Genomic DNA, 53644 nt, shown 5'->3' on the forward strand with positions numbered 1-53644 from the left:
GGCTGGGCATCCTCGCGTTGACCCTGGTCGCGGCGGCGGTGATGGTGTGGCTGGGCAACTGGCAGTTGGACCGCTACCGGGGACGCACCGAGGTCAACGAACGGATCGACGCCGGTTTGCGGATGTCGCCGGTGCCGCTGCACAACGCGCTGGCCGCGCCGGCCGGTGGCCCCGGCACCGCCGGACCGGGCCCGGCCGAGGAGAAGGTCTGGACCCGGGTCACCGTCACCGGGCGTTACGACTCGACAAACACCGTCCTGGTCCGCGGCCGTACGGCGGACAGCAAGGTCGGTTTCGAGGTGCTCACCCCGCTGGTGCTCAGCGACGGCACCGCCGTGCTGGTGGACCGCGGCTGGATCCCGCCGGCACCGGGCGGAGCGGCTACCGCCCAGCCGCAGGTGCCCGCCGCCCCGTCCGGTGACGTGACGGTGGTCGGCCGGGTGCACGAGACCGAGAGCGGCGCGACCACGGTCAACCGGCGCGACGGCCGGCTGGAGACTCGGCGGATCGGGGTTCCCCGGCTCGCCGGCGAGCTGCCCTACCCGGTCTACGGCGCGTATCTGCTGCTCGACGAGCAGACCCCGGCGGCCGACCCGACGTTCGTCGCGGTGCCGGTGGGGCACGCCAACAACTGGCAGAACCTCGGCTACGTCGTGCAGTGGTGGCTCTTCGCCGGGATGACGATCGTCGGCTACGGCTGGGCGGCCCGCCGGGAGGCCCGTCGCGGAAGCGGCACCGACGCGCGGCCGCTCGACCGGGCCGCCGAGCCGACCCCGAGCGCACCGGCCTGACCGGCCCGGCCCGGTAACCGGTGCGCTGTCCCACCGCTCAGTCGGTGGGCCGGCTGAGCGGTCAGTCGGTGACCCGGCCGGCGTGGATGGCCCGGACGGCGTCGATGGTGTCCGCCTCGGCGGCCGTCTTGTCGCTGCGGTAGCGCACCACCCGGGCGAAGCGCAGCGCCACCCCGCCCGGATAGCGCGAACTGGTCTGCACGCCGTCGAAGGCGATCTCGACGACCTGCTCGGGGCGGACCCGGACGACCCAGTCGCCCCGCTCGACGGCCAGCTCGAGGAAGCGCTCGGTCTGCCAGCGCAGCAGATCGTCGGTGAGGCCCTTGAACGTCTTTCCCAGCATGACGAAGTCGCCCGTGCGCGGGTCGCGGGCGCCCAGGTGCAGGTTGGAGAGCCAGCCCTGGCGTCGGCCGCTGCCCCACTCGACGGCGAGCACCACCAGGTCGAGGGTGTGCCGAGGCTTGACCTTGACCCAGGCGCCGCCGCGCCGGCCGGCGTCGTAGGGCGCCTCGGGCGCCTTCACCACGACCCCCTCCTGACCGGCGTCGACCGCGGCGGCGAACGCCGCCCCCGCCTGCTCCGGCCCGTCGACCTCGATCCGCCCGACCAGCAGCGACTCGTCGACCGCGCCGGCCAGCGCGGCCCACCGCTCCCGGCCGGGCAGGTCGATCAGATCATCGCCGTCGAGGTGCAGCAGGTCGAAGAAGTAGGGCGTCAGCACCGCCTGGCCGGTGGTCTCGGCGGCGGCGAGCACCGCCGGGGCGACCGGTGCGCGGCCGGTGGTGCTCGGCGTGGTGCGCCGGGCGGCCCGGCTCGACGTCTGCTGGAACGGCAGCGGCCGGCCGGTCTCGTCGAGCCCGATCGCCTCGCCGTCGAGCACCAACTCCCGAGCGGGCAGGGCGCGAACCGCGGCAACCACCTCGGGCACCCGGGCGGTGATCTCGTCGAGGCTGCGGGTGAAGACCGCGATGTCCTGGCCGGAGCGGTGCACCTGGATCCGGATGCCGTCGAGCTTCACGTCGACCACCGCGGGCGTGCCGGTCGCGGCGAGCGCCTCGTCGACCGAGGGCGCGCTCTGCGCCAGCATCGGGGCGAGCGGACGCCCCACCCGCAGGCCGAACCCGGCCAGCGCGGCGGCGCCGCCGTCGAGCGCGGCCACCGCGACCGCCCGCAGGTCGCCGGCGAGCAGCAGGGCCCGGCGGACCGCCGCCGCCGGCACGTCGGCCGCCCGGGCGATCGCGTCGGCCAGCAGCCCGGCCTGCGCGCCCTGGCGCAGCTCGCCGCTGAACAGGCCGGTCAGCAGCCGCTGCTCGTCGGCAGTGACGGCGGCGTAGAGCGCGCCGAGCAGGGCCCGGCGGCGGGCCTGGGAGCCCGCGCCGTGCACCGCGGCGATCTCGTCGATCGCCGCGTCGACGGCGGCCACGGTCAGCGTCGGCTCGGCGGCCGGCGGCGGCAGGTCGCGCAGGCTCGCGTAGCCGACCCCGGTCTGCCGTTGGCGCAGCTCGCCGGCGAGCCAGCCCGCGCCGGCCGGCACTTCGGCCGGGTCGAGCGCCCGCAGCGCGCCGGCCAGCAGCTCCACCTTGGCCCGTCGGCCGCTGGTGGCCGCCACGGCGGCGGAGGTGGCTGCCAGATCGAGGAACCGCACGGGGTTCATCCTGCCAGCCACCTCCGACACCACCCGGGCATTGCCGTGCCCGGCGAACGGCGTGGCCCGGCTCAGGCCGAGACCGGCTCCTCGATCCGCAGCCCGCGGCCGCGAACCTCGTCGGCGACCCGGCTGAGCAGCGAGTCGAGCGTGACCAGCGCGGCGGAGAGCTCACCGAGCTGTTCCTTGAGCGTGTCCTCGGGCCACGCGGAGACGTCTACGTCCCCCAGAGCGCTGACGGCGGCCTGCAACCGGGCCATCACCTCGTTCGTACTCATGTTCGAAACCCTATATCAGCTGCGGATGCGACACGCCGCAAACTCCCAAATCGACCGGGACGTTACGGTTCCGACACCTAACTCCGGTCCGTGCCCGCCGCGGCCACGTTGCCCAGCAGCAGCGCCTCGGCCAGGCAGACCCGGGCGAACTCGCCCAGGTGCAGGCTCTCGTTCGGCCCGTGCGCCCGGGCGTGCGGGTCCTCCACCCCGGTCACCAGGATCGCGGCCTGCGGGAACATCTCCTGGAAGGTGGCGATGAACGGGATCGAGCCGCCCACGCCGATGTCGACCGGGTCGGTGCCGTCCCAGGCGGTCCGGAAGGCCGAACGGGCGGCGTCGAACATCGGCCCGGACGCGTCGATGACGCAGGGGTCGCCGTCGTGCTCGAAGGTGACCGTGACCTGGGCGCCCCACGGCGCGTGCTTCTCCAGGTGGCCGCGGAGCGCCTCGTACGCCCGCTTCGGGTCGTCGCCCGGAGCGAGTCGGACGCTGAGCTTGGCCTTCGCGGCAGGGACCAGCGCGTTCGGCGCCTCGCCGGTGGCCGGCGCGTCGATGCCGAGCACGGCCAGGGCGGGCTTGGTCCAGAGCCGGTCGGTGATCCGGCCGGTCCCGATGAAGGAGACCCCGTCGGCCAGCCCGGCCTCGGCGCGGACCCGCTCCTCCGGGTAGTCGACGGTGGCGCCCTCCCGTCCCACCAGGCCCTCGACCGCGACGTCACCGGCGTCGGTGTGCAGGGTGGCGAGCAGCCGGACCAGCGTGGTCAACGCGTCCGGGACGGCGCCGCCGAACATCCCGCTGTGCACCGCGTGGTCCAGCGTGCGGACCTCGACGAAGCAGTTCACGATGCCGCGCAGCGAGGTGGTCAGCGCCGGCACGCCGATGTCCCAGTTGCCGGAGTCGGCGATCACGATGACGTCCGAGGCGATCTGGTCGCGGTGCTCGTCGAGCAACTGCTCCAGCGAGTCGGAGCCGTACTCCTCCTCGCCCTCGATGAACAGGACCACGCCGACCGGCAGCCGGTCGCCGAAGGCCCGCAGCGCCGCCACGTGCGCCATGATGCCGGCCTTGTCGTCGGCCGCGCCCCGGCCGTAGAGCCGACCGTCCCGCTCCACCGGCTCGAACGGGTCGGACTCCCACAGCGACAGGTCACCCACCGGCTGGACGTCGTGGTGGGCGTAGAGCAGCACCGTCGGCGCCCCGGGCGGGGCCGCCTTCTTTCCGATCACCGCCGGCTGCCCCCCGGAGCGCGCGATCGTGACGTCCAACCCGCAACCGCGCAGCAGCTCGGCCACCGCCTCGGCGGAGCGCTCCACGTGCGAGTGGTCGAAGCCCTCGAACGCGATGCCGGGGATGCGGACGAGGCGTTCCAGGTCGGCGCGGACCCCGGGCAGCTCCCGCTCGACGGCGGCCCGGATCTCGGACTCGGACATGATCGGTGTGGTCATGACCGGCATCGTATGCCGGCCTTACCGGGCGGGGTCGGCCCGGTCAGCGGATGCGCACGTAGTAGCGGGTGCGGTCGTGCGGCAGCCCCGGTGCGCCGTCGACCACCAGGTGGGCGTGCTCCGCCGTACCGTCGGTGGCGAAGTGTGCCGCCTCCCCGGCGTGCCAGCGGCGCAGCTCGGGCAGGATCTCCGGTCCGTCCCGGGCGACCGCACGGGCCAGCCGCAGCGGTGCCGGCGCGGTGACGAAGACGGCCAGAGTGAGCTCCGGTCGGGCCGCCGCCCGGGCCGCGCTCACCCCCTCGACGACGAGCACCGGGCCTACCGGCACCGGCACCGCGTCCGGCAGGAAGCTCCGCCGCACCCAGCTGTAGCGGCGGTAGGCCCCGGGTCGCCCGGCGCGCAGCGGGCCCAGCACCGATTCCTCCAGCCGTGACCAGAAGGTGAGCTGGTCGTCCCAGCCGTCGAGCAGGTCGTCGGTGTGCAGCACCGGCGGCCGGTCGCCGCCGAGCAGGGCGAGGGCGTCCGCGAGGTGCGCCGCGAACCGGCTCTTGCCCGCGCCGCTCGGCCCGTCCACCGCGACCAGTCGGGTACGCCCCAACCGGGCCGGCCCGGCCAGCACCCGTCCGGCCAACTCGGCGTACGGCTCGACGACCGCGACCGGCACGGCGGTCTCCCCGACCCGGCCGCCCGCCGACCCGGTAGCCGGATCTGGACGGCCGGCTTCCGGTGTCACGCCGGCTCCACCGGTTCGCCCAGCATCTCGCCGAGCCAAGCCAGTTCCGCCCGGCTGGTGGCTCGGGCGATGGTGAGCAGCCCGCGACGGTAGGGGTCGGTCAGCTCCTCGGCCCGCACCGGGCGGTCGCCGTCGTAGAAGAAGCTGCTCGGGGTACGGAGGAAGGCCAGCCGACGGCGGAGCACGTGGTCTCGGGCGGCCGGCTCGTCGAGGTGGCGGAGGAACGCGAGCAGGACGAACCAGCGGTTCTCGTCGCTGACCTCCAGCTCGTCCGGTTCGCGCAGCCGGCGGTTCAGCTCGGCCCGGCCCTGGTCGGTCAGGACCAGCATCTGTCGGGGCGCCGCTCGGGTGCCCGGCTCGGCGCGGCGGGTCAGGAGGCCGGCGCGCTCCAACCGCTTGACCGCGGGATAGAGCGTGCCGTCGGCAATCGGCCGGATGTGCCCGGTGAGCTGGGCGATCCGCCGTTTCAGGTGGTAGCCGTGCAGCGGCTGGTCGGCCAGGAAACCAAGGATGGCGAGTTCGAGCACACCGTCATTATGCCCTCTTGACGATATACCTCGGTACGGAGGTATGGTCTCCGGCATGCAAACAGCGACGGTGGGCCCGGACGGGGCGCAGATGCGATGGGTGGAGACCTCCGGCAGCGAGCCGGCTCGGGTTTACGTGCACGGGCTCGGTGCGATGTCGGCGCCCTACTTCGTTCCGGTGGCCACCCGGCCGGAGCTGGCCGGCCACCGGTCGCTCTTCGTGGACCTGCTGGGCTTCGGCCTCAGCGACCGGCCGGCGGCGTTCGGCTACACACTCGACGAACACGCGACGGCGCTGGCCCGGGCGCTCGACGCGGCCGGCGTCCGGGCCGCGGACGTGATCGCACACAGCATGGGCGGTGCGGTGGCCATCGTGCTCGCCCACCACCGGCCCGACCTGGTCCGCAGGCTGGTGCTGGTCGAGGCCAACCTCGACCCGAACCCGCCGCCGACCGCCGGCAGCAGCGGCATCGCCAGCTACACCGAGGACGAGTTCCTCGCCACCGGCCACGCCCGGACCCTCGACCGGGTCGGACCACACTGGGCGGCCACCATGCGGCTCGCCGATCCGGTCGCGCTGCACCGCACCGCGCTGGGACTGAGGGCCGGGAGTCGGCCCACCATGCGACACATGCTGGAGCACCTGCCGATGCCGCGGACGTTCGTGCAGGGCGAGCGGAGCGGTCCGGTGGTTGGCGCGGACGACCTGACCGCCGCCGGAGTCACCGTGGTCACCGTTCCGGACGCCGGTCACAACGTGATGCTGGACGCCCCCGAGGCGTTCGCCCGGGCCGCCGTCGCCGCCCTCGCGGTCGCCGCCCAACCGGTCGGCTGACCGGCTGGCCTGGACGGTCGACCAGCTGCCCACGGCAGCCGACCGCCGGCCCGCCGCCCGTCGGGCGCCCTCGTTTCGGGCGCCCGGCCGGCGCCGCCGATCACGTCCGGGGGATTCGTGTCCCCCACCGGCGGGCACGCATCCGTTTGCCCGCCGGGCCGGCGGCCGGCTGGGCATGATCGGGAGGTGCTGCGTGACGTGATGAGCCCCGGTGTCGAGGCCCTGCTGGAGCAGGCCCGTTCCGGGCTGCGCCGGTTGTCCCCGCAGGAGACCGTCGAGGCGGTGCGCGGCGGCGCGTTGCTGGTCGACACCCGTACCGAACGGCAGCGCCGCGAACACGGCGACCTGCCGGGCGCGATCGTCATCGAACGCACGGTGCTGGAGTGGCGGCTCGACCCGGCCAGCAGCTGGCGCATCCCCGAGGCCACCGGGTACGACCGGGAGATCGTGGTGGCGTGCCAGCACGGCTACAGCTCGAGCCTCGCCGCCGCGAGCCTGCAGACACTGGGGCTGCGCCGGGCCACTGACATGATCGGCGGGGTCGAGGCCTGGGTGGCCGCCGGCCTGCCCCTAGCAGACCACCCCGCCGACGTCCGCCCCTGACCCACCCCGCCCCGCCCCTGCCCCTGCCCCTGCCCCTGCCCCGCCCCTGCCCCTGCCCCGCCGCGCCCCTCTCCCGTCCCGCCCTGCGGCGTCGATCATGCAGTTGTGGTGCCAGCTTTGTCCGCAGTGGCGACTTTCGTCCACCACCACAACTGCATGATCGACCGTGCCCGGCGAGCGTGGTCTGGGCTTGGGGTGCCGGTCAGGGGGGTGGGGCGCCCGGGGGGATGAAGGGGAGGCCGGAGGGCGGGCCGGTTTCGACGAGGCGCCAGAGGGCGTCGGTGTCCAGGTGCTCCTCGACCAGGTCGCCGAGCAGGTCGAGGGAGCGTTCGCGGGCGGCCGCGAAGACGGTGTCCGGCGCGACCCGGAAGCCGTGCCGGCCCGCCAGCCGGGCCGCCTCGGTGAGGAACCGCCGGCGGAACCCGTCGGACTCGAACGCCCCGTGCCAGTGGGTGCCGTGCACCGCGCCGAGCACCGCGCCCTCACCGCTGCCGTCCGCGTTGTGAAGCAGCGGGGTCAGCGCCGGGTCGGCCGTTGAGACGTACCCGTGGTGGATCTCGTAGCCGCTGACCGGTACATCGCCGCCGACGCTGCCCACCGACTGCCTGACGGTCTTGCGCGGGTCGAAGGTGATCTCGATGGGCAACAGGCCCAGGCCGGGGACGCTGCCCTGCCGGCTCTCCACCGGGTCGTGGATCGCCCTGGCGAGCATCTGGAAGCCGCCGCAGATGCCGAGCAGCGGCTTGCCGGCCGCGACGTGGGCGGTGACCGCGTCGGCGAGGCCGGTCTCCCGCAGCCAGGCGAGGTCGGCCACGGTCGACTTGGACCCGGGCAGGACGACCAGGTCGGCGGCGGCCAGTTCGGCCGGCTCGACGGTGAGCCGCACCCGGACCCCGGGCTCGGTCGCGAGCGCCTCGACGTCGGTGGCGTTGCTGATCCGGGGCAGCCGGACCACCGCGACGTCCAACCACTCGGGGCCGTGCGGGGCGGCCGGGCGACCGAGCACCCGCCCGTACGCGAGCGAGTCCTCGGCGTCGAGCCAGAGATCCAACGCCCAGGGCAGCACCCCGTACGTCGGTCGGCCGGTGACCTGGTGCAGCATGTCCAACCCGGGCCGGAGCAGGCCGAGGTCACCACGGAACTTGTTGATCACGAAGCCGGCGATCAGCGCCTGGTCGGCAGGGTCGAGCAGCGCCACCGTGCCGAACATCGACGCGAAGACGCCGCCACGGTCGATGTCGCCGACCACGATGGCGGGCAGGCCGGCGTGCCGGGCCAGGCCCATGTTCACGTAGTCGCCGGCGCGCAGGTTGATCTCGGCGGGGCTGCCGGCGCCCTCGCAGATCACCACGTCGTACGTCGCCCGCAGCTCGGCCAGCGCCGCGTAGGCGGTGTGCGCCAGCCGGGGCCGCAGCTCGCGGAAGTTGCCGGCGGTGACGGTGTCGACCGCCTCGCCGAGCAGCACCACCTGGCTGGCCAGGTCACTGCCGGGCTTGAGCAGCACCGGGTTGAAGCGCAGGTCGGGGGCGAGCCCGCAGGCGGCGGCCTGCATCGCCTGCGCCCGGCCGATCTCGCCGCCTCGCCCGTCCGGCCCGACCACCACCGCCGAGTTGTTCGACATGTTCTGTGCCTTGAACGGGGCGACCTTCACGCCCTGCCGGTGCAGCCACCGACAGATGCCGGCGGTGAGCACGCTCTTGCCGGCGTCGGACGTGGTGCCGGCGACCAGCAGCCCGCCGCTCACCGGTCCCGCCCTCGCCCGACCGCCGCCGCCCGGACCCCGTCCGTGACCACCGCGCCCCGGACACCGCCGGAACCCAGCAGACCCCGGACACCGCCGCGAACGGCCGCGCTCCGGGCGCCACCCGAGGTTGCCGCGACCCGGCGACCGACGGCGTTCACCAGGCGCCCGGCGGTCAGCGGGTAGCTGGCCGCCACGGCCAGGGCGGCCAACCCGACGGCCCCGGAGAGGCGGGCGGCCCGCTTCAGGTGCCGGGCCTGCGGACGGGGGCCGTCGCCGAGGAACGGCCGCACCTCGGACCGCCCGAAGTAGACGTTGCGCCCACCGAGCCGGACGCCGAGCGCGCCGGCCATCGCCGCCTCGCACTGGCCGGCGTTCGGGCTCGGGTGGTCGTTGCGGTCACGCCGCCACACCCGCCAGGCACGGTCCCGGTCGCCGTGCGCGATCGGCGCGAGCGCGACGGTCAGCAGCCCGGTCAGCCGGGCCGGCACCAGGTTGAGCAGGTCGTCCAGGCGGGCGGCCGGGGTGCCGAACCGGGCGTAGCGCGGCGAGCGGTGCCCGATCATCGCGTCGAGGGTGTTCGCCGCCCGGTAGCCGAGCAGGCCGGGCAGGCCCCCGACCGCGCCCCAGAGCAGCGGGGCGACCACCGCGTCTGAGGTGTTCTCGGCGACCGACTCCACGGTGGCTCGGGCCAGTTCCGGCTCGTCCAGGGTCGACGGGTCCCGCCCACAGAGGTGGCCGAGCCGCTGCCGCGCGGCAGGCAGATCGCCGGCGCGCAGCGTCCGGCCCATCACCTCGGCCTCGTGGCGCAGCGTCCGGCCGCCCAGGACCGTCCAGGTCCCGGCCGCGACCAGCGCCGCCCGGGCGAGCGGCCGACGTCGGGTGGCCACCGTGGCGGCCGCGCCGAGTAGCACCGGCATGCCCACAGCCAGCGCGGTGAACGCGGCACCGGCCGATCGGTCCGGCCGGTACATCCGCCGTTCCAGGTCGCCGGCGACCCGGCCGAAGCCGGCCACCGGGTGCCAGCGACGCGGGTCGCCGAGCAGCCTGTCCAGCGCGTACCCCGCCACGAGTCCCGCCGCGTTCGCCACTGGCGCCGCCTGCCGCACGCGTACCACCTCCGGCCGGCCAGCCTAGACGAGGTAGCTGCGCGGATTAGCCCGGCCGCACCCCGCCGGCACGCGGGGTGACGCCAGCGGTGCCGTCGCCACCCCACCCCCGTCGCGCCGGTCGCCGGGCCGGTCACACCGGCTGCGGCACCCGCCCTCGGCCTCGGCGGCCGCGCCCGCCCGTCGCGGCGCTCACCGGGGACTCGTCGGGCTCCGGGTCCAACTCGCCGTCCCCGCCGTCGGGTTCGCCGGGCAGCGGCCCCAGCTCGTCGGTGCCGCCCGCCAGGTCGTCACCGCCGGTCGACCGCTCCTCCCCCACGGCCGCCCGCTCCCCCGCTGCACTGGCGAACGGGTCCTCGTCGCCGTTCAGGCCGGCGAAGCCGACCGGCTCGTCGAGGGTGGCCCGGACGGCAGGGTCGTGGCCGGTGCGAGCGGCGCCGAAGTCCGGCAGCTCGAAGTCTTCGTCGAGCGGACGGTCGTCGGGCAGCGCCGGGGCCTGCCCGTGCGGCACCGGCTCGGTCGGCTCGCCGTGCACCCGGCTCTCCGCCTCGGCGTCCTCGACGGTGCTGGTCGTCATGCTCGGGCGGTTGCGCAGGAACCGGGCCCGGCCGCGGGACAGGTCGTGGCCGACGGCCACCGCCTCCAGCTCGTAGAGGGTACGGTGGTTGCCGGCGTCGTCGGTCCAGTCCCGGGTGTAGAGCCGGCCGCAGACCACCACCGGGTCGCCGACCATCACCGAGGCGGCCACCCCCTCGGCGAGCTTCCGCCAGCAGTTCACGCGGACCCGCAGGCTGTTGCCGTCGACCCACCGGCCGCTGTCGCGGTCGAGCCGGCGGGCGGTCGAGGCGACCTTGAAGTTGGCCACCAGGGTGTTGCTCTGGGTGGTGCGTCGCCACTCGGGCGTGGTCAGAACATTGCCCACGATCGTGACGTAGGTGTCGAACATCGTCCCTCCAGGGGATCCGGGGCTTGCCATCGCGAGTCGACTCGGGCCGAGCCTGGCCCGCCCCGGTGGCCCCGCGCCACCGTCGCCCGCCGGCCTGTGGACGGCGCGGGCCACCTGTGGAGAACGCCCTGATCAAGCTCACATCTGCTAGGCCCGCGGTGGCGGTTCCAGATCCGCGAGGACTGGGTATGGATTTGATCAACCGCAACACCGAGCAAGGGGGGCACCGCCCATGATGACGACCACCACCGGCCCGATCCGCGTCCCTGGTCGGGTGCAGCGATGAGCGCCGTGACCAACCCGGCCACCGTGGCGGAGTGTCTGCGGGTCGGCGCCGGGTTCTCCCAGGGCGACCGGAACTGGATCGTGGAGCAGTTCGCCACGCTGGACGCCCGGCTGGCCGCGTTCCACGCCGACGCCACCGAGCTGGAGGTGTCGGTCAAGGACCGGGAAGCCCGCGGGCAGAAGGTCACCCTGGAGTGCTGGATCGCGGGCCGGCAGAAGATCGTCACCACCTCCGGCGAGGAGGACCTGCGAGCCGCGCTCAACGACGCCCGCGACGACCTGCGCCGGCGGCTGAACGACGCGAAGACCCGGCAGGAGCCGCGGCACAACAAGCACGTACGCGAAATGGGGCAGCCGGCGGCCGAGCCGGCCACCGCCGACCCGGAGCGCGCGGACGCCGAGACCGCCTGAGCCGTACGCCCATGGCCCCCGCCGCCAGGTGCGGCCGGACGGGGGCCATGGCGCCGGCGGCCGTGAGGGCTACCGCCCGGTAGCTTGCCGGCGTACCGTCGCGTTCGTGGAACCGGACGTGCTGGGGCCGCCCTACGAGCGGCAGACGATCGACCTGGGCACCGACGACGAGGGGCGGGTGGTCGCCACCCTGGTCCGGCGGCGCGCCGAGCGCCCCACCGGGCGGGCCGTGCTCTACGTGCACGGCTTCGTGGACTATTTCTTCCAGACCCACCTGGCCGACTTCTACGCCGAGCGGGGCTGGGACTTCTACGCCCTCGACCTGCGCAAGTACGGCCGCAGCCTGCTCGCCCACCAGACCCCGAACTTCTGCCGCGACCTCGCCGACTACTTTCCCGAGCTGGACGCCGCAGCGGAGATCATCCGTACCGACCACGGGCACGACACCCTGCTCGCCATGGGGCACAGCACCGGTGGGCTGATCATCTCGCTCTGGGCCCACGCCCGACGCGACGCCGGTGTGGTCGACGGCATCTTCCTCAACAGCCCGTTCTTCGACCTCAACGCCCCCTGGGCCGTGCGACGCCCCCTCGCGGCCGCCGTCTCCCGGCTGGGCCGCCGAGCGCCGCAGCGGGTCATCCCATTCGGCCTGGGCACGGTGTACGGCGAGAGCATCCACGCCGACCACCGCGGCGAGTGGAGCTACGACCTGGCCTGGAAGCCGCTCGCCGGGTTCCCCGTCCGGGCCGGCTGGCTGAACGCGATCCGGACCGCGCAGCGGCAACTGCGGGCCGGGCTGGAGATCCCGGTGCCGGTGCTGCTCGCCTGCTCGACCCGGTCGTTCAAGGGCAAGCGGTGGCACGAGTCGGCCGGGCTGGCCGACGCCGTCCTGGACGTCGAGCACATGGTCCGCTACGCGCCCCGCCTCGGCCGACACGTGACCCTGGCCCGCTTCGACGGCGGCATGCACGACCTCACCCTCTCCGGCCCGGCCGTACGGGAGAAGGTCTTCACCGAGGTCGGCCGCTGGGCCGAAGCGTTCCTCGGCGCCGGCCCGACGCCGGCCGAACCGACGTCGGCCGCACCTCAGCCGACCGAGCCGGCCACCGTTGCGACGCCGGCCAGCAGGCGCCCGACGGCGGACGCCGACCCGGCCGGCGCGACGGCACCCGGCAACTGACCGACGGCCCGCGCCTCCTGGTGGGCCCCGACCCGACGGGGCTCAGGCGTCGCCGACCGCCAGGACGAAGGACGGCTCAGGCGTCGCCGCTCGTCGGGAGGGCCGCCCGGATCCGGTCGAAGGTCGCCACCGGGTGGCCGTCCGTGCCCGGCAGCACCAGGCCCAGGCAGTGCAGGGCAAGCTCGCCGTCGGCGTCCGCCTGCACGCCGAAGACCGGCGCACCGACGTACCCGGGCGGCAGGTCGGCGGTGATCCGGACCGCGCCGTCCGCGCGGACCACCCGCTCGATCGCCACCTCCAGCGGCCGCGATCCGTCCTCCCGGACGCCGTGGGCGAGCACGAAGGCCGAGCCCGGCTCCGCGCTGAGTCGCGCGATCACCTCGGCGTCGGCCGCGATGGCGTCGACCACCTCCTGGGTCCGCCACGCCCAGCCGCCCTCGCCCGCCTGCCGGTGCAGGTCGGCGGTGGGCAGGACGGCCACCCCAGCCTCCGGGCGGCGGACCCAACCGGCCCCACCCGGGGTGACCGGCACCGAGGTTGGGGCGACGCCGGCGGGCTCGGTGACGCTCGCCCGCAGACCGATCTCGCCCGGCGCCACGCCGGCCAGCGCGTCGGCCGTCAGCAGGTACTCCCCGGTCGCGTCCCGGAAGAGCACCGCCGTGCCGTCGCCGCCGTCGTCGGCCTCGCCGGTGCGACGGTACGGCAGGATGGCCCGGCCGACGATCTGGCAGAGCTCGTAGGCCACGTCGTTCTCGGCGTCGGGATCAAGCAGCACGTGGCCGAGGGTACGTGGTCTCACCCGGCGGTCCCGCCGGGTGGCCGGATCCGGCTCCCGCAGTCCCGGCGCTGGTCACGATCGGTCCCGAGCGACCGGATGAGCGGGAAACCCGATGCCCACCGACCGTGGTCCGTGCGAACCTGATCGGCGGCACCGGCCGACACCCGTTGCGTCGATCCGCCGGACGACGGCGGTACCCTCTTGGCGCAACACCCACGCGCGCGCCCGTAGCTCAGCGGATAGAGCAGGGGACTTCTAATCCCAAGGCCGCAGGTTCGAATCCTGCCGGGCGCACCACCACCGCCGCAGGTCAGCAGCTCGGCGCGCCCGGCTCCGTCGATCACCACGCCTCCCGTACAGCCAGGTCACCCGGAGAGGTGCTTCGCGGCCTCGTCCCCACGAGGTCATCACCACTGCGATCGCGGCCGGCATCGCCCTGGTCCTCGCCGGGGTAACCCTCACCCGGAAGCGGTCGGCCGAGAACCGGCAGCGGTGTGATCCGACAGTTGATGTGCGTGTCTAGTCCGACCTGATGCTTGACGAATCCGTCCCAGCACACGCACGACAGTCGGCCTTGGTTCCTCGGTCGTCCTGGTTACGGTCGGTCACATCTGAGTGCCTGCGGGCGCACTCAAACTCGGGCAGAGAACGAACCATTGCCGCCAAGACGCCATGTACGAGGGGAAGGTCGCCCAGCTCGCTGATCCCGACCCATCCGATGTCGTCATGCTCGTCAGGTGCACGGTTGGTGGGAGAGCCAACCCAGTCTCCGATCTGCCAGACGCCCACGTGAATGGCGTCCTCACCACTGCCGTCATGCAAGACGCCCAACCGTGAAGCGGACTCCGCCACTATGTGGACACCGAGCTCCTCGTGCATCTCACGTGCGAGGGCTTGTAGTTCCGACTCACCCGCCTCGACTTGTCCCCCGGGCAGATCCCAGACATCTGGGTATGCCCGTTTGGTCGGCCTGCGGTGTACGAGCAGGACCGCGCCGTTTTCAACGAGTGCGCCTGTGACGACGACATGCATGACGGGATGAGAGCACAGGGATAGGACAAGTTCGCTCCAGCCAGAGGGGACGCGCAGACGTCCCGATCTGCCGCGATCCGATCGCTACGGGGCGTGGCCGCAGACCGCAGAATGTGGCTGTCGGTAGGCCCCTAGCATGAGCGAATGCGATCGACCCGGTGGACAGCGGCCGCTGTGTCCGTCGGGCCAGCGTTGGGCGCCAGCGCCTCGGTCGTCAATAGCGTGCCCAACCTGTTGGGCGAGGTGGGTGAGGCACGCGCAGACCGTGGCGGCTGGTCGCAGACCGCGGAGTTCGCCAGCCTGATTCTCGATTCCGGTTGGGCATGGGCTGCCGTGGCCGTGGTCGCCGGCTGGTTGGTGAGCAGCAATCTGCGACCGACGATGGGGTTGCTCGTCGGGGCACTCTCGGGTTGCGTCGCGCTGGTCGCCGCCACGGCCGTCTACTACTGCGGGGAACTGCTGTTCACCGGCGACTTCGGGTGGGGGTGGGTGACGCGGTTCTGGCTGGTCGGCAGCGTGGCGTTGGGACCGCCCCTCGGGGCGGTCGGAGCCACCATTCGGCGTCCCGGCCCGGTCGGAGCTTTCGCAGCGCTGGTCGTTCCTGTCGGGGCTGCCGCCAACATGGTTGTCCTACCACCGCCGCAGGAGAGCCTGGTGGCGGGACCGGTCCGGCTCACCGTCTGGTTCGCCGCCGCGGCCACTGCCGTGTTCATCGCGGTACGCGCCATCCGCGCTCGGCGCCGCCGCGACCGCGACTTCGGCGCGGAACCTGTCGTACGGTCGAGCCCGCCCGCTGACGCCGAGGCTGCCCGACAACAACGGTGAGCTGACGCAGGAGGCAGAGCGGCTCCGTACGGCAGAGGAGGTCGTCACGTTGACCAGGTATGTGACCGGGCCGGAGGTCGCCCTTCGACTGGCCCGGGACGAAGCAGTGATCTCCGCCGAGCACCAGATCGTGGCGCCGGCGCTGCTCCGTTCGCAGTTGCTGTCGTTGCTGTATCAGGCTGTGCGGCGCGACGAGATGTCCAGAAAGGACGCCGACCGCGCGCTCGACTACGTGCGAGGGCTACGGGTCCGGCTGCTCGGTGATCGCGTCCTGCAGAGCGTCGCCTGGAGGATCGCCGATCAGCTCGGCTGGCCCGACACGCTCACCGCCGAGTACGTCGCCCTGACCCAACTCCAGGCCGATGCCTTCATCACGCTTGATACGCAGCTCGCCCAGGCGGTGCAGGATCTGGTCACGACGGCCCCCATCGAGGCCCTGACCTGAGTCCGTCCTCGTCACGGCAGAGACAGGCGGTTGGTCGGTGGCCTGGTCGAGGGATCCCTGTCGGCACCCGTCGACAGCCCGCTCCCGCCGGCGAGCGCGTCACTGCTCTGGCGGGAGCCGGCGAGCGCGTCAGTGCTCTGGCGGGAGCCGGTAGACGGAGACGTGCGAGCGCGAGTCCGCCGTGAACTCGGCCCCGGTCCAGTCGGCGTGCCGGGATTCCAGCTGGAACCCGGCCAGTTGGGCCATCAGGTCGAGTTCGGCCGGCCAGATGTAGCGGTGCGGGCTGCGGGTGAGTCGAGCCTGCCGGCTCTCGTCGAACCGGAAGTGGTGCGACACTGCGTGCTGGCGCAGCGTGTCGTAGGTGTCCAGGCCGATGTAGCCGGGATCGCTGTGCCAGACCACCGCCGGTTGGCCGGGCGGGAGCTTGCGCAGCTCCGGCACCCACAGCTCGATAACGAACCGGCCGCCGGGCGTGAGGTGGCGGGCGGCGTTGCGGAAGCACTCGACCTGTTCATCCTGTGTGAGCAGGTTGGAGATGGTGTTGTAGACGAGGTAGACGACGGAGTAGTCACCCGGGGCGGAGGCGGTCGCCATGTCGCCGACGACCACCGGGATCGTCGCCTCGTCGACCTTCGAGCGCAGCTGCTCGATCATCGGACGTGACAGCTCGATGCCGGTGACCGGAACGCCGCGCTCGGCGAGCGGAACGGCCACCCGTCCGGTGCCGATGGCGAACTCGAGGGCTCGCCCGTCGCCGGCGAGTTCGGCGAGCCGGTCCACTGTCGGCCCGAGGATTTCGGGCGAGAACATCCCGTCGCCCGGCGTGTCATAGCGCTGGGCGGCATCGGCGTCCCAGATCTGCTCCTGCTCCACGACGCCCACCATCGACCCGACGATCCACTTTGTCGAACCGTTTATCGCCCGGCGAGGCTCGGGACGAGAGGGGCCGGCGGCCGGGCAGCGGACGTGACGCGGCTGTGGCAGGGTGCGGGGCAGCCACCCGCCCGAGACCTGACCGGAGTGTGACTCCATGGCGCACATCGACCTCGGCGTCGACGAGCAGCGATTCCCCGGCGTCACCGGCCTGATGCGGTTCCGGCCGGAGACGGCCCGGCCGCTCAACACGCTGGTCGAGGTGCTGCTGCGCGCCGAGCCGCACCCGCTGAGCCGGGGCGAGCGCGAGCTGGTCGCCGCCTACGTCTCCGGCCTGAACGAGTGCGACTTCTGCTCGTCGGGGCACTCGGCGACAGCCGCGGCCCAGCTGGACGGCGGGATGACGCTGGTCGAGCAGGTCCGGGCCGACCTGGAGCACGCTCCGATCTCCGGCAAGCTGCGCGCGCTGTTGCGCATCGCCGCCGCCGTGCAGCAGGACGGCCGGAAGGTGACCGCCGAGCTGGTCGAGGCGGCACGCGGCGAAGGCGCCACCGACCTGGAGATCCACGACGTCGTGCTGATCGCCGCCACCTTCTGCATGGTCAACCGCTACGTCGACGGCCTGGCCACCCTCACCCCCACCGACCCCGAGGCCTACGCCGCGATAGCCCACCGCATCGTCACCCACGGCTACACCCCCTGACCCCCACCCCCGAGCCCGCCACCAGACAAGAAGGTCGCGGGTCAGGTGAGGAGGTTGGTCAGGGTGTGGTCGGTTTGGGTGAGGGACGGGTCACCGGTGGTCGGCAGGACCAGCACCCGCTGGCAGCCGTCGAGTTCCACGTACACCTCGGGTCCGGGGGTGTGCGCCGGGCGCAGCAGCGCGAACCGGCCGGCCGGCGTGGCGCACGCCGCCGCCGGCCCGGTCGCCGCCAGCGCGCGAGCGACGCTCGCCCACCGGTCGGGCGGCAACACCCGGCCGTACGCGAACTCGCCGGCCGGCTTGGCGCCGCCCTGTTCGGGCGCGGGGACCCGGTAGACGCAGAGCCGCACGGCGACCTCGGCGGCGATCGGCGGCGGCCCGGCCGCCCGCGCCGGTGATGGTCCGACGGAGGATGCCTGCGTCGGCGGCGTCCCGGCCGCCCGCGTCGGCGACGGCCCCGAGGCCGCCTGGACCGCGACCATGTCCGCCCACTGCTGGGCGCAGCCCGCGGCGGCCGCCTCCGCCGACTCGATCTCGCGGACGGTACGCGTCGAGACGGTGCTCAGCCGCAGCCCGTCGAGCGCCGCGCGGACCTCGACCCGGGGCTTGCCGCAGCCGTCGGCGGGAATACCGGGGCGCAGCCAACGGCCCCGTTCGTCGAGCAGCGCGAGCCAGGGCGGGAGGACCAGATCAGCCGTGCACGCACCGCGGGACGGTGGCTCGTCGGGCAGCCGCAGCGCGGCGACGAGCGCGGTCACCTCGTCCGCCCGCCGCTCGGTCACCACCAGGTCGTGCCCGCCGCCGGGACGCTGCCGCGCCTCCTGACCGCAGAGGACGGCGGCGACCGGGGTGAAGGTGTCGTCGAGCAGCGGCAGGCCCGCCGCCGCACCGGGCACCGGGCGGCCGGCGCCGACCTCGGGGGCGGCGGCCGCGCAGGAGGTCCACCGCTCGACGATCCGCGGCGGCCCGCCGTCGCGGGTTGGGGGTCCGGGCGACCCGGACGGTACGCAACCGGCGATCGCGACGCCGACCACCGCGATCGCCGCCGCCGCCCATCCGCCCGACCCCCCGCTCACCACGTCCATCGGACGCCGTGTCGGCCCGCCCGGTTCCGTGCGCCCGCCGCCACCCGGCCACGACGGCAGCCCGCGGGGCCGGCGGGATGACGATCGACATGCGGTAACCGTCCGGCACCGGCCACCGACGACCTGACCTGCCTCGATGCGACGAGCGTTTACTCAACGGCAACACGTCGCACACAGTGTGTGACTACGCCTCCGAGCCCGTGTTATTCTCCGTTGTCGATCTATGCCCGCAGGGACCGGACCGGGTCCTTGTCGGAAGGACGCTTCTCCCCATGCCGGCCGTTCCTGTTCGGACCGCGCCGCCCGCCGTGCTGGACAGCCCGGCCGGTGGCGCGCTCAACCTCATCTTCACCACGCTGCCGGCGGTGCTGCGACTGACCTGCGGGCTGGTCGCCGCCGTGGTGGCCCTCTCGGTCCGGACACCGCCGGTGCAGACGGCCCTGCTACTGCCCACCGTCGCGGCGCTGACCGCCTGGTCGCTCTGGTACGCCGCACGCACCCTGCGCGGCGGGGTGACGCCGCCCCTGGTGGCCGGTGACGTCGCGCTCACCACGGCCGCCTGTCTGCTCATCCCCCGCCTGGTGGCGCCGGAGGTGCTTCCCGGAGAGGGAAGCTGGATCGCGGTGCTGGCCAGCACCACGGTGATCAACGCCCAGGTCACCGCGCCGGCTCGGTGGTCCATCCCGGCCGGTCTGCTGGTCACCGCCGGCTACGCCACCGGCGCCTACGCCGCCGGCAACCCGCGGGAGGCGACCGCGCACGCGGCGACGCTGCTGGTCCAGACCGGTTGCACGGCGATGATGAGCGCGGTGATGCGGCGCCGGATCGCGCGCGCCGACCGGGGCTTCGCCGAACACCAACGGCTGGCCCGGGAGGCGTTGCTGGCCCGCACCGCCCGGGAGTCCGAGCGCCGGCAGAACCGCGACCTGCACGACACCGTGCTCGGCACGCTGACCATGATCGGGCTCGGCGCGGTCGCCGGTCCGTCCGCGGCGCTGCGCGACCGGTGCGCCGCCGACCTGCGTACCCTCACCGCCCTGGCGGACGCCCGAGGCGTGCCCGGCGACGGCCCGGTGGCGCTGGACGACCGGCTGCGGGCGGTCCGCGGCCGGCTGCCGGAGCTGCCGGTGACGCTGGAACTGGCGGCGTGCACGGCGCCCGCGGCGGTGGCGGACGCGGTCACGGCCAGCGTCTACGCCGCGCTGTCCAACGTGGCCCGACACGCACCGGGCGCGACGGCGGGGCTGCGGCTGGCCCGGGACGCCGGCGGCGTCGTGGTCGAGGTGGTCGACGACGGTCCCGGCTTCGACCCGGCCGCCGTCCTGCCACACCGGTACGGGCTGCGTGAGTCGGTGCGCGGCCGGATGACGGCGATCGGCGGCAGCGCCCGGATCGACTCCGCGCCCGGCGCGGGCACCCGGATCCGGCTGGAGTGGCCCGGTGTCGGCTGAACTGAACGCCGCCGCCCGCCCTCCGACCCGCGACGGGCGACCGGGCTCACCGGCGGCGGGCCGCTCGAATGGGCCCACCGCCGACGCGGCCGGGTTGCCGCCGAGGGCGCGTACCCCCGACGACGCCCCGGACCGCCGCCCCGCGGGTCCGGTCGGGGCGGGCCAGGCGGCGGCCGCCGTGGCGCGCGCCTCGGACCGCGGGGCCCGGATAGCGGCGGTGGCCATCGCCCTGGCCTGGCACGCCGCGATCGCCCTGCCGGCGGTGCTGGCCGCCCAGTCGCAGCTGGCGGCGCCGGGGGTGGTGCTCGCCGGCTGGGTGGTCGTGGCTGCGGCCGGCGTGCTGGCCGGAATCCGGCTGCTGCGCGGCCAGCCGCTACCGGCGTGGCCGCTGGCCGGGCTGCTGCTCGCGGTCGACGCGACGGTCTTCGCCGCCGCCGGCGAACGGCAGCTCTTCACCGCGGCCAACTGGGTGTGGGGCACCCTCGGCTGGTTCCTCGTGCTCGCGGTCTGGGGCCGGCGGGTGGCCGGGCTCTTCGCCCTGCTGGCCGCGCACTCGCTGATCGCGCTGGTGGCGGTCGTCGGGTACGGCGCGACCGAGCCCGCCGACCTGGCCCGCTTCGCGATGTACGTGTACGGCACGTCGTCGCTGCCGGTGGCGGTCTTCGTGGGCAGCACGGCGATCGCGGCGCTGGCCCGGGACCGGGCCGCCACCGCCGCGGCCACCCACGCGATGACCGCCGAGCGGGACGCGGCCGAGCGGGCCCGCCGGGACCGACGGGACCAGTTGGCCCTGGTCAGCGGCGCCGCGGAGGCGGTACTCGCGGAGCTGGCCGACGGTCGCGCCGATCCGACCGACCCGGCCGTGCAGCGGCGCGCGGTGCTGGCCGCCGCCCGGCTGCGGCGGCTGATCGCCGAGGCCGACGACGTGCCCGATCCGCTGCTGCACGAGCTGCGCGCCGCGGCGGACCTGGCCGAGCGGAACGGGCTGCCGATCGACCTGGTGATCATCGGTACGCCGCCGCCACTGCCGGTACGGATTCGCCGGCGGCTCGCCGACCCGCTCACCGCCACCCTGGCCGACGCGGACGGCTGGGCCCGGATGACGGTGGTCTCCGGTCCGGACGAGGTGGTGGTCAGCCTGGTCACCCCGGACCGGGAGGGCCCGGACACGACGGGGCCCCCGACCGGCTACGGGGACGGCGCGGAGGACGACGGTCGGGTGGAGCGGCTCTACGAGCGGGACGGGGAGATCAGATGGGCGCAGACCCGATGGCGGAGATGAGCGCGCAGCGGCCGATCGGGGTGGCCATCGTGGACGACCACCCGGTGGTGGTCGAGGGTGTGCGCGCCTGGCTCGCCACTGAGCCCCGGCTGACCGTGCTGGCCACCGGCGACGACCCGGACGAGGTGCTGCGGGCCGCGCCGGACGCCGACGTCGTCCTGCTCGACCTGCGGCTGCACGGCCGGATGGCGCTCGGCAAGCTGGCCGAGCTGAGCGCGGCGGGCCGCCGGGTGGTGGTCTACTCCGAGCACACCGACCCGGAGACGATGCTCGCCGCGCTTGACGCGGGCGCGGTCGCCTTCCTCGCCAAGCACGAGGGCCGGGAGCACTGCGTGGACACGGTGCTCGCCGCGGCGAGCGACCGCCCGTACGTGCCGCCGGCGCTGGCCGGCGCGATGGTCGGTGACCCGCGCCCGGACCGGCCGGTCCTCTCCGACAAGGAGCGCGAGGCCCTGCTGCTCTGGTTCCAGTCGATGTCGAAGGCGTCGGTGGCCCGTCGGATGCGGATCAGCGAGCACACGGTCAAGCAGTACGTCGACCGGGCGCGGATCAAGTACACCCGAGCGGGGCGGCCGGCCGCCACGAAGGCGGCACTGTTGGCCCGGGCGATCGAGGACGGCCTAGTCCGGCCGGAGGAGATTGGCATCTACCGGTCACAGGCGAGCTACGACCGGCCGACCCCCTAACGGGTGTCATGACACCTGGGCTGCTGATCCGCCACCCTCGACGGTGACATCAGCTGCCCGGGAGGTCGTGACTATGCACGGTGACGCGTCCCCCTTCTTCATCGGTCCGCACCGCTTCGACGCGCCGGACGACGAGGTGGGACCGGTGCTCGACCGTCGGTACGAGCTGGTGCCGGTGCCTGGCGAGCAGCTGCTCTGGCGGCAGCGGCTGCTGGTGGCGGGGCATCTGCTCGGCCCGAGCGAGACCCGGCGGGCGTGGGCGCTGCCCGGGCCGGTGTCGGTGACCGTCACCGACCAGCGGATCGTCTGGGTGGGCGAGGGATCGCAGCTGGCGGTGGTGGCCGGCGGGCGGGCGGACGGCGCGGTCCGGCAGCGTCCGCCCGCCCGGCAGGCCGGCCTGGTGAGCGGGCAGATCCGCTGGCAGTGGCCGTCCCGACTGGAGCTGCTGCCAGCCCGGGCCGAGCACCCGGCGCAGCTGCTGATCGTCTGCGACGCGCTGCGGACCATCCAGCAGCCGGCGCTTGCCCTCAGCGGGCCGGCCGACGAGATCGTGGAGCTGGCCCGCCGGGTGTGCCGGACCGTGGCCGCCTTCCGGCTGACCCGCCCGCACCTGGTCGACCTGTCGGCTCAGGAGCGGGACGTGCTGGCGCTGCGGTCGCACGCCGCGCTGATCGCCGGGGACGCCCGGATCACCCTGCCCGGGTCGCTGCCGGTGGAGTTCCGCTCCCGGGACGACTACTACCGGCGTGCCGTGGCACCCGAGCATCCCGGGCCCGCAGGCGACGCAGCATCCGGGCATCGGTGAAGCCGACGGTCCGGGCGGCCGCGTCCATGGTCGTGCCGTGCCCGATCAGGTGTTCGGCGCGCTCGACCCGCAGCAGCTGCTGGTAGCCGAGCGGGGTGAGGCCGGTCGTCCGGCGGAACAGCCGGGTCAGGGTCCGTTCGGCGACCCCGCCGGCGGCGGCCAGCTCCGCCAACGGCAGCGGCTCGGCGAAGCGGCTGTCGATCAGATCCTGCACCCGGTGCACCGCGTCGGAAAGGTGTGACCGGTACCGCATCATCGCGCTCGCCTGCTGCTCGTGGCCGTTGCGCCGGGCGTACACCACCATGGTGCGGGCGATCGCGGCAGCGGTAGCCGGGCCGTGCCGGGTGGCCACCAGGTGCAGCGCCACGTCGATGCCGCTGGCGATGCCGGCCGAGGTGACCACCCTGTCGTCGACCACGTAGAGCACGTCGCGGACCACCCGGGCGGCCGGGTGCCGCCGGGCCAGGTCGTCCTGCACCTCGTGGTGGGTGGTGCAGCGCCGCCCGTCGAGCAGCCCGGCCCGGCCGAGGGCGTACGCGCCGGCGCAGACACTGGCCACGGTGCCCCCGCTCGCGTGGTGGGCGGCCAGCCGTCGCAGGTCGTCGACCCCGACCGGCCCGTGCGGCGGGTGCGCGCGAGGCCGCCAGCCGGGCACCACCACCAGGTCGTCCGGGGTCAGCCCCGGCCACGTGGTGTCCGCGACCAGCGGTACGCCCTGGACGCTGGGCACCTGGTCCCGCTCGGCCACGTAGTGCAGCTGGTAGTCGTGGCCGAGGTCGGCGGCGGCGGAGAAGACCTGGGCCGGCCCGGCGAGGTCCAGCAGGTGCAGCTGCGGGACCAGCAGGAAGACGACCCGGGTCACGCGGTCAGCTCCGGGTGCCGGCGAGGGCCGAGCCGGTCACCTCGTCCACCGTGCGTACGGTGGCGAACCGGCCGGCGAGGGCGTACTCGGTGCGGGTGATGATCTCCTCGGTCGACAGGGTGCGCGGGTCGGCGAGGATCTCCGCGAGCGTGGCGGTATCCGGCAGGTCCCGGTGCGGCGTCGGGAAGGTCAGCGTCGCGTCGGTCACGAAGGTCATCCGGTAGCCGAGGTCGGCGCCGACCCGGGCGGTGGTCTCGACGCACTGCTCGGTGCGGATGCCGCAGACCGTGATGTCGCAAATGCCGGCCAGGGTGAGCAGCTGCTGGAGGTTGGTGGTGGTGAAGGCGTTGTGCGCGGTCTTGACCAACGTCGGCTCGCCCTCGGCCGGCGTCAGCCCGTCGATCAGCCGGACGTGCCCGCCGGCCGGATCGAACACCCCGCCGGTGCCGGGCTCTGAGTGCAGGACCCAGACCACCAGGTCGCCACGGTCGCGGGCGGCGGTCACCAGCCGGTCGACCTGGCCGACGATGTCGGGGTGGGAGCCGTACGCCCAGATCGGGCGCTGGCGGAAGGACTCCTGGACGTCGATCACGACGAGGGCAGCTCTGTTCATGGCAATGATCCTGACCGGGCACGAGCCGCGAGGGCAGACACCATCATGCCCGGATGCGGAACGATCCGGCCACGCCCCGGGTCGGTCAGCTCGGCGGCCGGGCGGCGACCCCGGCCGGCCCGCACATCGGGGTCGGTTCAGCTGCGCCCGGCGCGGTCCAGTTCGAGGGCCTCGGCCGGGGTGGGGGCCGTCCCACCCAGGTGCGCGGGCTGCCACCAGCGGTCCGTCGGGCCGGTGGGCGCGTGCGGGTACTCCCGCTGCGCCCGGTCGACGAGGGTGGTGAGCCGCTCCCGCAGCGCGAGCGTCATCGCCGCGGCGTCCGGCCAGTCGGCCGGCTGCATCGGCTCGCCGATCAGGATGGTGACGGGGGTGTGCCGGCGGGTCAGGGTGCGCGGGCGCCCCTTGGTCCAGAGCCGCTGGGTGCCCCAGATCGCCACCGGCAGCACGGGCACTGCGGCCTCGCGGGCCATCCGGGTCGTGCCGCTCTTGAGGTCCTTGACGGTGAACGACCGGCTGATCGTGGCCTCGGGGAAGACGCCGACGACCTCGCCGCGGCGCAGCGCGTCCACCGCCGCGGCGTACGAGCCGGCGCCGGCGTCCCGGTCGACCGGGATGTGTCGCATGCCGCGCATCAGCGGGCCGGAGATCTTGTGCGCGAAGACCGACTGCTTGGCCATGAACCGGACCAGGCGGCGGGACGCCAGCGCCCCGAGGCCGCAGAAGATGAAGTCCAGGTAGCTCACGTGGTTGCTGGCCAGCACCGCTCCCCCGGAGCGGGGGACGTGGTGGGCGCCCTCAATGCTGATCTTCAGGTCGAGGACCCGGAACATCGTCTTGGCGGTGGCGATCACGGGCGGGTACACGAGCTCCGGCATCCGCAGAATCTACCCTCCCCCGCTGAATCCAACCTGGGAGCGGATCGACGGCGCTTGGCGGAGCAGGTCAAGCTTTTCTGCCGACGGCGGACTTCTTTGGCCGTTCACGGCCCCGGACCGCACGATGGCCGAATGACTGAACGAGGTGTGCTGCTCTGGATCCACGGCGGCGGTTGGCGCGCCCGGGCAACCGAGGACGGCGGCGCGCTCGCCGGGCTGGGACTGCGGGTGGTGCAGGCCGACTATCGACTGGTGCCCGAGGCGCGCTGGCCGGCCCAGCTCGACGACGTACGCGCCGAGGCCCGCCGGGCCCGGGCCGAGTCGGACGGCCTACCGCTGCTGGTCGGCGGCGACTCGGCCGGCGCGATGCTCGCCCTGCACCTGGCGTTGCGCGGGGTCGACCGGCCGGACGACGTGGCCGGCGTACTGGCCTACTGGCCGCCGGTCGACCCGCTCGCCATGGACTGGAAGCGGCTGCGGGCCGGCGACGACCCATGGGAAGGCCTGCTGGGGCACCCGCCGACCACCGGCGACCCGGTCACGACCGACGCCACCGTCGCCACCCACGCCGGCAACGGCGTGCCGGTGCTGCTGGTGCAGGGCGCGGACGACCGGTCGGTGCCGGCGTCGCAGACCGTCACACTTACCGGCCAGCTACTGGCCGCCGGGCATCCGGTACACAGCTGGCTGACCCACGGCGGCCACGAACTGCCGTTGGACCGGCCGGACCTGTGGGCGGCGGCCGTCGCCTTCCTCGACACCGTCCTGTCGACCGGCTGACAGACGCCGCCCCTCCTCCGGCCGGCGTTGACGCCTACGGCGGCGGGCAGGCGGAGACGGCCACGCCCGGTACCGCCACCGGCGCGACCGGCGGCGGTACCGGCGGCCGTCAGTCGCCCAGCTTGTGCAGGTCCAGCCGGCCTCGGGCGAAGGCGTCCACCCGACCCCACCGGCCCGGGATGTCCAGCACCTCGATCCGGCCCATGCCCACCGGCAGCCGCGGCTCGACCGAGAGATGCCCCTCGTGCGGTTCCAGCCCGAGCATGGTGCGCAAGAGCAGCAGCGGCGTACCCGTCGACCAGGCCTGCGGGCTGCACGCCGTCGGGTACTCCACCGGGAACTTGGTCAACTCCCGCTGGTAGCCGCCGAACGCCTCGGGCAGCCGGCCGTCGAAGTAGGTGGCCGCGTCGAGGATGCCGTTGGCGATGGTGGCCGCCTCCTCCGCGAAGCCGTACCGGCGCAAACCCCAGGCGATGAACGAGTTGTCGAACGGCCAGATCGTGCCGTTGTGGTAGCCGATCGGGTTGTAGCGAACCTCCCCCTCGGCCAGCGTCCGCACCCCCCAGCCGGAGAAGAGCCGCGGGCCGACCAGGTGGTGGGCGATCTTCTCGGCCCGGTCGTGGTCGACGATGCCGCTCCACAACAGGTGGCCGATGTTGGAGCTGAGCACGTCGCACTGGCGTCCGTCCGGGTCGAGCGCGAGGGCGAAGTACTCGCCGTCCGCCACCCACCAGTCCCGGTTGAAGCGCTGTTTGAGCTCCGCCGCCTCCCGCTCCAACTGGTCGGCGAAGGCCGGGTCGTTCCAGAACTGCCGGGCCAGCCGGGCCGCGCGCATCTTGGCGTCGTACGCGTAGCCCTGCACCTCACAGGTGGCCCGGGGAAACGGCGGCAGCCGCCCGTCGGAGTAGGAGATGGAGTCCCAGGAGTCCTTCCAGCACTGGTTCTCCAGGCCGGTGTCGGTGTTGCGCCGCTCGTACCAGATGTAGCCGTTGCCGACCAGGTCGGCGTAGTCGTCGATCCATCGCAGCGCGGCCCGCGACTCCTGCTCCAGCTCCATGACCAGCGCGACGTCCCCGCTCCACTTCTCGTACTCGTCGAGCAGCACCAGGAACAGGGGGGTCGCGTCCACCGAGCCGTAGTACGGGGAATGTGGCTGCTCCTCGAACGCGGCCGTCTCGCCGTAGCGCATCTCGTGCAGGATCCGGCCCGGATCCTCGTCGCGGAAGTCGTCGAACCGGGTGCCCTGCAGCGCGGCCAGGATGCGCAGCGTGGTCTTCGACAGCTGCGGGGTGAACGGCAGCGTCTGCAGGCAGGTCAAGATGCTGTCCCGGCCGAACATGGTCATGAACCAGGGCAGGCCGGCGGCGGGCAGGGTCGCCCCGCCGAGCGAGAGCGGCGAGAACCGGAGCGCGGCCAGGTCGATCAGGCTGCGCTTGTAGGTCGAGGCGACCCGTCCGTGCTGGCTGTTCACCTTGGGCGCGTCGGCGATCCACTTCTCCAGGTCGTGCTGGAGGGCCAACCGCTCGGTGCCGTGCACCCGCAGGCCGATCCGCAGATCCCGCCCACCCGGCCCGAGTGCCGCGGTGTGCACGTCGATCCGGGTCTCCCACTGCTCGTTCGGTTCGAGGTGGATGCTGTACGCGAAGCCCTCCCGGTCGAACCGGGCCGGCGCGCTGGACGAGATCATCGTCTCCCGGGTGAAGTTGCCGCGCCGGTAGCCCAGCCGCAGCCGGTCGGGTTCGACCTCCGCGTAGATCTCGCCCTTCTTGTTCAGGATCTCGTCCTTCACCTGGAACAGGTCGGCGAAGTCCGACCCGGCGTCCATCCGGATCTCCAGGTCGACCGGGTTCTCGTCGTGGTTGAGGATGGTGAGCTGCTCCCGGAAGCTGCCGCCGACCGTCCGCTCCCGGATGATCGACAACTTGGCGTCGGTGTAGTGCGTCGCCATCCCAGGCACCAGGAAGAAGCGCGCCTCGTAGTACTGGAGGTCGTCGTAGGAGAGGGAGTTGAGCCGTTCCCCGTTCACCGTCAGCACCCACTTGGACAGGAAGCGGGTGTCGATGGAGAAGAGCCCGGTCGGCTCGCTCGGCGTCGCCTCGATGTCACCGGTGTCCTCGGACACCACGAAGGTGTTTCCGTCCAGGATCCGGATCGTGTTGCCAGCTCCCATCACCGCACCTCCCGCTGGAAACGCCGCCGTGGCCCACGGGCGTCCGGGTCGCCGGGGAAGATCCGTTCCACCTGCACCACGAGTCGGGCGTCACCCATCACCGTCATGTCCCCGCGCAGCAACGCCGCGATGCCGTGCTCGCGGCCGGCCGCGATGTCCTCGAACAGCGTCGGGCTGGTACCGATCACCGTGTCGGCCTCCTGGTCCTCCTGGCTCACCTCCACCCGGCCCCGGTCGATGCGCATCAGCCAGTGCGTGGTCTGCGGCCCTTCGCGCAGGTCGACCCGGAGCGAGCCGACGGTCTTGGCGAGCCGGGGCTCGTACCCCTTCCGATCGAGCTCCTCGAAGAACCTCGTGGTCGCGTCCAACATCCGGCCCTCCCCTTCCCGGTCGGTCGCATCCGGTTCCGGCCCGATCGGGGTCTGCGTCCTCCGGACACGGCCGATCGGCGTCGGAGCACGGGTGCCCGCCCGGGGCACGGTCAACCTCGCCCGGATCGGGTGAGCCGTGACGCGCCCGGTCGGCCAAGCCGGCGGCGGGACGCCGGGGTCGGAGTCGGGCGGTAGCGTCCGGAAGGCACGGGCGGACAGAGGGGGCGCGATGGCCGGGGGTGCACCGGAGGTCAGCCGGGCGCAGGTGCTCGCCTACCGGGTGGCGGCCCACCAGCTGGACCGGCCGGGGCTTCGGCCGGCCGACCTCGCCGTGCTGGGGCTCGGCGTGCAGGACACCCCCTACGGCTCGGCCCGGCTGGCGCTCGCGGCCCGCGGCGCGAGCGGGCCGGACGACCGGCTGGAGCTGGTCTGGTCCCTGCGCGGGGCCCCGCACCTGCACCGCAGCGCCGAGCTGCCGGCCCTGGCCGCGGCGATCTGGCCGTTGAGCGACGCCGACGCCACCCGCCGGATCAGCGGCCAGATCGGTGCCGGCGCCCGGCTCGGGCTGGCCGCTTTCCGGGCCGCCGCCGAGGCCTTCCGGGCGGTGGTCACGACGGAGCTGCCGAAGGGCGAGGTGAGTCGCGCGCTCACCGACCGGATCCCGGCGGAGCTGAGCTACGAGTGCCGGGCGTGCCGGTCCCGGCACATCTCCGGCGCGCTCTTCCAGCAGGCCGGGCTCGCCGGCGGGGTACGGCTGACGGTGACCGGTCGGGCCGCCCGGCTCGCTCCGCTGCCCGGCTGGTCCGGGCCACCGGCCCGGGCGGCCGGCACCGCCGATCTGGTCGCCATCTACCTGCGACTGCTCGGCCCCGCCACGCCGGTCGACGCCGCCGGTTTCCTCGGTACCACCGCCGGTGAACTGCGCGCGGTCTGGCCCGCCGGGCTGGCCCAGGTCCGCGTCGACGGGCGGCCCGCCTGGCTGCCGGCCGACCGGGTCGACGCGCTCACCGGGGCCCAGCCGACCGGACTGATCCGGCTGTTGCCGCCGGGCGACCCCTACCTGGCCGGCCGCGACCGCGACCTGCTCGTTCCGCAGCGAGCCCACCAACAACAGTTGTGGCGGGTCATCGGCAATCCCGGGGCGCTCCTGGTCGACGGCGAGATCGCCGGCAGCTGGCGGTCGCGGCAGGCGGCCCGGGGTCGGCTGGAGCTGACCGTCACCCCGTTCGGTGTGTTGCCGGCGCGGGTCACCCGGGCCATCGACGCCGAGGCCGCCGCGGTGGCGGACGCCCGCGGCGCGACAGATCTGCGGGTACGCGTCGAGGCGGCATGAGACGCCGGCTCCCCGGAGACCCGAGGAGCCGGCGCACGCCCGCGGCGGACGGTCAGTTGTTCGGGTCGTCGGCGCTGATGTCGGCGAGCACCGACTGCGGTTCGCGCTCGACGGCGAGGTCACCCATCGACACCAGGCCGATCAGGCGCCCCTCCTCGACGACCGGCAACCGTCGTACCGCGTAGGTACGCATCAGGTCGGCGGCGGCCACCGCGTCGTCGTACTGGCTCACCGTGATCACGTCCTTGCTGGTGATCTGGTTGAGCCGCGTGGAGCTGGGGTCCATGTTCTCCGCCACGGCGCGGACCGTGATGTCCCGGTCCGTCACGATGCCGACCACGTTGTCGCCGTCGGTCACCACCACGTCGCCGATCGCGCTGTCGCGCATCTCCTGTGCCGCGGCGGTGAGCGTGTCGCTGCCGTCCATCGTCACCAACCGGGTCGTCATGAACTCTCCGACCGTTGTCATGGTGCTCCCCTCTCGGTGTCGGCCCCGGCCGTCTACCCGCCGCCCAGGGCGGGGTAACGCCGCCGGCCACGGGTCCGGGCCGGGTGTTCACCGGCGGGCCGGTTACCGCCGCAGCCGGCGTCGCAGGTCGAAGAGGCCGTTGCTGGACACGGCGTAGAAGACCGGCAGGACGAGGAAGATGGCGAGCGCGACCACCGGGTCGACCAGGACGCCCGCCAGGCCGGCCGCCCCGAACCCGACCAGGCCGACCAGGCCGCGTCCGCGCTCCACCGCGAACACCCGCGGCGGCACCCGGGGATGCAGCAACCCCCGGCCCCGGCTGAGGTGGTGGTAGAGGCCGAGCCAGCCGATGGAGAGCAGCACGCCCACCAGGCCGTAGAGCCCGGTGGTGACCCGCTCGTCGGCGCGGTCGCCATGTTGCAGCGCCCGCGAGACGATGGACGTGACGAACGGCAGCAGCGCGGTCCCGAAGAGGACGGTGAGGTTCCATCCGTGCAGGCCCGGGTCGGCCCGGACCACCCGGCGGAAGGTGCCCTTGTGGCTCAGCCAGCTAACCGCCACGACCAGATACGACGTGACGTACGCCAGGTAGGCCGGCCACTGGTCGAGCAACGCGCGCGACATCTCGCCCGGCGGCACCTCCGGCGCTCGCAGGTCGAGCACCAGCAGGGTGATGATGATGGCGAAGACCGCGTCGCTGAAGGTGAGCAGCCGGCCGATCTCCGAACGCGACTCCGCGACGTCACCGTCGACGTCGAGCGCCTCGTCGCCTTCGTGCTCGGCCCCCATCCCACCCCTCCCCGGTGCCCGCCGGGTATACCCGGCATGTGGGGCGGTACCCGCCGGGCCGCACCGCCCGAGGCGGGCGGTTAGCGTGGCGGGATGTCGGACGACGAGCAGGAGTTACGCGGGCTGGTCGGTGGCTGCCCGTGGTTGCTGCAGGCGCTGGCCGTGGTCCGCGAGACCGGCCTGCCGGACGCCTGGATCGGCGCCGGCACGCTGCGCGACCTGGTGTGGGGACAGCGGTACGGCGCCGGGTTCGACCCCCGTGCCCTCCGGGACGTGGACGTGGTCTTCTTCGATTCGACCGACCTGAGCCCGGAGTACGACCAGTGGGCCACCGCACGGCTGGCGGCCGCCTGGGACGAGCCGCCCTGGGAGGCGTCCAACCAGGCGGCGGTGCACACCTGGTACGCGGCGACGTTCGGCGGCGAACCGATCGAGCCCTACCGCAGCGTCGCCGAGGCGGTGGCCACCTGGCCGGAGTACGCGACCGCCGTCGCGGTACGGCTGGATGCCGCCGACCGGATCGAGATCTGCGCGCCGTACGGCCTGGCCGACCTGCTCGGCGGTGTGTGGCGGCACAACCCGGCCCGGGTGCCGGTGGCGCTCTCCCGGCGGCGGCTGGCCCGGCAGGAACCGGCCCGGCGCTGGCCCGACGTGACCGTGGTCGAACCGGCCTGACCAGCCCCGATCAGTGGATCGGGCCCCCGTCGAGTGTCAGCCGCGGGGTGGCGCGCCGTAGGCCCGCTCGACGTGCAGGCGCAGCACCAGCCGCCGCTCGGCGACCATCGCCCGCCGGAAGTCGTCCCAGTCCGGATGCTCGCCCTGGACCGACCGGTAGATGCCGACCAACTCCTCGACGGTGTCGTCGGCCGGGTCGGCGGCCACCGGAGTCAGCTCGGCGCGCCCCTCGGCCACCGCGTACGCCCAGCCGTCCTCGCTGCTGACGTGGAAGCTGGCTCGCGGGTCGCGGCGCAGGTTCGCGGTCTTGGCCCGGTCGTCGGTCACCGACACCCGGATCAGGCCCGCCTCCCGGTCGAACGAGTAGACCACCGTGGACAGCTGCGGTCGCCCGTCCCGCTTGATCGTCGCCAGCACGCCCAGCCACCGGCCGGCAATCAGGTCGAACAGCGCGGTCTGCGCCCGCTCATCCGGCACGGCAACCTCCACCTCGTCCGGTCGAGCCCCCATCCAAACACGACGGGCCGATCCCCGCGATCCAGCCGACCCGGCCGATCCCGGTTACCACGATCGCCGGCCGACCGCGAGGAGCCGGCCGTCGCCGATCTCCGCGATCCGGGCGGGTCCGGGCGACGCCGCCCCCACCGACCGCGCCTCGGCCGTGCCGCCGGGGTCGTGAAGCAGGACGACGCCGGGCCCCCGCCGGAGATCGGCGGAGGCCCCGGGCGGGAGACGGGACGGCGGTCAGCGACGCTCGGCCGCGACCAGCTCGGCGATCTGCACCGCGTTCAGCGCGGCGCCCTTGCGCAGGTTGTCGTTGGAGCAGAAGAGCGCGAGCCCGTGCTCGACGGTCTCGTCGGCCCGGATCCGACCGACGTAGGTCGGGTCCTGGCCGGCGGCCTGGAGCGGAGTGGGCACCTCGGAGAGGGCCACCCCGGGAGCGCCGTCGAGCAGCTCGCGGGCCCGCTGCGGGGTGATCGGCCGGGCGAACCGGGCGTTGATCTGGAGGGAGTGGCCGGTGAAGACCGGTACCCGCACGCAGGTGCCGGAGACCTTCAGACCGGGGATCTCGAGGATCTTGCGGCTCTCGTTGCGCAGCTTCTGCTCCTCGTCGGTCTCGAAGGAGCCGTCGTCGACGATCGAACCGGCGAGCGGGAGCACGTTGAACGCGACCGGCTGGGCGAACACCCGCGGCGACGGGAACTCGACCGCGTTGCCGTCGAAGGCGAGCCCGCTGGCGTGCTCGGCGACCTTGCGGACCTGCTCGTCGAGCTCGGCGACGCCAGCCAGGCCGGCGCCGGACACCGCCTGATAGGTCGAGACGACCAGGCCGACCAGCTCCGCCTCGGCGTGCAGCGGGCGCAGCACCGGCATCGCGGCCATCGTGGTGCAGTTCGGGTTGGCGATGATGCCCTTCGGGCGCGCCGCGGCGGCGTGCGGGTTGACCTCGGCGACGACCAGCGGCACCTCCGGGTCCATCCGGAACGCCGAGGAGTTGTCGATCACCACGGCGCCGGCCGCCGCGACCCGGGGGGCGAGCTCCTTGGCGGTGCCCTTGCCGGCCGAGAAGAGGACGATGTCCAGCCCGGCGAAGTCCGCGGTGGCCGAATCCTCCACGGTGATCTCGCCGTCCCGCCAGGGCAGGGTGCGCCCGGCGGACCGCGCCGAGGCGAACAACCGCACCTGCTCCGCTGGGAACTCCCGTTCCGCCAGCACCTGCCGCATCACGCCACCGACCTGGCCGGTGGCCCCCACAATGCCGATCCTCATGCCCGCGAGGCTACCCACGCCGACCCCGGGACCGGGAACCCTTTCCCACCGCCCGGGGCCGGTTTCACAGCCCGCCGGCCCGGTCCAGCGGTGAACCGGGCACCCGGCCACCCGGAACCTCGCCGGCCGAGCACCGCGACCACCGGAAGATCCGAGCCCGCACGCCCACTCGGCCGCAGCATCGCCAACCGGCGTCCGCTCCGGAAGCCCTCCACGCCAGCACCGTGCCTCGACCGCGACCCGCGTCACACTTCCCGCCCGCCACGCGTTTCGCGCGGGCTCGCGCGACCGCCGCGCGGCGCGGGCCTGCGGCCGACCGGCGCGCGGCGCGGGCCCTGCGGTCAGGCGGAGCCGACTAAGCGACGCGCTTGATCGACACCAGATCGCCGACATCGCGGTATCCGACCCAGTCGGACACCCCCACTTCGGCGAACCGGAGTCGATCACCCCGCGCCGGACGGTCAGGCCGGGAGTCGCGCGGTCAGGCCCGGCGTCGGGCGGTCAGGGGGCGTCGATGATCTCCCCGAGGCCGGTTGCGGCCAGTTCGTCCCGGATCACCGCGGCGTCGCCCTCCACGACCAGGGTGAGCGACTCCGGGTGCAGGTGGCTGGCGGCCGCGGCACTGACCTGGTCGACGTCGGCGGCGAGCAGCGCCGCGCGCAGCTGGGCGTGGTAGTCGTCCGGCAGGTCGTGCACCACCAGAGTGCTGAGCGCGGCGGCGATCGCCCGGGGGCTCTGCAGCTCCACCGACAGCTGCCCGGCCCGCCAGGACCGGGCCACCGCCAGTTCGTCCTCGGTCACCCCACCGGTGCGGGTACGGGCGATCTCGCCGACCGCCTCCACCAGCGCCGGCGCGGTGACCGCGGTCTGCACCCCGGAGCTGACCGCGAACCGCCCGAACCGGCGGGACGAAGCGAAGTCGCCGCGGATCCCGTACGTGTAGCCGCGCACCTCACGGATCAGGTGGTTGAGCCGGGAGGTGAACGCGCCGCCGAGCACCGTCCCGGCGAGGCTCATCGGCACGTGGTCGGGGTGGGCGCGGTGCGGGGACGGGTGCCCGAGACGCAGCGTGGACTGCACCGAGCCGGGCCGGTCGACCAGGATGATCCGCCGACCGCTGTGCGGCGGCACCTCGATCGGGCCGCCCCGCTCGACCGGGCCACCGCCGGTCCCGGCGAACGCGGCAGCGCCGAGCGCGTCCAGGTCGATGCGCTCCAGGTCACCGGCGACGATCAGGGTGCCGGGGCGGATGAACCACTCGGAGTGGAAGACGGTGACGTCCTCGACGTCCAGGCCCGCGACCGAGTCCGGGTCGCCGTACATCGGCCGGCCCCAGCGATTCTCCGCGCCGAACAGGTCGGCGCGCAGCGCCGCGTCGGCCCGCGGGCCCGGGTTGGCCCAGTCCATCCGCAGCGCGGTGGCCTCGTCGTCGCGGACCCGGCGCACGTCGACGGAGTCGAGCCGGGGGGTGCGGACCGCCTCGGCCAGCAGCTCCACCGCGGCGCTCAGCCGGTCCACCGGCACCTGCACGCTGACCTGGAACGAGTCCCAGTCCAGCCCGGCCACCAGCTCGGTGCCGAGCCCCTCCACGGCGAGCGCGTACGCGGCCGCGTCCCGCTGGGCGGTCCCCTCCTCCAGGGCCTTGGCGAGCACCCCGCCGAGGCCCTCCTTGCCGGTGGGCTCGCGCCCGGCGCCGGCGTCGAGCAGCAGCAGCGCGACCGCGAGGTTCTGCCCCGGTAGGTGAGCGGCGACGACCTGACCGCCGGCCACGACACGGCGGACCACCGGCGGGAACCGGTACGGGCGGGCGGCGCCCGGGCCGGGGCGGGCGGCGATCAGCGTCATGGCTTCTCCTCGGCGAGGTAGGTCAGGGTCACCCGGTCGTTGGCGGCGAGCACCTCGACGGCGGCCTCGGCGATCTGCTCGGCGGTCACCGCGAGCCAGGCCGGCAGGCGATCGGCGGCGGCGGCCGGGTCGCCGAACTGGGTCGCGTACCGGCCGAGCGTGTCCGCCCGGCCGTCCACCGTGGACATCTGCCGCCACCAGGCGGTGCTGAGCAGGGCCTTGGCGCGGTCCAGCTCGGTGGCGGTGACCGGCACGCTGGCCAGCTCGTCGACCACCGCGTGCAGCCCCTCGGCCAGCCGTTCGGCGCTCACCCCGGGCCGGGCGGTGGCGGTGGCGATCAGTGGCGCGGGCGCGTGCGCCAGGTCCACCCCGTACGCCCCGACCAGGTCCGGCTGGGCGAGCCGCTCGCCGTCGGCGAGCCGCTGGTAGAGCCGGCTGCCCCGGCCGCTGCCGAGCACCGTGGCCAGCACGGTGAGCACGTCGTAGCCGGGACTGCCGAACGGGTAGGTGCGATGCGCGACGTAGACCCGGGGGGCCGGCACGTCGGCGGTCACCGTCTCCACCGCCGGTCGCCCGGTGGCCGGCACGCTCCGGCCGTCCGGCGCGGCGGGGATGTCGGCGCGCGCCGGGAGCGCGCCGAAGTACTTGTCGGCCAGCGCGAAGACCTCGGCGGCGGAGGCGTCGCCGACCACGGTCAGCACGGCGTTGTTCGGTGCGTAGTAGGTCTGGTGGAACGCCTGGAAGGTGGCCAGGTCGGCGGCGTTCAGGTCGGCCATCGATCCGATCGTGGCGTGGTGGTAGGGGTGCCCGGGCGGATAGAGCAGCGGCAGCAGCCGCAGCCAGGCGTCGCCGTACGGCACGTTCTCGTAGCGCTGCCGGCGCTCGTTCTTGACCACGTCGCGCTGGTTGTCGAGGGTCTCCTGGGTCAGCGCCGGGACCAGGCCGCCCATCCGGTCGGCCTCCAGCCAGAGCGCCAGCTCCAGGTGTTCGGCCGGGACCGTCTCGAAGTAGTTGGTCCGGTCGGGGTTGGTGGTGGCGTTGAGCGAGCCGCCGGAGCCCTGGATCAGCTTCATGTGCTCGGTCTTCGCGACGTTCACCGAGCCCTCGAACATCAGGTGTTCGAAGAGATGGGCGAAGCCGCTCTGCCCCGCCGGCTCGTGCCGGGAGCCGACGTCGTACCAGAGGTTGACCGCGACCGCCGGGGCCGTGCGGTCCTCGCTCACCACCACACGCAGGCCGTTGGCGAGTCGGGTCGTCTCGATGGGCCAGGGGTAACCGCTGTCGGGCATGGCACGACGCTATCCGATCTCGCGGGCGCAAAGGTGACGTGCGGCCGTCGGGCGAGCCGGGGCGGAGGCGACGCCGGTCGGCCGGGGGCATCGACCGGTCCGGTCGGGGTACCGCAGGGGCATGCCCGCGCCCGCCGCCCGCCCCAGCCCGCCCGTTGCCGTGACGCGCGCGGGTGCCGCCGTCAGCCACGCCGCCGCCGTCCTGACCCGCCTGCGCCGGGCCCGGCTCTTCCATCCGGCCGGGCGTTCGTTCGCCGGCGAGGTGACGATCTGGGGTACGGGCGGCCCGCCGACCGGAGTCGCACTGCTCGACGACCCGGGCCGCTACCCGGCGACCATCCGACTCTCCAAGGGCGTCTCCACGCCCGGCAGCTGGCCGGACGTGCTCGGCCTGGCGGTCCGGCTGCACTCCGACGACGGCCGCCCCTACGACCTGCTGGTCAGTTCCAGCGGCGCGCCCCCGGTGCTGCGAGCCATGCCGCTGCCCCGACGGCGCTTCGCCGGGACGTACAGCACGATCATGCCGCTGCACGCGGGCCGGCGGCGGCTCTGGCTGGCCGCGCTGGCCGACCCGGACTCGGCCGACCTGGGCCGCAGCCTGACCGCGGTGGCCGCCGCCACCCGCACGGACGAGCCACGCCTGGTGCTCGCGGTGGCCTCCGCCGTGGGGCCGTGGCGGCCGTTCGGTCAGGTCAGCATCGGCACCCAGCTCAGCGCCCGGCAGGACGCCACGCTGGCCTTCGACCCGATCGGCAACCTGCCGGCCGGGTTGCGGGCCGCCGGTCCGCTGACCTGGCTGCGGGTGCAGACCTATCGGGGCTCCCGCCGGGCGCGCGGCGCCGACGTTCAGTCCGGCGGCTCGTTGGGCGCCACCGTCTGATCCGAGGTCCGGTGCTCCAGGACGGTGTCCGGCGCGAGGTTCCGGTCCTCCCGCAGGTCGGATTCGGTGAGGATCGCGTCCGCCTGCGCCTCCGGGTCGTCGCTGCCCACCGCCGCCTCCTCCGGCAGCAGGTGGGCGCGGGACTCCACGCGGTCCTGGTCGCTCTGCTCGTCAGTCATGGCACCCCTCATACCCCCGCCCCACCGCCCGCACGCCCGAGATCGGTCGACCCGGCTGGCGTGGCCGATCGAGGCTGCCGCGGCGTCCGGATGATCCGCGCCGGCCCGTCGGGTACGCTTGGTCTCGTGACGCGGTCGTATCGATGGTTTAGGCAGCCGGCTGGAGGAGCCGGTGACTTCACCATGAACTGACGTCACCTTCTTCGAGCCGGCTGGGCAGGGACTTGGGTTCCTGCCCTTTTGCGTACGAGCAGCCGGCTCGACCCGGGCACCGGCCCCGGGCGCGGTCGGCGGAAGGATTCCCACCGTGACGACCCCGGAGACCGATCGGGTCAGCGACCAACGGATCGACCGTGTCGTGCCGTTGACCACCCCGGCCCTGCTGCACCACGAACTGCCCCTGGACGACACGCTCGCCTCGGCCGTACTGACCGGCCGGCGCGCTGTCGGCCGGGTGCTCGATCGCGCCGACGACCGCCTGCTGGTGGTGGTCGGCCCGTGCTCGGTGCACGACCCGGCCGCCGCCCTGGACTACGCCCGACGGCTGCGCGTGGCGGCCGACCGGGTCGCCGACGACCTGCTGGTCGTCATGCGCGTCTACTTCGAGAAGCCCCGCTCCACGGTCGGCTGGAAGGGCCTGATCAACGACCCCGGGCTGGACGGTTCCGGCGACGTCAACACCGGCCTGCGGATGGCCCGCGCGCTCCTGCTCGACGTGCTGCGCCTCGGCCTGCCGGTGGGCTGCGAGTTCCTCGACCCGATCACCCCGCAGTACATCGCGGACGCCGTGGGCTGGGGCGCGATCGGCGCCCGGACGGTGGAGAGCCAGGTGCACCGGCAGCTCGCCTCGGGGCTCTCCATGCCGATCGGCATGAAGAACCGCCCGGACGGGAGCATCGGCACCGCGGTGGACGCGATCCGGGCCGCCGGCGTACCGCACGTCTTCCCCGGTATCGACTTCTCCGGCACGCCGGCGATCATGCACACCCGGGGTAACGCCGACGGGCACCTGGTGCTCCGCGGCGGTGGTGGCCGGCCGAACTACGACGCGGAGTCGGTGGCCGGGGCCCTCGACCTGCTGCGGGCCGCCGATCTGCCGGAGCGGGTGGTGGTCGACGCCAGCCACGCCAACAGCGGCAAGGACCACCGCAACCAGCCGCTCGTCGCGGCCGACGTGGCCGCCCAGCTCGCGGCCGGGCAGCGCGGCATCGTCGGCATCATGCTGGAAAGCTTCCTGCAGCCCGGACGGCAGGACCTGGACCCGACCCGGGAGCTGGAGTACGGCAAGTCGGTGACCGACGCCTGCATGGGCTGGGACACCACCGAGGAGGTGCTCGACCAGCTCGCCACCGCCGTCCGCGCCCGTCGCGCCACCCTCCCCGCCCCCGCCTGACCCGCAGGCCCCTCCCCTCGTCCCGGCCTGCGGCGGCCGGGACGGGGTGTGAGCGGGGGCACAGGGCGGGGCGGAAGAGGGGCGGGGGTCCGTGGGTTGTGTGAGGTGTCGGTGTGTCCAGTGTCCCCGGGCCTCACCCAATTGCCTTCGCGGAAAACCGTTCGGCTGGAGCCGCGTCGAGCCACTCGCCGAGAGGCGACCTGCACACCGACACCAACGGCGCCCCGGCCATCCGGCCGGGGCGCCGTTTGGCGTTCAGCCCAGCGCCGGGTCGAGGCCGGCGACGTTTGACCGATTCCGGCACGGGTAGCTGATCGCCGTGACCGACGACGCACCCGTGACCGACGAGACGACGGACGCCCGGCGCCTCGACGACCTGCTCGAGGATCTCTACCACGGCCAGGAGCGGATCAGTCAGGGCAACATCTACCGCCGTGCGGTGGCCGCGGAGCTCCCCGCCGACTGGCTCGCCCGGATCGCCGCGCTCCCCGAGGGCGAGTACTCGGTGGACGAGGCGGCGGACCTGCTCGGCGGATCGGTCACCTGACCCCCGGCGAGAGGAGAACGAGATGTCCCACCATGAGGACCAGCACGAGAAGGTGCCGGCGCTGGGTCAGCCCCCGGAGGGCGTCGACACCCTGCCCGAGCCGGACTTCGCGAACGAGCACGACCGCACCGCGGTGGACCGCGAGGTGGTCACCGGCGAGGACGAGGGCGAGCGGGAGCCGGAGGCCGCCCGTGGCTGGGCCGGCGAGGACCACGGCACCACACCGACCTGACGCCGACTGGCACGAGGAAGGGGCCGGCGATCCGCCGGCCCCTTCCTGCGTCCTCGCATCAGTCCTCGTCGTGCCCGCCGCCCTCGGCGGCCTGCTGCGACACCGCGTACGCCATCTGGAGGAAGTCGGACGCGGCCACCGCGGTCAGCGCGGTGGCCACCAGACGGGTCAGCCGTGGCGCGAGCACCAGCCCGCCGGTGAGCCCGGTGGCTACCCAGACCGCCAGGCAGAACGGGCAGCTCAGCAGCTCCCCTATCGCGTGCCGGGTGGAGCTGCCGGAGTCGCGGACCTGCTCCATCACCTCACCGCTGCCGATCGGCCGGTCGTAGCGGGTGAACGGGGCACGCAGCGGGCTGGTCACCGCGTCCTTGCTCAGCAGCCGGCTGAGCTTGTGCGTGGCGATCGACAGCAGCACCACGTCGGAGGGCGCCGGACGCTCGGGCACCGGCCGGCCGGTCAACCGCACCAGACCGGCGAGCGCCCCGGCGACCCCGGCATAGGTGCCCATCGCGACCAGGTAGCCGCCGAGCGGCCGGTGCTCGTGCGGCGCGTACGCCTGGCGCAGTCGCGCCACCTTCTGCTTCAGAACCCTGTCGGTCACCGGTCTCCTCGTTCTCGTGCGGGGGTCACCACCACCCGGTCCGGCCGGCCCGCACCAGGCCTGCCGTCCGGGGTTGGCGGTCCGGGATCCGGCGCGGCTCAGCCGGCCTGGAGGTTGTCGGCCACCTCGCGGGCGAGGCTGTCCAGCGCCTCGGCGGCCAGCCGGTCGTGGTCTGCTCCCCCGTTCGCACCGGCGAGGTCGAACCGGATCCGCGCGCCGCCGGAGTCCTCCGGGTCCACCCGGATCTCGGCCGTGAGGTCCGAAGGGTCGGGTGCGCTCCAGTTGGCGCGCAGCTCCTCGCCGGCGATCTCCGGGGTCGGCGCGCCGTCCGTGCGCAGCGCCGGGGGCAGCCACGCGGCGGCCCGGTCCGGGTCGGTCGCGGTGTTGAAGACGACTTCCGGCGGCGCGGACATGCCGCGCTCGGCGTGTGCCGTCATCACTCGTCCCGCAGCCGGCTCGGGTCGACCTCCCGCCCCGGGTGCCGGGCCAGGTACTCGGTCTCCAGCTCCGCGGTGCGGCGCAGGTGGTTGGCGAGCGCGGAGTCGGAGGCGTGCCGCAGGGTGTCCAGCCGGGTGCGGTGCAGGCTGTGCATCTCGCGGATCAGGTCCTCGTCGGTCAGCTCGGCCGGGTCGACACCGAGGTCACCGTCCACGTCGGGTCCGGTGGTTGTCGGATCGGCCAGGTGGTCGCCGCTCCACTCGGGCATCCGCTGCTCCGGGCTGGCGTCCGCGCCGCCGCTCGACGGGTACCCGTCCTGTCGCACTGATCCGGTCATCGTCGCCCCCCTGGTCTCGTTTGGGCTGGCATCTAGACGGATGCCCACATCGGGTGCCAGCAAACCCCTTTGATCGTCCGACAACTACGACACCGCGTCGGAGAGCGCCGTCCCTCCCGGTACCCTCGATGCCATGAAGCGGCTCTGGACCCCGGCGTGGATCGTGCGCCACGTGGCCACGGTCGTGCTGGTCGCCGCGTTCCTCGGGCTGGGCTGGTGGCAGATCAGCCGGGCCGCCTCGGGCAACACGCTCAGCTGGGCGTACGCCTTCGAGTGGCCGATCTTCGCGGGGTTCGTGGTCTTCGTCTGGTGGCGTGAGTTGCGCCACACCCTGCGCGGCGACGTCGCACCGACGGAGCCGGCCGACGCGGAGCCGGCCGAGGTCGTCGGGGCGCGACCGGGCGGCGAGGCGGCGGGGTCCGCGACCCGACCGGTGGTTCGCCGCCCGGTCCGGGTGGCCCGGGTGCGTGCCGTGGCGGACGGCGTGGAGGACACCGACCTGGCCGCCTACAACCGCTACCTGTCATGGTTGAACGCCAACCCGGGCGCGAAGCCCGGTGACTATCCCGGCTGAGCCGGGTTCGGGAAGGACGGACAGAGGTGGGCGCAGCCCTTACCCGGTACCGCGTGATCGCCTGGATCGTGGGCGTGGTGCTGATCCTGCTGGTCGTGATCGGCATGCCGCTGAAGTACCTGTTCGACAACGCGGTGGTGGTGGAGACGGTCGGCCCGGCGCACGGCTTCCTCTACATGGTCTATCTGGTGGCCGCGTTCGACCTGTCCCGCCGGGCGGACTGGCCGTTGAAGCGGATGCTCGCCGTGATGCTGGCCGGCACCGTGCCGTTCGTCTCCTTCTACGCCGAGCGCCGGGTGACCGGTTGGCTCGACCGCCCCGCCGAGCGCACCCCGGAGCCGGTCGCCGGCTGAGCCGTCCGCCCAATCCTCGCCGGACGCTCCCGCCCGCCCTGCCGGCCGGTCGACGCCGGCCGGGGTCGGCCTGGCCGGCGTCGACCGGTCAGCGGCTCGGTCGCCAGGGATCGGTCGAGGCGAGCGGCTCGTTCCACCCGCCGTACCGGTTCATCTCCCGGGCCCGCACCAGAGCCCGGGTCACCTGGCCGAACTGGCGCTCGTCGTCGGCGCTGAACAGCAGCACCTCCTCGCCGCCGTACATCCCCCACAGCTCGTACGCCGGCGGCCGCCAGCGGTCGCCGGCCAGCACGAGCAGCCCCGGCACCAGCAGCACCGCCCCGAGGATCAGGTACGCACCGGCGGTGAGCCGTTGCAGGCCACCGGTGAAGCCGAGCAGCAACCCGACGGCACCGATGGTGACCGCGCTGGTGGCGAAGGCGCGGACGGCGACCCGGTCGTGCGGACCGCGGGTGCTGCGCAGGTGGGTCAACTGGGCGACCCGGAAGGTGTTGCGACCGACGGTGAACCGGTCGACGGTCACGATGATGCCGGGACGGGCGTAGAGCAGCGTGGTCTTCGCGCCGGTCACCCTCGGTGAACGCCGCGCTCGCGTGGTGGCTCCTTCAGGATTCACGGTCCCTCCCACGGCGGTCCGCCGGGTCGGCCCCGCCGAGGTCTGAGGCATCAATGCCGGTCGACGGGATTCCCGGCTCGCGCTTCATTGTGTTGCCGCCCTGCCAGCGCGTACGGCCAAATAGCGGACAGCGCCGCCACGGGAGCGACGGGACATTGCCGGGAAAGGGAATCCATTTCCGTCTTTATCGGTTATGGCGCGCTGCTATCCGGCGGCATACGCCCAGAACGACGAAAGCCACTGTCTTATCAAATGCCGCAACCTTGGCGCACCCGTCGAGCGATCGCCTCGTTGGTGATCACGGTGGGTCACCCGACACACCCTTCACTTTCCGCCACTTTGCCAACATTCGCCCCGACTTCCACTGCGGATCACACCCGTCCCGGGTTAAGTTGATCGGGCCGGCCGGCCCAGCGCCCGCCATCCGGAGGGCCCCGGACCGGTGCCGTCGAGGGCGACAGCAGCCACCGGCGGCCGTGGGAGAGGGGCCTTCCGCTCTTGTCATCCCTGAGAACACTGCTGCGAACTCTGGCGCTCACCGGCCTGTCGGCCGCGCTGATCGCCCCGGCGGCGGCTCACGCCGAACCGTCCCCCGCCGACCTGACCCAGCGGATCGAGAAGTCCTCGACCCAACTGGAGCGGGTCGTCGAGTCGTACAACAAGCTCACCGAGGAAATCGAGGACAACAAGACCGCGGTGGCCCGATTACAGGCCCGCATCGGCCCGCTCGAGAAGCAGACCGAGCAGAACCGGGCCGACGTCGCCGCACTCGCCGCGACCGCGTACAAGACCGGCGGGCTGCGCACCGCGGACGCGCTGCTGCGCCCCGGCGGTTCGGCCGCCCTGCTCGACCGGCTGGGCACCATCGACCAGCTGACCAAGCAGCGGCAGGAGCAGATCGACGGCTTCACCGCGAGCCAACGCGCGCTGCTCGAGGAGCGCGGCCGGCTGAGGATGGTGCTGGCCCAGCAGGCCGCCCAGGCCCGCGAGCTGAAGTCCGCGAAGACCCGGATCGAACGGGACCTGGCGCGCCTCTACGAGCTGCGCCGTCAGGCGTACGGGCGGGCCACCGAGGCGCCGGCGGTCCGACCGGACGCCGGCCGGGACGCTCCCGCGATCTCCGGCCAGGCCGGCGTCGCGGTCCGGTACGCCTACGGCGCCGTCGGCAAGCCCTACTCCTGGGGCGGCGAAGGCCCCAACGGCTACGACTGCTCCGGCCTGACGTTGGCGGCGTGGCGGGCGGCCGGCAAGTCCCTGCCGCACAACGCCCGGATGCAGTGGGGCGCGACCAGCCGCATCAGCCGCGGCGAGCTGCGCCCCGGCGATCTGGTCTTCTACAGCGGGCTCGGGCACGTCGCCCTCTACGTCGGCGGCGGCCAGGTGATCGACGCGCCCAGCGCCGGGCGCAACGTGCTCAAGCGGGGCATGAACATGATGTCCATCCAGGGCTACGGCCGGGTGCGCTGAGCGAACCACGGCGGGTGCCCCGCCAGACGGCGAACGGCCGGCGCCCCCCTATCGGACGCCGGCCGTTCGCCGTATTACCACCAAACTCAGGCTGCCTGCAGCCCCTCGGCCCGGGCCAGCTCACGGAGCCGCCCGAGGGCCTGGATCTCCAGCTGACGGATCCGCTCACGGGAGAGCGAGAACCGCGACGCGACCTCGGTGAGAGAGTGCTCGCGGCCGTCCTCCAGCCCGTAGCGAGCCCGCATGATGCCGGCCGAACGGTCGTCGAGGTGGTTGAGCAGACCCTCGATGCGCTGCCGCTCCAGCCCGGTCAGGACGATGTCCTCCGGCGACGGGGCGTCGCTGTCGGCGACCAGGTCGCCGAGGTTGGTGTCCCCGTCGTCGCCGACCGGCGTGTCCAGCGACACCGTGTCCTGCGACCAGCGGACCAGCTCGTTGACCCGCTCGACGGTGACGCCGAGCGACGCCGCGATCTGCTCCGGCTCCGGGTCGGCACCCAGCTCACGGGTGAGCTGGCGGGCCACGTTGCGCATCCGGTTGACGTCCTCCACCAGGTGCACCGGCAGTCGGACGGTGCGCTCCTGCTGGGCGATCGCCCGGCTGATCGCCTGGCGGATCCACCAGGTCGCGTAGGTGGAGAACTTGTAGCCACGCTCGTAGTCGAACTTCTCGACCGCCCGGACCAGGCCGGTGTTGCCCTCCTGGATCAGGTCCAGCATCGGCATCCCCGACCGCACGTAGCGGCGGGCGATCGACACGACCAGTCGCAGGTTGGCGCGGATGAAGAGGTCCTTCGCCCGCTCTCCCTCGACGACCAGTCGCTCCAGGTCGTCCCGGGCGACACCGGCGGGGACGCGGTCCTCGTCGAGCAGGTGCTCGGCGTAGAGGCCGGCCTCGATCGCCTTGGAGAGATCGACCTCCTTGGCGGCGTCCAGCAGTGGCGTCCGGGAGATCTCGTGCAGGTAGACGCCGACCAGGTCGCGCTCCTCGGCGACCTCGTCGGTGCGCATGCCGATGTTCTTGTCCACGTTGCCCACGGTCCCCTCGCTCGCGCCGGTTGCCCGGTTCCTTGCCATCCCCACGTCCATCAGCTCCCCGTAACTTCTGCTGTGCCCCCCGGTGCTGACACCTACACAACAGTTGAGACGTGTCGGGGATTCCATGTCGTGAGTCGAAAGTGTCACGAATGCCTGAGTAGTAGCTGAGAGCACGGTCCATGTTTGCTGTCAGCACCCCGCCGGGTGGCTCGCCGATGGGCACCACGAACGGGTCGGCGGGTCGACGGATCGCCGTTCGCCCCTGATATGGCAACATCGCGATGTCGTGGGGCACAGCGACCCGGGTCACCAGCCCGGTGCGATCCTGGTCACTGCCTGATACGCACCGATGGACGGGTCGGTTCATCCACGGAGTTGGTAATACCCCGCGCCTCGTTGAACAATCCGGAGCCGGGTTCTATGCCCGCTCGCCCCGGGGCCGCTGGGCGGCTCACCGGAGGGCCCGCCGGGCCGCCGGATTCGGGCGAAGGGGGGCGTCAGGAGGCGAGCAGGGCGAGCGCGCCGCGCACCTGGTCGGCCGAGCGGGCCAGCGCGGCCCGGGCGGCGGACACCTCGGCACCGGACACCAGCGAGACCAGGGCCGTCTTCAGGTCGCCGTCCGCCTCGCTGAGCGCCCGCCGGGAAACCTCCTCGGAGCAGCCGGTCGCCTCCACGAGGATCGAGATCATGCGCCCGCGAAGTTTCGCGTTGGTGGCCACCATGTCGATCATGAGGTTCGAGTAGACCCGGCCCAGACGCACCATCACGGCGGTGGAGAACGCGTTGAGCGCGAGCTTCTGTGCCGTGCCCGCCTTCATCCGGGTCGACCCGGTGACCACCTCCGGTCCGGTATCCACCCCGATGAAGACATCGACCGACCCGGCGGCCTCGGCCTCCGGATTGGCGCAGAGCAGCACCGTCGAGGCGCCCTTGGCGCGCGACGCGGCGAGCGCCCCGAGGACGTACGGGGTGCGTCCGCTGGCGGCCAGACCGACCACCAGGTCACCGGCGCGTACGCAGTCGGCCGCTTCGGCCGCCCCGCCCCGATCGTCGTCCTCGGCGTCCTCGACGGCCCGCCACATGGCGTCCGGCCCGCCGGCCAGGTGAGCGCAGAACCAGTCCCGGGGCGAGTTGAAGGTGGGGGCCAGCTCGACCGCGTCGAGCACCCCGAGCCGGCCCGAGGTGCCGGCGCCGAAGTAGTGCACCCGGTGCCCGCCGCGCAACGCGGCGACGGCCAGGTCGACGGTGGCGGCGATCTCGTCGAGCACGTCGGCGACCGCGGCCGGCACCCGCCGGTCCGCCTCGTTGATCGCGGCGAGGACGTCCCGGGTCGACATCAGGTCGAGGTCGACGCTGAGCGGGTTACGGCGTTCGGTGGGGGCGCCCACCCGGACGACCGGGCGGACCGGCGCGGCGGGTGACGACACCTCGTCCGGCTCCACGGCGCCGGCCGTCATGCCCGCCTCCGTCCGCCACCCACCCGGTGCGACTGGACGGCCTCGGCTGTCACCTCGAGGGCCTTTCTCGCCCGGGCGCGGTTGCGCGCGGCGACCCCGACGAAGAGGCAGTCGACCACGGTGAGCTGGGCCAGCCGGCTCGCCATCGCCCCGGAGCGGTAGGTGGTCTCCCGGGCGGCGGTGGTGAGCACGTGGTCGGCCACCTCGGTTATCGGCGAACGCGGGAAGTTGGTCAGCGCCACGGTGGCGGCGCCCCGGGCGCGGGCCTGCTCCAGCACCTCGATCACGTCGGAGGTGGTGCCGGTGTGCGAGATGCCCACCGCCACGTCCCCCCGGCCGAGCAGCGCGGCCGAGGTCAGCGCGGTGTGCACGTCGGGGAAGTAGAAGGCGGTGCGGCCGATGCGGTGCAGCTTCTGCTGGAAGTCGGAGGCCACGAAGCCGCTCGCGCCGGCGCCGTAGACGTCGATCCGGCCGGCGCCGGCGATCGCGTCGACCACCTGCTCGCAGACGGCCGGGTCGAGCTGCTCGGCGGTCTCCTCGACGGCGCGCGCGTCGTTGAAGGCGATCGTCGCGATGATCTGGGCGAGGTCGGCCCCGGGCGGGATGTCACCGCCGACCACCCGGGCGTCCGGCGGCTCGACCCGGCGGGCGGCCTCGGCGGCGAGCCGGATGCGCAGCTGGGGGTAGCCGTCCATGCCGACCGAGCGGCAGAACCGGATGACGGTCGCCTCGGAGGTCTCGGCTGCGGTGGCGAGATCGGTGATCGTCCGGCGCGCCGCGTCCGCCGGATTGGCGACGACCAGGCGGGCGACCCGCTGTTCGGCCGGCGACAGCGACGGGAGCAAGCCACTGATGTGGACGATCAGCCCACCGGGCTCCTGACTCGCAGAAATCTTCGGACTCTTCGCCACGGATGAAACTTACTTTCACGAGGCGTGAGCGTCAACCATGACTGCGCGTGTTGGAGAAAACACCGGTCACCCGGTCCACCTTCCGGGACAGCGTGCCACCCGCGCGGCGTCGCCGCGTCAGCCGCCGGGCCGGCCTCCGCCTCCCGGACGGCGGCTGGAGACGCGCACTTCCAGGCCCGACCAACCGTACGGCGTCGGCGGGCGGACCATGCGGCAGGCCCGGATCGGACGACCCGGCGTCGTCGGCCGGGCGACCCGGGCACCGACGGGTCGGCAGCGGCGCTAGCGTGTGCGCCATGGCGCAACGCAGTGTGCTGGTCACCGGCGGAACGGGCGGGCTGGGCGCGGCGGTCACCGCCGCCTTCCACGAGGCGGGCTGGCGGGTGGTCGTACCGGGGCGGGAGGGCTCGTCGGCCAGCGCTCCGCCGGGCGACGTGGTCCGGCTGGTCGCCGATCTCACCGATCCGGCCGGCGCGGCCCGGGCGGTCGAGGCCGCGAGCGGCGACCCGGCGGCCCCGCTGCGCGCGGTGGTCAACCTGGTCGGGGGGTACGCCAGCGGCGGGCTGGTGCACGAGACACCGATCGAGGAGTTCGACCGGATGTTCACCGCCAACCTGCGCCCCACCCACCTGGTCACCCGGGCGGCGCTGCCGCACCTGATCGCCGCCGGCGGAGCGATCGTCTGCGTCTCCGCCCGGGCCGCGCTGGCGCCGTTCCCCGGCGCGGCGGGCTACGCCACCGCCAAGGCGGCCGTGCTCGCCTTCGCCAACGCGGTGGCGGTGGAGTACCGCCGATCCGGGGTGCGCTGCAACACGGTGCTGCCCAGCGTCATCGACACCCCGGCCAACCGGGCCGCACAACCGGACGCCGACCACTCGCGCTGGGTCACGCCGGCTGAGATCGCCCCGGTGATCCGCTTCCTGGCCTCCGACGAGTCGGCACCGACCAGCGGCGCGGCCGTGCCGGTCTACGGCCGGGCCTGAGCTTCGACGGACGATTCCCGGGCCCGCGGTCAGTCTTGTCGGCACGGGGCCGGGCCATCGGGCAGGGCCGGGCGCGCGACGGGCGGGCTACGGGCTGGCCTGGGCCGCCAGAGGCGTGGCGACCCCCGGCGTGGGGCGGTCCGACTCGGTGGCCCGTGGCGGCGGCGGGACCAGATCGGGCGGCGAGGCCAGGGCGGGGGGCGAGGCCAGATCGGGCGACGGGGTCAGGTCGGGCGACGGGGCGGCGCTTTCGGTCCACTCCGGGTCGTCCGACGGCAGCCACCCGGCCAGGTGGCGCTGGATCTGCTGGGAGACCTCCTCCGCCGGCCGGCCGGCGTCGACCAGCACGAAGGTCGGATACTCCGGCAGCGTCCGGTAGGCGGTGTCGGCGGCGGTGAGCCAGCCCATCGTCTCGTGGTCGGTGCCGCGCCGCTCGATCCGCTGGTACGCCTCGGTCGGGTCGACGGCGAGCAGGAAGGTCACCTGCGGCGGCGGGAACACCCGGTAGCCGACCCGGGCCAGCCGCTCCCAGCGGTGCCCGCCGTGGGCCCGGATGCTGGCGTACTGGCAGGCGGCGTAGCGGTCCATCACCGCGGTCCGGCCGGTGACCAGGCAACTGAGCAGGGCGACGGCGATGGCGATCCAGCGCAGCACGGACTCGACCGCGAGCAGCCCGTCCCGCCCGACCAGCCGTTGGGCGTCCGGCCGGCCCAGTCGATGGGCGAGTCGACCCAGCCAGCGTCGGCCGCCGGCGTTGCGATGGTAGGTGGCCGGTCGGCCGGCGGCGGTGAGCGCGTCGGCGAGGCGGTGGGCCTGGGTGGTCTTGCCCGAGCCGTCGATGCCGATCAGAGCGACGGTGCGCAACCGGGCTCGGCCGCGTCGCGTCCGCATTGATCTGACCACCTTGCACAGGCTATCCGACCGCCGCTTCCGGGCATGGTGTTATGAACCCGTTACTCCCGGTTCGCGCCCACCCGCGACCGGCACAGGTGTGGCCGACCGGAATGCCGGGTACGGGAGTTGGAATCCAACCGCCTGTTTCACGACGACGGGAGACCCAGATGGCCGAGCGCGGGGACGAGACTCTCGTGCACACCCTCAAGAAGGTCGCCGCCGTGCTCAAGCAGTCCGAGATCCCGTTCGCGCTCGGCGGGAGCTTCGCGGTCTACGCCCACGGCGGCCACTCCAGCGAGCACGACGTCGACTTCCTCATCCGTGAGGTCGACGTCGAGCAGGCCCTGGAGGCGCTGGTGGAGGCGGGCTTCATCGCCGAGCGCCCGCCGGAGGACTGGCTGGTCAAGGTCTACGACGACGGGCGGATGGTGGACCTGATCCACCGGCCGATCGAGACCCCGGTGACCGAGGAGACCTTCGCCGACACCGTGGTCCGCCCGGTCGACGCGATCCACATGCCGGTGCTCTCCGCGACCCAGCTGATGGTGCACAAGCTGCTCAGCTTCTCCCAGCACTACTGCGACTTCGCCCGTGGCCTGCCGCTGGCCCGCTCGCTGCGGGAGCAGATCGACTGGGAACGGGTACGTAAGGAGACGCAGCACTCACCGTACGCCGAGGCGTTCCTGGTGCTGTTGGACCGGCTGGAGGTGGTGCCGGACTCCGGCACCCCGGCAGAGAAGGGGACATCGTGACCCAGCACCGCGACATCGGCGTCGGACCACCCGACGAGTACATCGAGGCGGAGATCCACCGGTTGCTGGCCGAGGATCCGTCCGTCGCCGAGCAGGGGATCACCGTGGTCCGACGGGAGACCGGGCTCGTGCTCTACGGCGAGGTGGAGAGCCCGCACCGCCGCGAGGAGATCCTGCGCCGGGTCTCCGAGCGCTTCCCGGACGTGCCGATCACCAGCGACATCGGGGTGATCCGCGCCCAGGCGCCGACGGAGATCGAGCAACTGCCCTGAGGGAGGTTCATGGTGATCCGGATCGCTGCCGTCGGCGACGTACATCTGGACAAGGACGTGGTCGGCCGGTTCCGGCCGGCCCTGGAGGAGCTGCCCGACTGCGCCGACGCGCTGCTGCTCGCCGGTGACCTGACCCGGCACGGCACCGAGTCCGAGGCGCGCTGCGTGGCCCAGGAGTTCGGCGGGCTGGGGGTGCCGGTGATCACCGTGCTCGGCAACCACGACCACCAGTGCGACCAGGTGCCGCAGGTGGTCAAGGTGTTGGAGGACGCCGGCATCACCGTGCTGGAGGGGACCGGTGTGGTGCTCGAGTGCGCTGGCGGCCGGCTCGGCGTCGCCGGGGTGAAGGGTTTCGGCGGTGGTTTCGCCGGGCGCTGCGCCAGCGACTTCGGCGAACCGGAAATGAAGTCCTTCGTCCGGACCACCACCGACAGCGCGGACCGACTGGCCCAGGCACTGCACAGCCTCGACTGCGACCTGCTGGTGGCGTTGACCCACTACTCCCCCGTGCCGGACACGCTCGCCGGCGAGCCGCTGGAGATCTACCCGTTCCTCGGCTCGTACCAGCTCGGCCAGGCGATCGACTCGGCGCCGACCGCGCTGGCCCTGCACGGGCACGCGCACGCCGGCACGGAGCGCGGCACCACCCCGGGCGGGGTGCGGGTCCGCAACGTCGCGCACCCGGTGATCAAGCAGGCGTACAGCGTCTTCCACCTGGGCGACCAGCTTGATCACGAGCAGGTTTCCCGCGTCGGCGCCTCGGGTATCTGATCGCCATGGAGCTGATTCTTTGGATTCTCGCGGTCGTACTGGTCGTTGCCGGCATCCTGGCGCTGTTCCGCCGGCAGCTTCTGTGGGGCATCGTCCTCATCGTGGTTGGGCTGCTGGTCGGCCCGGGTGGTGTCAGCATCTTCAACAATTGACGCCGGCGGCTGACGCCGGCACCCCTGTGACACCTGGACCCGCCGGGGTCGTCGCGTCCGGTCTCCGTCCTCCCGACAGGAGCACCGGGCACGACGACCCCGGCGCCTTGCTGTCCGGGCCGGGTTTGGCCCGGGGCCACGGGGAGATATCTCGACCATGGAGATGTCGCGAACGGCGCCCCGCACCGGCGCTCGGACCTGGTGGGCGCTGCTCGGCTTCGGTGTGGCGGTGGCGCTGGCCGCCGGCATCGGCGTTCTGGGCGTCCGGGGCACCTCGGCCGAGTACGCCGCGCTGATCCGGCCGTCGTGGGCCCCACCCGGCTGGCTCTTCGGCCCGGTCTGGACCGTGCTCTACGCCCTGGTCGCGGTGGCCGGCTGGCTGGTCTGGCGACGGGTGGGCGCGGGCCCGGCACTCTGGGCCTGGATCGTCCAGCTCGTGCTCAACGCGGCCTGGACGCCGCTCTTCTTCGGCGCCGGCCGGTACGGGCTGGCGTTCGCCGAGATCATCCTGCTCTGGCTGGCGATCGGCGCGACGGTGGCGCTCTTCGCCCGGGTCTCCCGGGCGGCGGTCCTGCTCATGCTCCCCTACTGGGCATGGGTCACCTTCGCCGCCGCGCTCAACCTCGCGATCTGGCGGCTCAACGGCTGATTCCGCCGCCTGCCGGTGGGCCCGGCCGGGTCGGCCGAGCCCACCGGTGGCTTCTCAGCAGCGCGGCACGCCCGGAATGTAGCCGTCGTGGCCGGTGTAGACGTAGGCGTCGGCGATGAACCGTCCGCTGCCGATCCGGTCCCAGATCGAACTGGTGCCGTAGGTGCCGGTGACCGTGGTGCCGCTGGTCTGGCACTGGATGGTGACCCGGGTGCCGTCGGCGACGGTGTCGACCGCGGCGTAGCCGGTGCCGGGCCCGGAGCGGACGGTCAGCGGGGTGCCGCTGGTGTCGACCGTGCCCGAGCCGGCGCCCGAGGAGCAGCCGTTGTCGCTGGTGTAGTTCTTCGTGCCCCAGTAGAGGGCGAGCGCGCCGTTGAACCGGACCTGGATGTCGCCGCCGTTGAGGCGCTGCTCGTAGTGCAGATGCGGGCCTGTCGAGCCGCCGGTGCTGCCGACCCAGCCGATCACCTTGCCGTAGCCGACGGCCTGGCCGACCGAGACGTTGAAGCCGTTCAGGTGGGCGTAGTAGGTGTGGTAGCCGCCGGCGTGGGAGATCCGGACGTACTTGCCGTAGCTGGTGCCGCCGAGGTCGGTGACCCGGTCGACGGTGCCCGGCGCGCTGGCCACCACCGGGTCACCGAGGTCGTCGGTCCGGTTGAAGTCCACCGCGTACGCCGGGCTGTGGTTGCTGCGGGTCTGGCCGGACCAGGTCTGGCCGCAGGGGAACGGCACCTTGAAGGTCGGCGCGGCCATCGCCGGTGCCGCCGGTACCAGAACGGCGACGCCGGCCAGCAGACTGGCCGCCATCAGGCTGAACCACCGCTTACGCATCCAGCTCCTCCTATGTCGAAATCCTTCGATGGGATGCCTCTAGCCTGACAGATATCTCCATCGATCGAAAGAGCCGGATGTCCGGGCTGGGAGCGCGCCCATCGGAGGCCCGGAGGTTTCGGGATTGTTACTTGGTCGTGTCCAGCAGGGGGTGGACCACAGGAGATGCAAGCGCTTACATATGGGCACGCCCATCGGACCGGCGGCAGGTCAGAGCGTGACCGCGCCGGCTAGAAAGGAGGACGGCATGGCGGTCTTTACCAGACCACGCCAGGCCTTCGTGATCGCCGGCGTACTCGGGCTGGCGCTCAGCGCCACGGCCTGCGGCACCGGCGACGACAAGAAGAGCGACAACGCGGGCTCCGCGGAATGTGCCGGATATGAGAAGTACGACGGCAACGACGGCAAGAAGGTCTCCATCTACGCGTCCATCCGCGACGCCGAGGCCGACCTGCTGGAGCGGTCGTGGGAGCAGTTCACCGACTGCACCGGCATCGAGATCGACTACGAGGGCAACGCCGAGTTCGAGGCGCAGCTCCCGGTCCGGGTCGACGGCGGCAACGCGCCCGACCTGGCGTTCGTCCCCCAGCCGGGTCTGGTCAAGCGGTTCGCCGACGCCGGCAAGCTGAAGTCCCTCGGGGCCGACACCAAGGCGATGGCCGAGCAGAACCTGCCGGTCGACTGGCTGAAGTACGGCACCGTCAACGGCACCCTCTACGGCGTGCCGCTCGGCGCCAACGTGAAGTCCTTCGTCTGGTACTCGCCGAAGCTCTTCAAGGAGAAGGGCTGGACGGTCCCGACCAGCTGGGACGACATGATCAAGCTCAGCGACACGATCGCGGCCAGCGGCATCAAGCCGTGGTGCGCCGGCATCGAGTCCGGTGACGCCACCGGCTGGCCGGCCACCGACTGGATCGAGGACGTGCTGCTGCGTACGCAGGGCCCCGAGGTCTACGACCAGTGGACGACCCACGCCATCCCGT

59 protein-coding genes, 1 tRNA gene and 3 pseudogenes (2 of these 63 running past the window's edge) are annotated in these 53644 nt (G+C 73.4%); 30 read left to right on the forward strand and 33 right to left on the reverse strand.

Annotation, left to right across the window (positions count from 1 at the left end):
- Positions 1 to 791 carry the 3' portion of an SURF1 family protein gene (locus ACIP9D_RS14010; RefSeq protein WP_350872029.1) on the forward strand. The gene continues 34 nt to the left of window position 1, outside the view, so only the last 791 of its 825 coding nucleotides appear in the window; the start codon falls outside the window, past its left edge; the stop codon is at positions 789 to 791.
- A gap of 61 nt (positions 792 to 852) precedes the next feature.
- Here ACIP9D_RS14010 and ACIP9D_RS14015 read toward each other — a convergent pair whose 3' ends face one another.
- From ACIP9D_RS14015 to ACIP9D_RS14035, 5 genes and pseudogenes are all read right to left on the reverse strand, one after another.
- Complete coding sequence (locus ACIP9D_RS14015; RefSeq protein WP_350872027.1) at positions 853 to 2445, reverse strand: ATP-dependent DNA ligase; 1593 nt, start codon at positions 2443 to 2445, stop codon at positions 853 to 855.
- 62 nt (positions 2446 to 2507) lie between these two features.
- Positions 2508 to 2714, reverse strand: a complete 207-nt coding sequence (locus ACIP9D_RS14020; protein WP_350872026.1) for a hypothetical protein — start codon at positions 2712 to 2714, stop codon at positions 2508 to 2510.
- A gap of 77 nt (positions 2715 to 2791) precedes the next feature.
- Positions 2792 to 4144: a dipeptidase gene (locus tag ACIP9D_RS14025; RefSeq protein WP_350872161.1), complete on the reverse strand. Its 1353-nt coding sequence runs from the start codon at positions 4142 to 4144 to the stop codon at positions 2792 to 2794.
- Positions 4137 to 4931 (reverse strand): annotated as a pseudogene (locus ACIP9D_RS14030) (uridine kinase); the annotation flags it as partial. The gene ACIP9D_RS14025 and the pseudogene ACIP9D_RS14030, both read right to left, overlap by 8 nt.
- Positions 4889 to 5419 carry a PadR family transcriptional regulator gene (locus ACIP9D_RS14035; RefSeq protein WP_350872025.1) on the reverse strand — a complete coding sequence of 177 codons (531 nt, stop codon included), beginning with the start codon at positions 5417 to 5419 and terminating at the stop codon, positions 4889 to 4891. The gene ACIP9D_RS14035 and the pseudogene ACIP9D_RS14030, both read right to left, overlap by 43 nt.
- Before the next feature lie 55 nt (positions 5420 to 5474).
- Between ACIP9D_RS14035 and ACIP9D_RS14040 the strand changes: the two genes are divergently transcribed.
- Positions 5475 to 6254 (forward strand): alpha/beta hydrolase, encoded by a 780-nt coding sequence (locus tag ACIP9D_RS14040; protein ID WP_350872023.1) that lies wholly within the window; start codon positions 5475 to 5477, stop codon positions 6252 to 6254.
- Positions 6255 to 6455: 201 nt separating this feature from the next.
- Complete coding sequence (locus ACIP9D_RS14045) at positions 6456 to 6857, forward strand: rhodanese-like domain-containing protein (protein ID WP_350872159.1); 402 nt, start codon at positions 6456 to 6458, stop codon at positions 6855 to 6857.
- Positions 6858 to 7059: 202 nt separating this feature from the next.
- Here the strand turns inward: ACIP9D_RS14045 and ACIP9D_RS14050 are convergent, their stop codons facing one another.
- From ACIP9D_RS14050 to ACIP9D_RS14060, 3 genes and pseudogenes are all read right to left on the reverse strand, one after another.
- On the reverse strand, positions 7060 to 8601 hold the full coding sequence (locus ACIP9D_RS14050) for a cobyric acid synthase (RefSeq protein ID WP_350872022.1): 1542 nt from the start codon (positions 8599 to 8601) through the stop codon (positions 7060 to 7062).
- A gap of 80 nt (positions 8602 to 8681) precedes the next feature.
- Positions 8682 to 9707 (reverse strand): annotated as a pseudogene (locus ACIP9D_RS14055) (cobalamin biosynthesis protein); the annotation flags it as partial.
- A gap of 133 nt (positions 9708 to 9840) precedes the next feature.
- Complete coding sequence (locus ACIP9D_RS14060) at positions 9841 to 10653, reverse strand: single-stranded DNA-binding protein (protein ID WP_350872018.1); 813 nt, start codon at positions 10651 to 10653, stop codon at positions 9841 to 9843.
- 282 nt (positions 10654 to 10935) lie between these two features.
- On the opposite strand from ACIP9D_RS14060, the gene ACIP9D_RS14065 reads away from it, so the two are divergent.
- Together ACIP9D_RS14065 and ACIP9D_RS14070 are read left to right on the forward strand one after the other, a co-directional pair.
- The gene (locus tag ACIP9D_RS14065) at positions 10936 to 11349 is read left to right on the forward strand and encodes an HPF/RaiA family ribosome-associated protein (RefSeq protein ID WP_350872016.1); all 414 of its coding nucleotides are present in this window, start codon (positions 10936 to 10938) and stop codon (positions 11347 to 11349) included.
- A gap of 106 nt (positions 11350 to 11455) precedes the next feature.
- Positions 11456 to 12529: an alpha/beta hydrolase gene (locus ACIP9D_RS14070; RefSeq protein WP_350872015.1), complete on the forward strand. Its 1074-nt coding sequence runs from the start codon at positions 11456 to 11458 to the stop codon at positions 12527 to 12529.
- 76 nt (positions 12530 to 12605) lie between these two features.
- Here the strand turns inward: ACIP9D_RS14070 and ACIP9D_RS14075 are convergent, their stop codons facing one another.
- A complete protein-coding gene (locus ACIP9D_RS14075) occupies positions 12606 to 13304 on the reverse strand; it encodes a hypothetical protein (RefSeq protein ID WP_350872013.1) in 699 nt (232 codons plus the stop codon).
- 224 nt (positions 13305 to 13528) lie between these two features.
- On the opposite strand from ACIP9D_RS14075, the gene ACIP9D_RS14080 reads away from it, so the two are divergent.
- A tRNA-Arg gene (locus ACIP9D_RS14080) sits at positions 13529 to 13604 on the forward strand.
- A 222-nt stretch (positions 13605 to 13826) separates the two neighbouring features.
- Here ACIP9D_RS14080 and ACIP9D_RS14085 read toward each other — a convergent pair.
- Entirely contained in the window at positions 13827 to 14339 is a 513-nt protein-coding gene (locus ACIP9D_RS14085) for an NUDIX domain-containing protein (protein ID WP_350872011.1), read from the reverse strand.
- Between the two features lie 222 nt (positions 14340 to 14561).
- Between ACIP9D_RS14085 and ACIP9D_RS14090 the strand changes: the two genes are divergently transcribed.
- Complete coding sequence (locus tag ACIP9D_RS14090; protein ID WP_350872009.1) at positions 14562 to 15164, forward strand: hypothetical protein; 603 nt, start codon at positions 14562 to 14564, stop codon at positions 15162 to 15164.
- A 61-nt stretch (positions 15165 to 15225) separates the two neighbouring features.
- Positions 15226 to 15609, forward strand: a complete 384-nt coding sequence (locus tag ACIP9D_RS14095) for a hypothetical protein (protein ID WP_350872007.1) — start codon at positions 15226 to 15228, stop codon at positions 15607 to 15609.
- A gap of 129 nt (positions 15610 to 15738) precedes the next feature.
- Here the strand turns inward: ACIP9D_RS14095 and ACIP9D_RS14100 are convergent, their stop codons facing one another.
- Positions 15739 to 16494 (reverse strand): class I SAM-dependent methyltransferase, encoded by a 756-nt coding sequence (locus ACIP9D_RS14100; protein ID WP_350872005.1) that lies wholly within the window; start codon positions 16492 to 16494, stop codon positions 15739 to 15741.
- 145 nt (positions 16495 to 16639) lie between these two features.
- On the opposite strand from ACIP9D_RS14100, the gene ACIP9D_RS14105 reads away from it, so the two are divergent.
- A complete protein-coding gene (locus ACIP9D_RS14105) occupies positions 16640 to 17185 on the forward strand; it encodes a carboxymuconolactone decarboxylase family protein (protein WP_350872003.1) in 546 nt (181 codons plus the stop codon).
- A 41-nt stretch (positions 17186 to 17226) separates the two neighbouring features.
- Here ACIP9D_RS14105 and ACIP9D_RS14110 read toward each other — a convergent pair whose 3' ends face one another.
- Positions 17227 to 18261, reverse strand: coding sequence for a hypothetical protein (locus ACIP9D_RS14110; protein ID WP_350872002.1), 1035 nt, complete (start codon positions 18259 to 18261; stop codon positions 17227 to 17229).
- 281 nt (positions 18262 to 18542) lie between these two features.
- Here ACIP9D_RS14110 and ACIP9D_RS14115 point away from each other — a divergent pair, with 281 nt between their 5' ends.
- The 4 genes from ACIP9D_RS14115 (at position 18543) to ACIP9D_RS14130 (ending at position 22494) form a co-directional block, all read left to right on the forward strand.
- Positions 18543 to 19721, forward strand: a complete 1179-nt coding sequence (locus ACIP9D_RS14115; RefSeq protein ID WP_350872000.1) for an ATP-binding protein — start codon at positions 18543 to 18545, stop codon at positions 19719 to 19721.
- 94 nt (positions 19722 to 19815) lie between these two features.
- Complete coding sequence (locus tag ACIP9D_RS14120; protein ID WP_400450270.1) at positions 19816 to 21003, forward strand: hypothetical protein; 1188 nt, start codon at positions 19816 to 19818, stop codon at positions 21001 to 21003.
- On the forward strand, positions 20976 to 21689 hold the full coding sequence (locus ACIP9D_RS14125) for a response regulator transcription factor (protein WP_350871996.1): 714 nt from the start codon (positions 20976 to 20978) through the stop codon (positions 21687 to 21689). Before ACIP9D_RS14120 ends, ACIP9D_RS14125 begins: the two co-directional genes overlap by 28 nt.
- Positions 21690 to 21762: 73 nt before the next feature.
- On the forward strand, positions 21763 to 22494 hold the full coding sequence (locus ACIP9D_RS14130) for a hypothetical protein (protein WP_350871994.1): 732 nt from the start codon (positions 21763 to 21765) through the stop codon (positions 22492 to 22494).
- On the opposite strand, the gene ACIP9D_RS14135 is transcribed toward ACIP9D_RS14130, so the two are convergent.
- The 3 genes from ACIP9D_RS14135 to ACIP9D_RS14145 all read right to left on the reverse strand — a co-directional run bounded on the left by ACIP9D_RS14135 (position 22379) and on the right by ACIP9D_RS14145 (position 24844).
- Positions 22379 to 23356 (reverse strand): DJ-1/PfpI family protein, encoded by a 978-nt coding sequence (locus ACIP9D_RS14135; RefSeq protein WP_350871992.1) that lies wholly within the window; start codon positions 23354 to 23356, stop codon positions 22379 to 22381. The two genes, ACIP9D_RS14130 and ACIP9D_RS14135, sit on opposite strands and share 116 nt — an antisense overlap.
- A gap of 4 nt (positions 23357 to 23360) precedes the next feature.
- The gene (locus ACIP9D_RS14140) at positions 23361 to 23969 is read right to left on the reverse strand and encodes an isochorismatase family protein (protein ID WP_350871991.1); all 609 of its coding nucleotides are present in this window, start codon (positions 23967 to 23969) and stop codon (positions 23361 to 23363) included.
- A 137-nt stretch (positions 23970 to 24106) separates the two neighbouring features.
- Positions 24107 to 24844, reverse strand: coding sequence for a lysophospholipid acyltransferase family protein (locus ACIP9D_RS14145; protein WP_350871990.1), 738 nt, complete (start codon positions 24842 to 24844; stop codon positions 24107 to 24109).
- A 132-nt stretch (positions 24845 to 24976) separates the two neighbouring features.
- Between ACIP9D_RS14145 and ACIP9D_RS14150 the strand changes: the two genes are divergently transcribed.
- Positions 24977 to 25624, forward strand: coding sequence for an alpha/beta hydrolase (locus ACIP9D_RS14150; protein WP_350871988.1), 648 nt, complete (start codon positions 24977 to 24979; stop codon positions 25622 to 25624).
- Positions 25625 to 25733: 109 nt separating this feature from the next.
- Here the strand turns inward: ACIP9D_RS14150 and ACIP9D_RS14155 are convergent, their stop codons facing one another.
- Positions 25734 to 27794, reverse strand: coding sequence for a glycogen debranching N-terminal domain-containing protein (locus ACIP9D_RS14155; RefSeq protein WP_350871987.1), 2061 nt, complete (start codon positions 27792 to 27794; stop codon positions 25734 to 25736).
- Complete coding sequence (locus tag ACIP9D_RS14160; RefSeq protein ID WP_350871985.1) at positions 27794 to 28165, reverse strand: SCP2 sterol-binding domain-containing protein; 372 nt, start codon at positions 28163 to 28165, stop codon at positions 27794 to 27796. Before ACIP9D_RS14160 ends, ACIP9D_RS14155 begins: the two co-directional genes overlap by 1 nt.
- A gap of 229 nt (positions 28166 to 28394) precedes the next feature.
- Between ACIP9D_RS14160 and ACIP9D_RS14165 the strand changes: the two genes are divergently transcribed.
- Entirely contained in the window at positions 28395 to 29498 is a 1104-nt protein-coding gene (locus tag ACIP9D_RS14165; protein ID WP_350871983.1) for a DNA glycosylase AlkZ-like family protein, read from the forward strand.
- Between the two features lie 52 nt (positions 29499 to 29550).
- On the opposite strand, the gene ACIP9D_RS14170 is transcribed toward ACIP9D_RS14165, so the two are convergent.
- Positions 29551 to 29967: a CBS domain-containing protein gene (locus ACIP9D_RS14170; protein WP_350871981.1), complete on the reverse strand. Its 417-nt coding sequence runs from the start codon at positions 29965 to 29967 to the stop codon at positions 29551 to 29553.
- Positions 29968 to 30069: 102 nt separating this feature from the next.
- Positions 30070 to 30756 carry a TMEM175 family protein gene (locus ACIP9D_RS14175; RefSeq protein ID WP_350871979.1) on the reverse strand — a complete coding sequence of 229 codons (687 nt, stop codon included), beginning with the start codon at positions 30754 to 30756 and terminating at the stop codon, positions 30070 to 30072.
- 93 nt (positions 30757 to 30849) lie between these two features.
- Between ACIP9D_RS14175 and ACIP9D_RS14180 the strand changes: the two genes are divergently transcribed.
- Positions 30850 to 31431 carry a nucleotidyltransferase family protein gene (locus ACIP9D_RS14180; RefSeq protein ID WP_350871977.1) on the forward strand — a complete coding sequence of 194 codons (582 nt, stop codon included), beginning with the start codon at positions 30850 to 30852 and terminating at the stop codon, positions 31429 to 31431.
- 36 nt (positions 31432 to 31467) lie between these two features.
- Here the strand turns inward: ACIP9D_RS14180 and ACIP9D_RS14185 are convergent, their stop codons facing one another.
- The 4 genes from ACIP9D_RS14185 to ACIP9D_RS14200 form a co-directional block, all read right to left on the reverse strand.
- Complete coding sequence (locus ACIP9D_RS14185) at positions 31468 to 31941, reverse strand: PPOX class F420-dependent oxidoreductase (RefSeq protein WP_350871975.1); 474 nt, start codon at positions 31939 to 31941, stop codon at positions 31468 to 31470.
- Between the two features lie 234 nt (positions 31942 to 32175).
- Positions 32176 to 33201 carry an aspartate-semialdehyde dehydrogenase gene (locus ACIP9D_RS14190; protein WP_350871974.1) on the reverse strand — a complete coding sequence of 342 codons (1026 nt, stop codon included), beginning with the start codon at positions 33199 to 33201 and terminating at the stop codon, positions 32176 to 32178.
- 501 nt (positions 33202 to 33702) lie between these two features.
- On the reverse strand, positions 33703 to 35046 hold the full coding sequence (locus ACIP9D_RS14195) for a pitrilysin family protein (RefSeq protein ID WP_350871972.1): 1344 nt from the start codon (positions 35044 to 35046) through the stop codon (positions 33703 to 33705).
- On the reverse strand, positions 35043 to 36335 hold the full coding sequence (locus tag ACIP9D_RS14200) for a pitrilysin family protein (RefSeq protein WP_350871970.1): 1293 nt from the start codon (positions 36333 to 36335) through the stop codon (positions 35043 to 35045). Before ACIP9D_RS14200 ends, ACIP9D_RS14195 begins: the two co-directional genes overlap by 4 nt.
- A 121-nt stretch (positions 36336 to 36456) precedes the next feature.
- Here ACIP9D_RS14200 and ACIP9D_RS14205 point away from each other — a divergent pair, with 121 nt between their 5' ends.
- Complete coding sequence (locus ACIP9D_RS14205) at positions 36457 to 37215, forward strand: phosphodiesterase (RefSeq protein WP_350871969.1); 759 nt, start codon at positions 36457 to 36459, stop codon at positions 37213 to 37215.
- On the opposite strand, the gene ACIP9D_RS14210 is transcribed toward ACIP9D_RS14205, so the two are convergent.
- Entirely contained in the window at positions 37182 to 37394 is a 213-nt protein-coding gene (locus ACIP9D_RS14210) for a hypothetical protein (RefSeq protein WP_350871967.1), read from the reverse strand. The two genes, ACIP9D_RS14205 and ACIP9D_RS14210, sit on opposite strands and share 34 nt — an antisense overlap.
- A 298-nt stretch (positions 37395 to 37692) precedes the next feature.
- Here ACIP9D_RS14210 and ACIP9D_RS14215 point away from each other — a divergent pair, with 298 nt between their 5' ends.
- From ACIP9D_RS14215 to ACIP9D_RS14225, 3 genes are all read left to right on the forward strand, one after another.
- Positions 37693 to 38787, forward strand: a complete 1095-nt coding sequence (locus ACIP9D_RS14215) for a 3-deoxy-7-phosphoheptulonate synthase (protein ID WP_350872158.1) — start codon at positions 37693 to 37695, stop codon at positions 38785 to 38787.
- A 319-nt stretch (positions 38788 to 39106) separates the two neighbouring features.
- The gene (locus ACIP9D_RS14220; RefSeq protein ID WP_350871966.1) at positions 39107 to 39334 is read left to right on the forward strand and encodes a hypothetical protein; all 228 of its coding nucleotides are present in this window, start codon (positions 39107 to 39109) and stop codon (positions 39332 to 39334) included.
- A 22-nt stretch (positions 39335 to 39356) separates the two neighbouring features.
- The gene (locus ACIP9D_RS14225; protein WP_350871964.1) at positions 39357 to 39566 is read left to right on the forward strand and encodes a hypothetical protein; all 210 of its coding nucleotides are present in this window, start codon (positions 39357 to 39359) and stop codon (positions 39564 to 39566) included.
- 58 nt (positions 39567 to 39624) lie between these two features.
- On the opposite strand, the gene ACIP9D_RS14230 is transcribed toward ACIP9D_RS14225, so the two are convergent.
- The 3 genes from ACIP9D_RS14230 to ACIP9D_RS14240 all read right to left on the reverse strand — a co-directional run bounded on the left by ACIP9D_RS14230 (position 39625) and on the right by ACIP9D_RS14240 (position 40942).
- Positions 39625 to 40167: a DUF1360 domain-containing protein gene (locus ACIP9D_RS14230; protein ID WP_350871963.1), complete on the reverse strand. Its 543-nt coding sequence runs from the start codon at positions 40165 to 40167 to the stop codon at positions 39625 to 39627.
- Positions 40168 to 40265: 98 nt separating this feature from the next.
- Entirely contained in the window at positions 40266 to 40604 is a 339-nt protein-coding gene (locus tag ACIP9D_RS14235; RefSeq protein WP_350871961.1) for a hypothetical protein, read from the reverse strand.
- The gene (locus ACIP9D_RS14240; protein ID WP_350871959.1) at positions 40604 to 40942 is read right to left on the reverse strand and encodes a DUF6158 family protein; all 339 of its coding nucleotides are present in this window, start codon (positions 40940 to 40942) and stop codon (positions 40604 to 40606) included. Before ACIP9D_RS14240 ends, ACIP9D_RS14235 begins: the two co-directional genes overlap by 1 nt.
- Before the next feature lie 133 nt (positions 40943 to 41075).
- On the opposite strand from ACIP9D_RS14240, the gene ACIP9D_RS14245 reads away from it, so the two are divergent.
- Positions 41076 to 41516: a hypothetical protein gene (locus ACIP9D_RS14245; protein WP_350871957.1), complete on the forward strand. Its 441-nt coding sequence runs from the start codon at positions 41076 to 41078 to the stop codon at positions 41514 to 41516.
- A gap of 26 nt (positions 41517 to 41542) precedes the next feature.
- Positions 41543 to 41869 carry a DUF3817 domain-containing protein gene (locus ACIP9D_RS14250; protein WP_350871956.1) on the forward strand — a complete coding sequence of 109 codons (327 nt, stop codon included), beginning with the start codon at positions 41543 to 41545 and terminating at the stop codon, positions 41867 to 41869.
- Between the two features lie 88 nt (positions 41870 to 41957).
- Here ACIP9D_RS14250 and ACIP9D_RS14255 read toward each other — a convergent pair whose 3' ends face one another.
- Complete coding sequence (locus ACIP9D_RS14255) at positions 41958 to 42485, reverse strand: DUF6232 family protein (RefSeq protein WP_350871954.1); 528 nt, start codon at positions 42483 to 42485, stop codon at positions 41958 to 41960.
- A 498-nt stretch (positions 42486 to 42983) separates the two neighbouring features.
- Here ACIP9D_RS14255 and ACIP9D_RS14260 point away from each other — a divergent pair, with 498 nt between their 5' ends.
- Complete coding sequence (locus tag ACIP9D_RS14260) at positions 42984 to 43952, forward strand: NlpC/P60 family protein (protein ID WP_350871952.1); 969 nt, start codon at positions 42984 to 42986, stop codon at positions 43950 to 43952.
- 86 nt (positions 43953 to 44038) lie between these two features.
- Here the strand turns inward: ACIP9D_RS14260 and ACIP9D_RS14265 are convergent, their stop codons facing one another.
- From ACIP9D_RS14265 to ACIP9D_RS14275, 3 genes are all read right to left on the reverse strand, one after another.
- Positions 44039 to 45028 carry a sigma-70 family RNA polymerase sigma factor gene (locus ACIP9D_RS14265; RefSeq protein WP_350871951.1) on the reverse strand — a complete coding sequence of 330 codons (990 nt, stop codon included), beginning with the start codon at positions 45026 to 45028 and terminating at the stop codon, positions 44039 to 44041.
- Positions 45029 to 45486: 458 nt separating this feature from the next.
- Positions 45487 to 46446, reverse strand: coding sequence for an N-acetylmuramic acid 6-phosphate etherase (murQ, locus tag ACIP9D_RS14270; protein WP_350871949.1), 960 nt, complete (start codon positions 46444 to 46446; stop codon positions 45487 to 45489).
- Positions 46443 to 47357, reverse strand: coding sequence for a MurR/RpiR family transcriptional regulator (locus ACIP9D_RS14275; RefSeq protein WP_350871947.1), 915 nt, complete (start codon positions 47355 to 47357; stop codon positions 46443 to 46445). The genes murQ and ACIP9D_RS14275 overlap by 4 nt, the downstream gene beginning before the upstream one ends.
- 296 nt (positions 47358 to 47653) lie before the next feature.
- Here ACIP9D_RS14275 and ACIP9D_RS14280 point away from each other — a divergent pair, with 296 nt between their 5' ends.
- A complete protein-coding gene (locus tag ACIP9D_RS14280) occupies positions 47654 to 48340 on the forward strand; it encodes an SDR family oxidoreductase (protein WP_350871945.1) in 687 nt (228 codons plus the stop codon).
- A 279-nt stretch (positions 48341 to 48619) separates the two neighbouring features.
- Here ACIP9D_RS14280 and ACIP9D_RS14285 read toward each other — a convergent pair.
- A pseudogene (locus ACIP9D_RS14285) lies at positions 48620 to 49231 on the reverse strand (dTMP kinase); the annotation flags it as partial.
- A gap of 113 nt (positions 49232 to 49344) precedes the next feature.
- Between ACIP9D_RS14285 and ACIP9D_RS14290 the strand changes: the two are divergent.
- The 5 genes from ACIP9D_RS14290 to ACIP9D_RS14310 all read left to right on the forward strand — a co-directional run bounded on the left by ACIP9D_RS14290 (position 49345) and on the right by ACIP9D_RS14310 (position 51830).
- A complete protein-coding gene (locus ACIP9D_RS14290) occupies positions 49345 to 49986 on the forward strand; it encodes a nucleotidyltransferase family protein (protein ID WP_350871942.1) in 642 nt (213 codons plus the stop codon).
- Positions 49983 to 50258, forward strand: a complete 276-nt coding sequence (locus ACIP9D_RS14295) for a hypothetical protein (protein ID WP_350871940.1) — start codon at positions 49983 to 49985, stop codon at positions 50256 to 50258. The genes ACIP9D_RS14290 and ACIP9D_RS14295 overlap by 4 nt, the downstream gene beginning before the upstream one ends.
- Before the next feature lie 9 nt (positions 50259 to 50267).
- Positions 50268 to 51029, forward strand: coding sequence for a metallophosphoesterase (locus tag ACIP9D_RS14300; RefSeq protein WP_350871938.1), 762 nt, complete (start codon positions 50268 to 50270; stop codon positions 51027 to 51029).
- A 5-nt stretch (positions 51030 to 51034) separates the two neighbouring features.
- Positions 51035 to 51181, forward strand: a complete 147-nt coding sequence (locus ACIP9D_RS14305; RefSeq protein ID WP_350871936.1) for a GPGG-motif small membrane protein — start codon at positions 51035 to 51037, stop codon at positions 51179 to 51181.
- Positions 51182 to 51338: 157 nt separating this feature from the next.
- Positions 51339 to 51830 carry a TspO/MBR family protein gene (locus ACIP9D_RS14310; RefSeq protein WP_350871934.1) on the forward strand — a complete coding sequence of 164 codons (492 nt, stop codon included), beginning with the start codon at positions 51339 to 51341 and terminating at the stop codon, positions 51828 to 51830.
- 54 nt (positions 51831 to 51884) lie between these two features.
- Here ACIP9D_RS14310 and ACIP9D_RS14315 read toward each other — a convergent pair whose 3' ends face one another.
- A complete protein-coding gene (locus ACIP9D_RS14315) occupies positions 51885 to 52661 on the reverse strand; it encodes a peptidoglycan DD-metalloendopeptidase family protein (protein WP_350871932.1) in 777 nt (258 codons plus the stop codon).
- Positions 52662 to 52908: 247 nt separating this feature from the next.
- Between ACIP9D_RS14315 and ACIP9D_RS14320 the strand changes: the two genes are divergently transcribed.
- Positions 52909 to 53644 carry the 5' portion of an ABC transporter substrate-binding protein gene (locus ACIP9D_RS14320; RefSeq protein ID WP_350871930.1) on the forward strand. 608 nt of this gene lie beyond the right edge of the window, so only the first 736 of its 1344 coding nucleotides appear in the window; it begins with the start codon at positions 52909 to 52911; the stop codon falls past the right edge of the window.

Source organism: Micromonospora sp. NPDC093243 (genome assembly GCF_044753725.1).
Lineage (GTDB): Bacteria > Actinomycetota > Actinomycetes > Mycobacteriales > Micromonosporaceae > Micromonospora.

Coding starts and splice junctions, on each gene's coding strand:
- ACIP9D_RS14015 (WP_350872027.1), bottom strand. CDS start 2,445: ATGAACCCCGTGCGGTTCCTCGATCTGGCAGCCACCTCCGCCGCCGTG.
- ACIP9D_RS14020 (WP_350872026.1), bottom strand. CDS start 2,714: ATGAGTACGAACGAGGTGATGGCCCGGTTGCAGGCCGCCGTCAGCGCT.
- ACIP9D_RS14025 (WP_350872161.1), bottom strand. CDS start 4,144: ATGTCCGAGTCCGAGATCCGGGCCGCCGTCGAGCGGGAGCTGCCCGGG.
- ACIP9D_RS14040 (WP_350872023.1), top strand. CDS start 5,475: ATGCAAACAGCGACGGTGGGCCCGGACGGGGCGCAGATGCGATGGGTG.
- ACIP9D_RS14045 (WP_350872159.1), top strand. CDS start 6,456: ATGAGCCCCGGTGTCGAGGCCCTGCTGGAGCAGGCCCGTTCCGGGCTG.
- ACIP9D_RS14060 (WP_350872018.1), bottom strand. CDS start 10,653: ATGTTCGACACCTACGTCACGATCGTGGGCAATGTTCTGACCACGCCC.
- ACIP9D_RS14065 (WP_350872016.1), top strand. CDS start 10,936: ATGAGCGCCGTGACCAACCCGGCCACCGTGGCGGAGTGTCTGCGGGTC.
- ACIP9D_RS14085 (WP_350872011.1), bottom strand. CDS start 14,339: ATGCATGTCGTCGTCACAGGCGCACTCGTTGAAAACGGCGCGGTCCTG.
- ACIP9D_RS14100 (WP_350872005.1), bottom strand. CDS start 16,494: ATGGTGGGCGTCGTGGAGCAGGAGCAGATCTGGGACGCCGATGCCGCC.
- ACIP9D_RS14105 (WP_350872003.1), top strand. CDS start 16,640: ATGGCGCACATCGACCTCGGCGTCGACGAGCAGCGATTCCCCGGCGTC.
- ACIP9D_RS14115 (WP_350872000.1), top strand. CDS start 18,543: ATGCCGGCCGTTCCTGTTCGGACCGCGCCGCCCGCCGTGCTGGACAGC.
- ACIP9D_RS14125 (WP_350871996.1), top strand. CDS start 20,976: ATGGGCGCAGACCCGATGGCGGAGATGAGCGCGCAGCGGCCGATCGGG.
- ACIP9D_RS14130 (WP_350871994.1), top strand. CDS start 21,763: ATGCACGGTGACGCGTCCCCCTTCTTCATCGGTCCGCACCGCTTCGAC.
- ACIP9D_RS14140 (WP_350871991.1), bottom strand. CDS start 23,969: ATGAACAGAGCTGCCCTCGTCGTGATCGACGTCCAGGAGTCCTTCCGC.
- ACIP9D_RS14145 (WP_350871990.1), bottom strand. CDS start 24,844: ATGCCGGAGCTCGTGTACCCGCCCGTGATCGCCACCGCCAAGACGATG.
- ACIP9D_RS14150 (WP_350871988.1), top strand. CDS start 24,977: ATGACTGAACGAGGTGTGCTGCTCTGGATCCACGGCGGCGGTTGGCGC.
- ACIP9D_RS14155 (WP_350871987.1), bottom strand. CDS start 27,794: ATGGGAGCTGGCAACACGATCCGGATCCTGGACGGAAACACCTTCGTG.
- ACIP9D_RS14160 (WP_350871985.1), bottom strand. CDS start 28,165: ATGTTGGACGCGACCACGAGGTTCTTCGAGGAGCTCGATCGGAAGGGG.
- ACIP9D_RS14165 (WP_350871983.1), top strand. CDS start 28,395: ATGGCCGGGGGTGCACCGGAGGTCAGCCGGGCGCAGGTGCTCGCCTAC.
- ACIP9D_RS14170 (WP_350871981.1), bottom strand. CDS start 29,967: ATGACAACGGTCGGAGAGTTCATGACGACCCGGTTGGTGACGATGGAC.
- ACIP9D_RS14175 (WP_350871979.1), bottom strand. CDS start 30,756: ATGGGGGCCGAGCACGAAGGCGACGAGGCGCTCGACGTCGACGGTGAC.
- ACIP9D_RS14180 (WP_350871977.1), top strand. CDS start 30,850: ATGTCGGACGACGAGCAGGAGTTACGCGGGCTGGTCGGTGGCTGCCCG.
- ACIP9D_RS14185 (WP_350871975.1), bottom strand. CDS start 31,941: ATGGGGGCTCGACCGGACGAGGTGGAGGTTGCCGTGCCGGATGAGCGG.
- ACIP9D_RS14190 (WP_350871974.1), bottom strand. CDS start 33,201: ATGAGGATCGGCATTGTGGGGGCCACCGGCCAGGTCGGTGGCGTGATG.
- ACIP9D_RS14195 (WP_350871972.1), bottom strand. CDS start 35,046: ATGACGCTGATCGCCGCCCGCCCCGGCCCGGGCGCCGCCCGCCCGTAC.
- ACIP9D_RS14200 (WP_350871970.1), bottom strand. CDS start 36,335: ATGCCCGACAGCGGTTACCCCTGGCCCATCGAGACGACCCGACTCGCC.
- ACIP9D_RS14205 (WP_350871969.1), top strand. CDS start 36,457: ATGCCCGCGCCCGCCGCCCGCCCCAGCCCGCCCGTTGCCGTGACGCGC.
- ACIP9D_RS14210 (WP_350871967.1), bottom strand. CDS start 37,394: ATGACTGACGAGCAGAGCGACCAGGACCGCGTGGAGTCCCGCGCCCAC.
- ACIP9D_RS14225 (WP_350871964.1), top strand. CDS start 39,357: ATGTCCCACCATGAGGACCAGCACGAGAAGGTGCCGGCGCTGGGTCAG.
- ACIP9D_RS14235 (WP_350871961.1), bottom strand. CDS start 40,604: ATGACGGCACACGCCGAGCGCGGCATGTCCGCGCCGCCGGAAGTCGTC.
- ACIP9D_RS14240 (WP_350871959.1), bottom strand. CDS start 40,942: ATGACCGGATCAGTGCGACAGGACGGGTACCCGTCGAGCGGCGGCGCG.
- ACIP9D_RS14245 (WP_350871957.1), top strand. CDS start 41,076: ATGAAGCGGCTCTGGACCCCGGCGTGGATCGTGCGCCACGTGGCCACG.
- ACIP9D_RS14265 (WP_350871951.1), bottom strand. CDS start 45,028: ATGGCAAGGAACCGGGCAACCGGCGCGAGCGAGGGGACCGTGGGCAAC.
- murQ (WP_350871949.1), bottom strand. CDS start 46,446: ATGACGGCCGGCGCCGTGGAGCCGGACGAGGTGTCGTCACCCGCCGCG.
- ACIP9D_RS14280 (WP_350871945.1), top strand. CDS start 47,654: ATGGCGCAACGCAGTGTGCTGGTCACCGGCGGAACGGGCGGGCTGGGC.
- ACIP9D_RS14290 (WP_350871942.1), top strand. CDS start 49,345: ATGCCGGGTACGGGAGTTGGAATCCAACCGCCTGTTTCACGACGACGG.
- ACIP9D_RS14300 (WP_350871938.1), top strand. CDS start 50,268: ATGGTGATCCGGATCGCTGCCGTCGGCGACGTACATCTGGACAAGGAC.
- ACIP9D_RS14305 (WP_350871936.1), top strand. CDS start 51,035: ATGGAGCTGATTCTTTGGATTCTCGCGGTCGTACTGGTCGTTGCCGGC.
- ACIP9D_RS14310 (WP_350871934.1), top strand. CDS start 51,339: ATGGAGATGTCGCGAACGGCGCCCCGCACCGGCGCTCGGACCTGGTGG.
- ACIP9D_RS14315 (WP_350871932.1), bottom strand. CDS start 52,661: ATGCGTAAGCGGTGGTTCAGCCTGATGGCGGCCAGTCTGCTGGCCGGC.